Here is a 53177-nt window from a genome sequence, read left to right as displayed (position 1 = left end):
GCCCCGGGGGCGGACAAACCTACTCAGTCTCGCCCGGTCGAGCGCCGCGGGCCAGGGCGTCCTGGTACTCCTTGACAGCCTTGAGTCTCTGCATGGGCTTAAGACGCTCGAACATGGTGTTGCCGTGCAGGTGATCGATCTCGTGCTGTAGGCACACGCAGAACAAATCGCCCGAAGCCTCGTAGCGAATCAGGTTGGCGTCCAGATCGTACGCCTCGACGACGACATGGTCGGGACGCTCGATCTCGCAGTTAATGCCCGGAATGGACAGGCAACCCTCACTAAAGGGCACCAGATGGTCACTCTGCTCAACAATGACGGGATTGATAAGCACGTACGGGTCGTAGTCGTTCTTGTCGGTGTAGTCGCAGTCGATGGTGACGAGCTGAATAAGCTCGCCGATCTGCGGGGCAGCCAGGCCGCAGCCGGCGTTCTCGAACATCATTTTCTTCATCTTCTCGGCAAGCGCCTCGATCGCCGGGGTGATCTCCTCGATGACGGCGCACTCCTGGCGCAGACGAGGGTCGGGCGACAGTACGATTCCGTTGGCTTCCATGGCCATCCTTTCGGGTTGTTACATCAAATCATAGGCATCGACGTCAACGCTCACGCTCACGCCGCGCACAGAGCCCACCTTTTTGAGGCAGGCGTCGATATCGTCAGAGACATGGTACCCCACGGGCGATTTCACAAGCAGGTGGAAGCGATAACGGTCCTTGGCTCTTTCGATTACACACGAAGCCGGGCCCAGCACCTGCGGCACGGCACTCCCCGCCCGCAAAAAATCGGGCGCGGCGGCATGCCAGCGACGCTTGAGGAGCTTCGCGATGCGCCCAATATAATCCCGTGCATCATCTGCATTCGCCGACCACACCAAAATGTTGACTAGTCGAACAAACGGCGGATACAGCGCGTCGCGGCGCTGGTCCAGGTCGTGGTCGGTAAAGATCGAACGGTCATGCTCGGCAACGGCGCGAATGACCGGGTCCTCGGGCAGATAGGTCTGGATGATGACCTCGCCGGGGCGATCGCCGCGGCCGGCGCGCCCCGCCACCTGCTCCAGCAAATCGTAGGCACGCTCCCCCGCGCGAAAATCGGGCAGCTTGAGCGCAAAGTCGGCATTGACCACGCCCACGAGCGTGACCTCGGGAAAGTCGAGCCCCTTGGCAATCATCTGGGTGCCCAGCAGCACCGCGCAATCGGCGGCATCGAACTGCTCGAGCAGCTTTTTGTGCGCGTCCTTGCCACGCGTGGAGTCGGCGTCCATGCGAATGATGGCGACGTCCTCGGGAAGCATCTGGTGCAGTGCGTCCTCGATCTGCTGCGTGCCCAGGCCCATTTTTGCCAGGTAGCGGCTACCGCATTTGGGGCAACGGCTCGTGGGCGCCGGATACGGCTGCACGCGCCAGGACGATCCGCAGGTGTGGCATTGCAGCGTGTGCGTGCGCTCGTGATACGTGAGTGCGGTGGAGCAGTGATTGCAGGTGGGGACGCAGCCGCACTCACGGCACATCAAAAACGGCGCAAAACCGCGGCGGTTGTGCAGCAACACGGCCTTTTCGCGACGCTTGACCACACGCTCCAAGCCCTCCATGAGCGGCTTTGAGAACATGGAGCGGCTGCCGTGCGAAAACTCGCGGCGCAGGTCGGCAATACGGACCGTAGGCAGCACGGCTTGTCCCGGGCGCTCGGGCATCTCGACGCGCGTCCAGGTGGCAGCGTTATACGTGCCGCGGCGGCAGCGGTCGAGGGCCTCGGCAGAAGGCGTGGCCGAGCCCAGCACGAGTGGGCAACGATAGCGCCGCGCCATCTCGGCCGCCACCTCGCGCGCGTGGTAACGCGGGCTGGAGCCTTGCTTGTAACTGGTCTCGTGCTCCTCGTCGATGATGATGAGGCCCAGGTCGTTAAACGGGCAAAAGAGCGCCGAACGTGCACCGACGACCACGCGCGCGGCACCGCTGGCGACCATATCCCACTGGTCCAGGCGCTCACCGGCCGAAAGGCGCGAATGGAACACGGCGACCGTCTCGCCAAAGCGCGAGCGGAAGCGGCCGACGGTCTGGGCCGTCAGTGAGATCTCGGGCACCAGCACGCAGGCCGAACGGCCGGCCGCCAGCACGCGCTCAATCGCCGAAAGATAAACCTCGGTTTTGCCAGAGCCGGTGACGCCGTCGACCAGCACCACGTCGCCATGAGCGTCCAGACGGGCGCGCTCAATCTGCGCGAGTGCCTGTTGCTGTCCGTTGGTAAGGGAGACTGGCGCCTTGCCGCTTGCCGAGGACAGCGTGGTCTGCTCGCTGCAGCCACGCCACGCACGGCGCTCCTCCACCACCACGACGCCGCGCTTTTCGAGCGCCTTGATGGTCGCCGACATGCTGTTATAGAGAAGGTTGAGGTCTCGGGTCGTGACCGGCCCGCACTGGAGCGCCTCGATAAGCTGACGCTGGCGGACCGCGGTCTTGGTCGGCGTATAGTCGAATCCCTCGGGCGTGAGCATGACCCAGCGATTTTGGATGGGTTTGACGGCGGGGCGCTCGACAGTCCACACGCCGTCGTCGCCCTTGACCACACGCGGGCTGCCGCCCGGAGGCAAAAACAGACGCAGACACTCGGAAAGCGTTGCGACGTACTCGCGGCTCATCCAGCGTGCGATACGGGCAGCCTCGGCGGTAAAGAGCGGTTTGCTGAGGATGGCCTCGATGGCTTTAATGTGCGCGGGGTCGAAGGCGTTGTTGCCCTGCAGGTCGCCCAGCTCAGGCGCAATGTCGACGATATAGCCCGCGGCGGCACGGTTACCAAAGTGGACCAGGACCGTGGACCCGATCTGTGCCTCGTTAGCAAGGGTTTGCGGGATGCCGTAGGCGAATGGCTCGGACAGCGCACGCGTCGGGATGTCGAGGACCACGCTCGCGTAGGCGGCGATGAGGTCAGGTGTATGCTCGGGCTTGGCCGGTGCAGCGGCAGGCACGGGCGCCGCTGGAACCTCCTCCGGTTCCGGCGAACCAAACAGCGACAGTTGTTGAGCCATACACCACCTCTAACGAACGGACCTGAAAGGGCTGGGACAAAATAATCAGTAGTGTTTGTCCCATGGCCGATACGAGTGTCGAGCGTGTTGCGTCGCTCGAACATGGGACAAACACTACTGATTATTTTGTCCCAGCAACACGCTCATCGGTACAGAAACAAGAGCCCCGCTCGGGTGAACGGGGCTCGGATACATACGTGTGCGCAGCGATTACAGTGCCATCGTGCGGGCGCGGTCGATGCGCGCCAGGCAGTCGTCGCGGCCGACGAGCGCCATGGTCTCGCCCAGCGGAGGGCTCACCATGTTGCCGCAAACGGCGACGCGCACGGTCTGGAACACCACGCGCTTCTTGAGGTCCATCTGCTCGGGCAGCGGCTCAAGCGCGGCGTCGATAGCCTCGGCGGTCCAGTCGGTCAGGCCCTCGAGCGCGGCCTTGGCGGCATCCAGAATGGCACCCATGCCCTCCTTGGCCAGGCCCTTGTTGACGGACTTCTCGTCATACTCGAGCGTCTCGGCCGTAGCGAAGATGGGAGCGGCGACGGTCACGGTGTCGGCCGGCATCTTGGTACGCGGCTTGACGATGGCAGCGAGCGCGTCGATCCAATCCTCACCGTACTCGACATTACCCTTGATGAGACCCGCCTCGTGCAGCTCGGGGACCATAATCTCGTCGGCAAACTGAGCATCGGACATGCCGTTGATGTACTCGGCATTGACCCAGTCGAGCTTCTTGGGGTCGAAGGTCGCCGGGTTCTTGGAGATGCGATCGAGCGAGAACTTACTGGCCAGGACATCGCGCGGGATGATCGTGGTCTCGCCGTCGAGCGACCAGCCGAGCAGCGCCAGGTAGTTGACGAAGGCATCGGACAGGTAGCCGGCGTCGCGGTACTCCTCCACCGAGGTGGCGCCGTGGCGCTTGGAGAGCTTCTTGCCGTCGGCGCCCAGGATCATGGAGATGTGGGCGAACGTGGGCACGGGCGCGCCGAGGGCCTCGTAGACCATGACCTGGCGCGGGGTGTTGGACAAGTGATCGTCGCCGCGGATGACGTGGGTGATCTTCATCATGGCGTCGTCGACGACGGTCGCGAAGTTGTACGTGGGCGTGCCATCGGAGCGGAAGATGACGAAGTCGTCGAGCTCCTTGGCGTCGAAGGTCACCTCGCCGTGGACGGCGTCGTGGATACGGACGTCGCCGCGGTCCTCGGGCACCTTGATGCGCAGGACGTAGGACTCGCCGGCCTCGATGCGGCGGCGTGCCTCCTCGGGATCAAGATCGCGGCAGCGGCGCTGATAGCCCTGGAAGGGATCCTTGCGCTCCTGGGCGGCCTTGCGATCGGCGTCGAGCTGCTCCTTGGTGCAGAAGCAGGGATAGGCCTTGCCCTCGTCCCAGAGCTTCTGGGCGGCCTGCTTGTACAGGTCCAGGCGCTCGGTCTGGGCGTAGGGGCCAAAGTCGCCGCCCACCTCGGGACCCTCGTCCCAGTCCAGGCCCAGCCAACGCATGGCGCGCAGGATGACCTGCGTGTTCTCGTCGGTGGAGCGGGTGGGGTCGGTGTCGTCGATGCGCAGGATGAACGTGCCGCCGTTTGCACGGGCAAAAGCCCAGTTATAAATAGCGGTGCGGGCGCCGCCGATGTGCAGCTTGCCCGTCGGTGAGGGTGCAAAGCGGACGCGAACGTCTGATGCCATGGAAATCTCCTCGATTGCAGGATGGATGTCGAACCGCACCAGTATAAAGCAACAATGCCCACCTCCGCACAAAGGGCATCGACCCAGTCATTGGGTAGCTAATTTGGGACGGGGCTTTTTTAGCTACCCTATGTCGAGGTAGGCCTCTGGCTCCGAAGACTCCGGATTGGGTAGCTAAAAAAGCCCCGTCCCAAATTAGCTACCCCCAAAGCGATGTATGACTAGGTGCGGAAAGGGTGTGAATGTTTGATTTACGCGCTATGATGTGCCCTTGCATAGAGAGCTCGGCGGAATGGTAACGGTCGCCGGGACACGTTTTTGAAGGGACTATCATGTCAGAAGAACTTCGTTCCATCCCACCCCAACACGGGTCCTTTGTTTTTACGTCGGAGTCGGTGACCGAAGGTCATCCCGATAAGATCGCTGACCAGATCAGCGACGCCGTCCTCGACGCAATCCTCGCCAAAGAAATAGAGCTCCAGGAACAGGGCTACATCGCCCCCAACGGCGTGCCTGCCAACGTGGAGAACGTCCGCTGCGCCTGCGAGACCCTCGTGACCACCGGCACCGTCATCGTCGCCGGCGAGATTCGCACCCAGGCCTACGTCGACGTACAGGAAATCGCCCGCGGCGTTATCCGCCGCATTGGCTACAACCGTGCCAAGTTCGGTTTTGACTGCGACACCTGCGGCGTTATGAGCCTCATCCACGAGCAGTCGCCCGATATCGCCCAGGGCGTCGACGAGTCCTTCGAGACCCAGACCGGCGCTACCACCGACCCGATCGACCTGATCGGCGCCGGCGACCAGGGCATGATGTTCGGTTATGCCTCCAACGAGACCAAGACCCTCATGCCCATGCCACACTACCTGGCAAGCCGCCTGGCCGAGCGCCTGGCCGCCGTGCGTCACGACGGCACCCTGCCCTACCTGCGTCCCGACGGCAAGACCCAGGTCACCGTGCGCTATGAGGACGGCAAGCCCGTGGAGGTCACGACCATCGTCATCTCCACGCAGCACGCCGCCGAGATCGAGGACATGGGCAAGATCAAGGCCGACCTCATCGAGCACGTCATCACCCCGGTCATGGCTGCCGAGAACATGCCGTGGGACAACGCGGACATCTACGTAAACCCCACCGGTCGCTTTGTCGTGGGCGGCCCCATGGGCGACACGGGGCTCACCGGCCGCAAGATCATCGTCGACACCTACGGCGGCTACGGTCGTCACGGCGGCGGTGCCTTTAGCGGCAAGGACTGCACCAAGGTTGACCGCTCCGCCGCGTATGCCGCGCGCTGGGTCGCCAAGAACGTGGTCGCCGCCGGTCTAGCCGACCGCTGCGAAGTCGAGCTTGCCTACGCCATCGGCGTTTCCAAGCCCCTCTCAATCATGGTCGACACCTTCGGTACCGCGCATGTTGCCGAGGACAAGATCGTCGAGGCCGTAGGGAAGATCTTCGACCTGCGCCCGGGCGCAATCATCCGCGACCTAGACCTGCGTCGCCCCATCTACGAAAAGACGGCAGCCTACGGTCACTTCGGCCGAGAAGACGCCGACTTCACCTGGGAGAAGACCGACCGTGTCGAAGAACTCAAAGCAGCCTGCGGCCTGTAAGCTAACCCGAAAAGCTACAGCAAATAACAACGCACCAAAAGAAGTACCGACTCCAACCGGTACTTCTTTTTTATTTAAACGGTGGTGAAGATAAGCCGACCTGGGACATGGAATAGGTCACATGCCGATAAATATTGCGGCAGAGCGACTCCAACCATGTATCCTAAGTTCCGAGGGCTTTAGTATTTGGTCGATCGCGAGTTCCGCACGAGCCGGAGGCCAATTAATGTGGCCTCCGTGCGAGCAGGACTGTCCGAGCAGGCGACCAAATACTAAAGCCCTCGGAACGGCGGGACAGTGTATGCCCCGCCCTCGGGACGATGGGACAAAACAAAGGAGCACCCATGGCAGGCAAGCCGCAAACACTAGCTACGACCTCCGCATTCGAGATCTTGGGCCCCGTCATGGTCGGCCCCAGCTCATCGCACACCGCCGGCGCACTGCGCTGCGCACAAGTTGCCGCCAGCCTGCTGGAAGGCCGCATCACCAAAGTCACCTTTTGCCTGTGGAACTCCTTCGCCCATACCTACCGCGGCCACGGCACCGATCGTGCACTCGTCGCTGGCATCCTAGGCCTCGACACCGATGACGAGAACATCAAGCAGGCCTTCGACCTCGCACGCGAGCAGGGCCTCGAATATAACTTTGACATCAAGGGCGATGACGCCTCCATCCACCCCAACACCGTCGACATCGACATGGTCGACGACACGGGCGCTACGGCACAGGTCCGCGGCGAGAGCCTGGGCGGTGGCAAGATGCGCATCAGCCGCATTAACGGCGTCGGCGTTGACATCTCGGGTATGTACTCCACGCTCTTCGTGGCGCACCAGGATGTTCCCGGCGTGCTCGCCGCGCTCACGAACCTGCTCGCCTACGCCCACGTGAACATCGCCTTCTGCCGCACCTACCGCACCGAGGTGGGCGGCCAGGCCTACTCCGTCTTTGAGACCGACGGCGCGCCCGACGACACCGTTGTCCCTATGCTGCGCAAGCTCGACAATGTCGATTACGCGACCTTTATCGAGCTCCCAGGTTCTGCCTCGTCGCTCTCCCCCGGCGTCTCAGCAAAGGAAATCTTCGACGACGGCGAGCAGCTGCTCGATGCGTGCGAGGAACTGGGACTCAGCATCGGCGCCGTCATGGCCCTGCGCGAGGCGCGTCTGACCGGCGAGGCCCACGCCGTCGCCGCCATGCGCCGCGTGCTCGACGTCATGCGCGAGGAGACCACGGCCCCCATCGTCAATCCGCAGCGCTCGCTCGGCGGGCTTATCGGCGGCGAGGCCAAGCTTGTCGATGCCACCGGCCGCAACGACCTTGGCTCCAACTTAATGGGCCCCGTCCAGACCGATGCCGTGGCCCGCGCCATGGCCGTCCTTGAGCGCTCCGCCACCATGGGTGTGATCGTCGCTGCCCCCACGGCAGGCTCCGCAGGCGTCGTGCCCGGCTGCGTGCTGGCGCTCGCCGATCACCTTCAGCTCGACGACGAGCAGGTGATGGACGCGCTCTACTGCGCAGCTGCCATCGGCCTCAACCTCACCACGAGCGCCTGTGTCGCCGGCGCCGAGGGCGGATGCCAGGCCGAGGTGGGAAGCGCCGCCGCCATGGCTGCCGCCGCGCTGGTGCAGATACTCGGCGGCACGCCCGAGCAAGCGCTCGACGCCAGCTCCATCGCGCTGAGTAACCTGCTGGGCCTCGTTTGTGACCCCGTCGGAGGCCTGGTCGAGGTGCCCTGCCAAAACCGCAATGCCATCGGCGTGGCAGCGGCCTTTAGCTCGGCACAACTCGCCCTCGCCGGCATTAAGAGCCTGGTGCCGTTTGACCAGATGGCACATGTCATGCTCTCGGTGGGCCACGCGTTGCCGGCCACGCTGCGCGAGACGGCAAAGGGCGGCATCGCGCAGGCTCCGGCCGCGCTTTCGGCCTGTGCAAAATGCGGTGTGTGCGGGTAGTGACCAAGAACGACTCGATAGTGGGACAACTGTCCCACCTCTTTTGAATGCCACCGTTTCCGTACCACAAACAACTAGGTAATCGCTATAATGCAAGCCCAGTAAAAACACGATGAGCCGCAAGGCGAAATTCGAAGGATATGCATACGATGTCGCAAAACGATCGAACTCAACTGATTCCCGATCCGCAGCAGCCGAGCAGGCACACCGGTGGCGTTCAGTCGCCGCGTCCTATCGCGCCGAGTCACGGTCAGCAGCGTGGTGCGGCAAACGCTTCCCAACGCCCGAACCATCAACGTCAGCAGCGCCAGGCAAACGGCAATGCGCCCAAGCAGCCCCCCGCGCACGGTCGAGGCGATCGCGGCCCCGCGCGCAAACCCGCCGAGAACAATAAGTCGGGCAAAAAGACGACGCTCTTTGTCGTCCTGGGTCTTATCGTCATTGTCTATATCGTAGGCGTCGTAGCGTTTTCGCAGGTAGCCTACCCCAATACCACCATCGCCGGCGTCGACGTCTCGTTCTCAAACGCTTCGTCTGCCGCCACCAAGGTCAACTCGGCATGGAAGCACTATAAGCTCACCGTGACAGGCGATGACTTTAGCTGGACCTATCAGCCCGAGTCCGATGAGCCCATCGTCGACGGCGAAGCAGCCGCAAAAGAGATTATCAGCCACAACGAAGCCTTTGTATGGCCGGTCCGCCTTGTGGAATCCTTAAGCGGAAGGACCAAAACAACCGCTACCTCCAACGAAGTCGATCTTGATCAAGACGTCGACCTGTCCATGCTCTCCGACACTTTTGACCAAAAGAAGTTTAAGGAGGATCTGGGCGCCGCCATCGACGAGTTTAACGAGGGGCGTTCGGGCACGTTCGAGGCCAATAGCTCCTATGACGAGCAGGCCGGCAAGTTTACCGTCGAGAAGGCGCGCTCCAACGAAAAACTCGACCGCGAGCATGTCATTAAGTATGCCGAGCTCGAGCTTGCCTCGCTGTCCGAGACCGTAGACCTTTCCAAGCTCGGCAACGATGCCTATGAGCCGCTCAATGGAACGCTGACCGATGATCAGATTCAGGCCGCATGCGATGCCGCCAACAACTTCCTGGGCGTCAACGTGACCCTCAAGCTCAACGGCGAGGATGCCGGCAAGGTTGATGGCAGCTCCGTGTTGCAGTGGATCAGCTTTGCCGATCCGGCCAACCCCACACTCGATACTTCACAGATCAGCAGCTGGGCAACCGAGCTCGCCAACGGCTTTAACACCGTGGGCTCCACTCGCTGGTGGACGCGCGCCGATGGCAAGCAATGCGCAGTTGAAGGCGGCGACTTTGGTTGGTCCATCGACAGCGGCTCGCTCGCCAAGCAGGTCGAGGACGCCATTAACAACAAGCAGACCGGCGAAATCGAGATCAAGTACTCCCAGAAGGCCGACACCTTTACCGCAAAGGGAGAGCCCGACTGGAAGGCATACGTCGATGTCGATCTGTCCGAGCAGCACGCGCGCTACTACGACGAGAGCGGCAATATCATGTGGGAGGCCAACTTTATCTCAGGAAAGCCGGGTGAGGACGCCACTCCCGAAGGCGTCTGGCAGATCAACAGCAACGACGGCGCGAGCACGCTGATTGGCGCCAAGGACCCCGAGACGGGCAAGCCCAAATACGAGAGCCCGGTGAGCTACTGGATGCCGTTTGAGGGCAACATGATCGGCTTCCACGATGCCACCTGGCAAAACGACAAGAGCTTCGATAACGCCGAGTCGTACAAGTGGTGCGGCAGCCACGGTTGCATCAACCTGCGCCTGGCCGACGCCAAGGCACTTCACGACTGCATCAAAGTCGGCCTGTGCGTGGTTGTCCACTCGTAGTGCAACGCGCGCATTCATACAGCGTGGAACCGCTGCGACCATTCTAACAGTTCCGAAAGAAACCGTCCTATGCGCCCGCCCCAACCGGTGGGCGCATATACTTATCGAGGTTCTTTCTATAAAGGAGACGCTATGCCGAATGTCCCCACGATCACCCCGGGCCCGGATAATACCGAGCACACGCCCGAAGGTATCACCGAAACGCTTCCTCTGATCACAGACGTACATGCCGACAAGGAGAGCGGACGCACGAACGACACGGCCGAGATTTCCGATGAAGAGGCATATGCCAAGCTCAAGGCAAAACGTGCCGAACGTCGACGCAAAAAACTGATTCGACGCGGCATTGCCGCCGGCATCGTGGGTGTCATCGCGCTCATTGCCATTGTCGCAACCCTGGTTATCAATGCGCAGCCACAGGGCGATAGCGGGCCTGCGACCGACATGGTGACCGAGGGCACGTTTAGCACAACGGTCGAAGCGAAAGGCCAGCTCAAACCCATTTCGTCCTCAGTGGTCTCCCCTTCTGTCGACGGCACGGTCGATTCGATAAACGTGCAGGCAGGCCAGTCCGTCAACGAGGGCGACGTGCTCATGACCATTAAAAACGACGAGCTCGATCGCAACGTCGCCGAGGCGCAGCGCGCGGTGACAGCGGCACAGGAAGACCTCGCCAACGCGAAGAAAGCCGCAGCTGCCGCGCAGGCCGCCCCAACGACGGATGTCGACGAAGCTTCCGCAGCGGCTGGCATCTCCGCCGCATCAGCGGACACGAACGCCGTATCGGCCGCGCAGCGCAGCCTCGCATCGGCCCAGGCAAACCTCGATCAGGCGAACGCCAAGGCCGCCAGCCGTACGATCACGGCCCCGAGCTCGGGCAACATCGTGGAGCTCAACGCCAAGGTGGGCGCCACGGTGACGGGTGGCATGATCATGGGCGAAGGCGACACGAGCGGCGGCAAACAGTGCATGCAAATCGCCGACCTATCCAAGATGAAGGTCACCGTTCAGGTGGGCGAAAAGGATATCGCCAAGATCGCCGTGGGCCAGAGCGCCAACGTGACCTATCCCGCGTTTCCCGATATCGTGAGCCAGGGAACGGTCACAGCCATCGCCTCGGTGGCAAACTCCGACGCCAACGGCGGCGGCAGCGTGACCTTTAACGTCGACATTTTGATCGAAGCACCCGACGCGCGCCTCAAGCCGGGTATGACCGCCGAGGTCTCGGTGGTGACCGAACAGCTCGACGATGTGGTGATGGTGCCGACCATGGCCCTCATGACCGAGGATGGCGAGCACTATTACGTCAACGTGGCAACCGACGGCGAAGGTAAACAGACCCGACGCGTAAAGGTGACCGTCGTGACGCAAAACGATAACGACGCCGTGGTCGGCAAAACGCAGGTCAAGCGCGACGACCAGGGCAACGAGATCAACCCTAACGTGCCGGTTACCAAGTTGCGCGACGGCGACACCATTGTGATGGATACCGGCGCGGGCATGACGGCCGACGGCGGCGACAACATGCCTGCCGACGAGGGCAAGTAATGCGTCCCGTCATCGACATCCGCAACGTGCACCGCATCTTTGAGAGCGAGGCCGGTTGCGCCCACATCCTGCATAACGTAAGCCTGGCAGTAGATCCCGGTGAGTTCGTCGCCATCACCGGCCCCTCGGGCTCGGGCAAGTCGACGCTCATGAACATCCTGGGCTGCCTGGACAAACCGACGGCGGGCGATTACTTCCTGCAAGGGCTCAACGTCGCCGAGCTCGACGATGATGAGCTCACCGAGGTGCGCGCGCTGAGCATCGGCTTTGTCTTTCAAAGCTTTAATCTGCTGCCGCGCCTGACGGTGATCGAAAACGTCATGCTGCCGCTGTCCTACACCAATGTGCCGCGTAGCCAACGCGAGATGCGCGCCGTGCACGCGCTGCAAGCCGTCACGCTTCCGGTCGACCATTGGGATCATCGCATATCGGAGCTCTCGGGCGGACAGATGCAGCGCGTCGCCATCGCGCGCGCCCTTGTCAACGATCCACCCATCATTTTGGCCGACGAGCCGACGGGAAACCTGGACTCGACAACCGGGGCGCTTGTCATGGAAACCTTCCACAAGCTCCAGGAACGCGGCAAGACCATCGTGCTCATCACACATGATCCCGGTATCGCCGCCGAGGCCGACCGTGCCGTGACCATCCGCGACGGTCGCATTCACGACGGCGCGTATATTCCGCATGCACCGCGGACCCTGCGCAGCGCCGTAGATAGCCTGCCCATGATTTCCGCCTCCGCCAACCCGTCGAAAGGAGTGATGGCATGAGCGCCCGCGATCTCATCCAGGAAGCCCTTCACTCGCTCGAGGCCAACAAGGGGCGCAGCCTGCTCACCATCCTGGGCATTGTCATCGGCATCGCCTCGGTCATTGCCATGACTTCGCTCATCGGCGGCATCCAAAACAGCTTGGTAAACAGCCTGGGCCTCAACGCAGCTCGCATGGTTCAGATCTATTCGTCCCAAGAACTCTCTGATTCTGACGTCCAGAAGCTTCAAAAACTGGTGCCGCAGATAGAACAGATCGGCATTGTCAACAGCGCGTACACCGAGTACAAGGCCGGCGATAAAAGCTATACCGTCATGGCACAGGGTGTCGATAGCGACATGCTTGACGCCGTGGGTGCCAGTAAGCTCGTTGCGGGGCGCACCTACACCGATGTCGAGTCAAAGGCAGGCTCGCGCGTGGCGCTCATCAGCCGCGGCGGCGCCAATCAGCTTTACGGCAACGAACGAGATGCGCTGGGAAAAACCATCAAGGTGTCCAACGGCGAGGTGCAGATTGTAGGCGTGATTGATGGCGGCAGCGACTCCATGGGCTCGCTCACTTTGTATATGCCACGTGAAACCATCTCCGGCCTATTTGGCAACGAGAATCCTTCATTCCCCAGCGTGACGGCACTTGCCGCCGAGGGCACGGACATGGATGAGCTCTGCAAGACCATCGAGTCCAAGGTGCGCGCGATGAAGGGCATCGCGGAGGATGATGAGTACGACAGTGTATCGGCGACCTCCATGAAAGGCGCCATCGATGCACTCAACTCCTTTATGGGCGCATTTTCGCTCATCATGGGTGCTGTCGCCAGTATCTCGCTGCTTGTCGGCGGTATCGGCATTATGAACATGATGCTCACCAACGTGACTGAGCGCATCCGCGAGATCGGCATCCGTCGCGCTCTGGGCGCCAGTCGTCGCGATATCACCGCGCAGTTTTTGGCCGAGTCCTCGACGCTGTGCGTCACCGGTGGCCTGCTGGGTGTCCTGATAGGCTATCTGCTGGCCTGGGGCCTCGCGATGTTTGCCTCCGGATCCGGGATTCTTGGCGAGCTCGGTGCCAGCGGGCAAATCACACCGAGTTTTTCAATTGCCACGGTGCTGCTGGCCTTCGCCGTCTCCGTCGGCATCGGCGTAATCTTTGGCTTCTACCCCGCTCGCCGCGCGGCAAAGCTCGACCCGGTGGAGTGCCTACGCTACCAGTAAGCCACCACCAACAAGTTGCGGTGAATTAGGGACTGAATATGCTATCTAGCAGCAAAAACAGACACTATTTCACCGCAACTCAGGGGGTAAGGCGCAAGTGCTATTCGAAACGAGATTCCAGGCTCGAAAGGCCGCTCAACGTCAGATTATTGGCAACCTCCGAGACGCGCTCGATGGGAACCGAGCCGTCAGACAGCGCCCACGTGCGATAGATACCGATGATACCCGATAGCAAAAACGCCAGATAGTAGTCGAACATCTCGTCCTTGAGACCTTGGGGCAGCAGATCGCGATCAGCAATCTCGTGTTCGAGCGGCACACGAAGACGAGCCATAAAATCATCGAGCGGAATATTCTCGATCAGCTGACGATTGAGCACCAGGTTGTTGCATAGCGCCTCATTAACGGTTTTAAAGAAAGTCGCCGCCGCGCCCAGGGCGCGCTCGTTGGTGTCGCCGTTCATGGAAGCAAGCGTTTTCTCGACCGAGTCGACAATCATCTCCACCACATCGACGGCAATGGCATTGAGCAGGCCGTCAACCGTACCAAAGTGAACGTAAAAGGTCTTGCGGTCGACATTGGCCTCGCGCGCGATGGCACTCACCGTAATGTCTGCCAGCGGCTTTTCCATGAGCAGGCGCTCGAAAGCGGAAAGGATGGCAGTGCGGCTGCGAACGATGCGGCGATCAATACGCGGTTTGCTGGTGGCCATGGGCGTGTCCCTTCGATATACGGGCACTCATCAACAGATGAGAGATAATCTACGTAAGAGGATTATCCCCCATACAGCACAAATATGCCCCGCATCATGAAGAACGCACGACTGCCCTACTGCGACTTAGGGTGCTTCTTCTTATTGAGTGCCGACGGAGATACGCGAATACCATCGCCTGTCTGGCGCACATAGGCTTTATGAGCCGGCTTAGCGGTCCCAGAAGCCTTCTGAGCGTGCTTCTTGGGATCAACGGTAACAGAATTCGTGGGGTGCGGCTTAGTGGGCGCAGAGGGCGTCTGAGGCGTGCGGCCGAGCTTGCGCACCACGCGATCCCAGCGCGCATGGATGCTCTCGTTGTGGGCGCTCTTAAGGCCCAGCAGGGGCGCAGCCAAAATGGTCGGCGCAATAAACGTAATGAGGCGCCACAGCAGATAGCCGGCGGTCGAAGCCGATCCAAAGAAATGACCCAGGAAAAGCGCGAAGCCACCCTCGGCACCGCCGGTGCCACCGGGCAGGGGAACAGCAGAGCTGAGGAGCTGAACAAAGGCGCTCGCGGCCATGACCGAGAAAAAGTCGACCTCGTGGTGGCCAAAGGCAAGCATCAGAAAATACGGCACCAGATAGAAAAACGCGAGCTGCAGCATGGTGATAAACACGGTGAGCAGCATGGACGAAAAATGGCCAGCCGAAAGCTTGAACTTCTCGGAGAACGAATAGACCTCGCCATCGACAAACGTGCGCCATCCCTCGATCTTAGTGGACGAGACACCTATGCGCTCGAGCCAATTAATGATGCAATGGGCGACGCGCGTGACGGTCTTAGGCATGAGCGCGACGGCAAAGATACCTAGCAAGATGCAGCAGTGTCCGCCAAAGCTAAAGACGCACAGCAGTGTCATGTCGCCATAGCGCTCGGCGAAAAACGGCATGCGAGCAAGTAGCAGGATAGCACCCCAGGCAACAAGGCCAAACTGATACACGATAAAACGCGTGAACTGCGTGGCGCCGGCCTCGCCGACATTTTGGCCCGCTTTGGTCAGGCGGTAAATCTGGGCAGGAGTCGAGCCCATCATCATGGGCGTCAGGTTACCAAAAAAGATGCCGCTCGCCTCGACAGAGATCAGGTCGCGAATGCCGACGGGTGAATTGGGGTCGAGCCAGACGGCGATCGCATAGGCCACAATGCCAAAGAACAAATACATGAACATGCATAGACACGCGACAACGAGCCAGGGCGCCCGGACGCTCGACATAGCAGCCCAGAACTGCCCCATCTGCCCGGTTACCACCAGATAGACGATATAACCCACCAGCACAACGCCGATAAAGATGGCGCCGCGACGTGCGCTCTTATTGTCATCGCCGCCCGAGGCCTCAACCTCGACCTGGGGCTTGGACGTATACTGTGAGGACTCCGTCATGAGACTCCTTCTAACAGTCAAAATATCTTGGTTATTGTACCCGTAAGGGCCATAAGCAGAACGCAAAGCTCTTGTTTAAACGGGAATTGCAGACGGTTGTTTGATAAAAAAACCCGGCCTTCCGTGGGAAGTCCGGGTAACAGATGCGTGGTAGCCCGTACCAGATTCGAACTGGTGATCTCCGCCTTGAGAGGGCGGCGTCCTAAACCGCTAGACGAACGGGCCATAAGCCTCGGCAGAAAAGAAATGGTAGCCCGTACCAGATTCGAACTGGTGATCTCCGCCTTGAGAGGGCGGCGTCCTAAACCGCTAGACGAACGGGCCACATGACATCTGCACTGCCGTGCTGCGAGGAAACATATTACGGGACAAAAAACGTGAGCGCAAGAAAAAAATCCAAATTGCCAAAAATTTGTCGGCAGGTTATGGAACGCGCAGGTCAGCAAGGTAGTTAGTTTGGGACGGGGCTTTTTTAGCTGCCCTAGCCGTCAATCGACCGAGCCGCCGGTGCTGCCGACAGGGGTAGCTAAAAAAGCCCCGTCCCAAATTAACTACCCTAGGTTGAGATGGACCAAAAGAGCTTCGCGGTCGTTGGGGATGTTGTCCTCGATCACGGCGTCGAGCGCTGCGTTGAGAAGCTGACCTAGCTCGGGCCCCGGCTTCACGCCGGCGCGGATCAGATCGCCGCCGTTGATGGCGAGCATCTTGAGCGTATAGGGCTCCCCTGCCTCCAGTAGCTCGTGCGCCAGCGCGCGCATCTCCTCGATGGTCTCGACGTAATAGAAGCACGACGGGGCCTTGCCGAGCGTATCGGCACGCTTGAGATCCATGAGCTCGTCCATCAGGCGGGCGGTGTCGACGCCCTCGCCCGAAAGCAAGCCCATCATATTGAGCAGACAGGAACGCTCGGGGCGCAACGGTTTATCGTGATACTTGATGAGCAGACACACGTCACGGATCAGGTCATGCGAAAGCGCCAGGCGATCCATAATGACGCGCGCCTTCTTGGCCCCGAGCTCGGGATGACCGTAAAAGTGGCCGCTGCCCGCATGGTCGACCGTAAAACACTCGGGCTTGGAAACGTCGTGCAAAAACGCCGCCCACATCAGGCTCGACGAGGGCGCGACGCCGTCACACAGCGCCAGCTCCCCTGCCACCGTCAGCACGCGGGCAATATGCTCGTAAACGTTAAAGGCATGGTAGACGCTGCGCTGATCAAACCCGCGACCCGCTGCCAACTCGGGCACGGCGGCGCAAACAAGCTCGGGGTAGCGCAGCATGGCGTCTCCCCCGTGGCCGGTCGAAAGGATGCCCTCGAGCTCAATGCCCACACGCTCGCGCGCCACGGCATCGAGCAGCGGCGCGCACTCGGCAAGGGCACGCTTAGTCTCGGGCTCAATCACAAAGTCCAGGCGGCAGGCAAAACGCACCGCACGCAGCATGCGCAGGGCATCCTCGTTAAAGCGACGCTTGGGATCGCCGACGGCACGGATCAGCTTTCGTTCCAAATCACCCTGGCCGTCGTAGCGGTCGACAAGCCCGCGCTCGGGATGCCAGGCCATGGCGTTGACGGTAAAGTCGCGGCGCGCCAGATCGTCCTCAAGCGACGCCGCACGCTCCACGCTTTGCGGATGGCGGCCATCGGTGTAAAAGCCGTCCAGGCGGTACGTAGTGACCTCGATACGCTCGCCATCACTAATGGCGGTGATGCCGCCAAATTTAATGCCCGATTCAACCACCGCAATGCCGGCAGCCTCGAGTGCTACCTTGGACTCCTGGCACAGGCCGCTGCAGCACATATCAACATCGTGGCTGGGGCATCCCATAAGGGCATCACGTACCCAACCGCCTACGTACCAAGCCTCAAGACCAGCAGCCTCGAGCGCGCGTAGGACGCGCAGGGAGGCGGCTGACGGCTGCGTAGCGTTAAGCGAAACTGTGCACATTCCTGTGGCCTCCTGCAATTACGAGTGTATTGATTGTTGGTTCTCAAGAAGTCTAGCAAGAAACAGAAGAAGGCGCACACACGAACCCACTTCGCGCACGATTGAGCCCCAAGGGCTCGACAGCAGGCTTAAAAAAGCACCCGTCTCGAAAGTCCGAGACGGGTGCTCGACAAGCAAAAAATGTAACCGTGTGACGCGCTAGCAAACCTGACGGATGGCAATACCCTTCTTGTACTCCTCCACCTTGGCAAAGTCACCCAGACCCGGGCACTCGACCACGTTGGCGCCGGTTGCCATCGACAGGCGCAGGGCGTCCTCGACGCGCTCGGGGGCGTCGTGCCACACGGACAGGAAAGCGGCCAGGGAGGAGTCGCCCGCGCAGACCGTCGACAGCAGCTTAACCTCAAAAGTACGGTTGGCAAACCAGATGTGCTCGCCGTTGGAGAAGTACGCGCCGTCGCCGCCGAGCGTCAGCAGCACGTTCTTAGCGCCCTTGGCGTGCAGCTCGGCCATGGCACGCTTGACGGACTCATCGTCGCCGCCGCTTACCTTAATGCCAAAGATATCGAGCAGCTCGTCGTCATTAGGCTTAATCAGCAGAGGCTCCATGGCAATGAGGTCTGCCAGCTGATGGCTCGAGATGTCGAGCACGAACTCGGCACCCTTTGCCTTAACACGGCGAAGCACCTCGGCGAGGAAACCATCAGAGGTGTTGGGGGGCAGTGAGCCGCTAATGACCAGGCAGGTCATGTCATCGAGTGAATCGATAAGCTCAAACATCTCCTGCTCGTTGGCCTCGTTGATGGCGGCACCGGCGTTGACCATGTTGTACTCGGTGTCGGGGCCCGCGTTGAGGAACACGTTGACGCGCGTGATACCGTCGGTCCACACGGGCTTGACGGGCACGCCCAGGGCCTCGGCGCCCTTGACGATAAACTCGCCCGAAAAGCCGGCGAAGAAGCCAAGGATCGTGGTGTCGACGCCGTAGTGATCGAGGGTGAACGAGACGTTGAGACCCTTGCCGTTGGGCGTGTAAACGGCGTTGCGGGTACGCGTGACGGTGTTGGCGTCAAGACCGTCGCAGGCGATGTTATAGTCGATGGCGGGATTTGCAGTGAGCGTGTAAATCATGAATGTTCCTTTCACAAGGCAACGTGTTAATGAAAGTATATTCCACACATCGGAAAAAGGCTAGGACAACTCGGTAAACGGTGTGAAAGCGATGAAGTACGGCAGAACATGTCTACCCCATGGGCGAACAAAAAAGGCGCCCCGGCCGAAACCGGGGCGCCGCATGCGCACGAATATGTCGCGTTTCGATTACTGTCGATCGAGCTTGCGGACAGCAATGCGCTTGCTGTACTCGTCGACGTGACCAAAGTCGCCAATGCCGACGGACTCGGCAACGTTGGCACCGGTGGCCATAGCGAGCTTCATGGCCTCCTCGACGTTGTCGCGGTTCTTGTACCACTTGTGCAGGAACGCAGCGAGGGTGCAGTCGCCGGCGCAGACGGAAGAGACCAGCTTGATGTTGAACTCACGCTTCGCGTACCAGATGTCCTCGCCGTTGGAGAAGTAGGCGTCGCCGCGGCTACCACGGGTGAGCAGCACGTTCTGAACGCCGGCCTCGTGAGCCAGCTTCATGGCAATGCGGACCTCGTCGTCGGTATCGACCGGCACACCGAAGATAGCCTTCATCTCGTGATGGTTCGGCTTGATGAGCAGCGGCTTTTTATGAGCGAGCTCCTTGAGCTTGTCGGAGGACAGGTCCAGGACGACGTCGGCGCCACGAGCCTGAGCGTGCTCCATGACCTGAGCCAGGAAGTCGGGCGTGGCTTTGGGAGGCACGGAGCCGGAGACGATCAGGCACTCAAGATCGCCCGCGGTGTCCAGGATGTTGTAGAGCTCCTCCTGGTGCTGCGGCGTAATCGGAGCGCCGGGGTTCAGGATGCCGTACTCGTGCTGGCCATCGTTGACGTAGGTGTTGATGCGCGTGATACCGTCGGTCCAGACCGGGCGGCACAGGCAACCGAGGTTCATGACCTCCTCGACGATAAACTTGCCGGTGAAGCCAGCGAAGAAGCCGAGCGCGACGGTGTCGACCCCCATCTTCTTGAAGGCGAAGGACACGTCGAGGCCCTTGCCGTTGGCCGTGTAGCTGGCCGAACCGGTGCGGACGTTCTCATCGGGCTCAAGCGGAGAGCTCGAAACCGTCATGTCGACAGCCGGGTTAGCAGTTAGCGTGTAGAACATTTACAGTACCCCCTGTATACGTGAGGGCCGCGTGGCCGGCCCATTCCAGCCACGCGGTTACCTCTGATACCAAATTAGCGAGCTGCGGACTCGAGCAGCGCCTTGACCTCGGCGGCGGTGTTGCAGGCGAGCGCCTTCTCGGCGAGCTCGTCGCACTCGGCCCTGGTCCACTGGCTGATGGTCTTGCGGGCGCGCAGGATCGACGGAGCGCTCATCGAGAACTCCTCCAGGCCCCAGCTGATCAGCAGCGGCTCAAGCAGCGGATCGGCAGCGGCCTCGCCGCACATGCCGACCATGATGCCGGCCTTCACGCCGCTCTCGATGATGTTCTTGAGAGAGCGGAGCACGGCGGGATAGTACACCTGGTACAGGTTGGAGATGGTGTCGTTGCCACGGTCGGCGCACATGGTGTAGCCAATCAGGTCGTTGGTGCCGATGGAGAAGAAGTCGGCGACCTCGGCCAGGCGGTCAGCGAGCAGCGAGGCGGCAGGCGTCTCGACCATAATGCCGACCTCGATGTTCTCGTTGAACTTGCGGCCCTCTTCGGTCAGCTCGGCCTTGCACTGCTCGACGAGCTTCTTAACGGCCACGACTTCCTCGACGCAGGTGACGAGCGGGATCATGATCTTGACGTCGCCAAAGGCGCTGGCGCGCAGCAGGGCGCGGAGCTGCACCTTGTACTGGTCGGGGTTGGCCAGGCAGTAACGCACGGCTCGGAAGCCCATGAAGGGGTTCTCTTCCTTGACCATGTGCAGGTACGGAATCTCCTTGTCGCCACCCACATCGAGCGTGCGGATGATGACCGGAGCGCCCTTAAGCGCGCTGGCGACCTTGCGGTAGGCGTTGAACTGCTCCTCCTCGGAAGGAAGCTCGGCGGAGTCCATGAACAGGAACTCGGAGCGGAACAGGCCGATAGCCTCGGCGTCGTGATCGAGCGCGTTGGGCACGTCATCGGGGTTGCCGATGTTGCAGGCGATGATCTTCTTGATGCCATCGGCAGTCACAGAAGGCTTGCCGCGGAAGGACTCGAGGGCTGCCTTCTCGGCAGCGAAGGCCTCGGCCTTGGCGGTGTAGGCGGCAAGCGTCTCCTCGTCGGGATCGGCCTCGACAACACCCTTGCCACCGTCGACGACGACGGTCATGCCGTTGCGCAGTGCGGTGCAGCTGTTGGAAACCGAAAGGACGGCTGGAATCTCGAGGGCACGTGCGATGATCGCGGAGTGCGACGTACGGCCACCGGTCTCGGTGACGATACCGGCAACGTGAGCCTTGTCGATCGTGGCGGTCATGGACGGCGTGAGGTCGTGCACGACAACGACGGTGTTCTCGGGCAGGACGGAGAGGTCGACGACCTCCTTGCCCAGCAGCTCGGCCAGAATACCGGTGCGGATGTCGGCGATGTCGGCCGCGCGCAGACGAAACATCTCGTCGTCCATGGACAGGAACATGTTCTCGAACATGGTCGAGGTGTCCATAAGCGCCTGCTCGGCGCAGGTGCCGCCATCAATGGCGGCGTTGATGGCGTCGGTCATGCCCGGGTCCTGAGCCAGGACAATGTGTCCGCTCATGATCTCGGCCTCGGCCTCGCCCACCGTTTCCTTCATGTGGTCGGCCTGAGCCTGGGTCTTATCGCAGAAGACCGAAAGAGCGGTCTGATAGCGCTCCTTCTCTGCTGCCGAATCAGCAACCTCGTGCGGCTCAAACGTCAAGTCGGGATCGACGGCGACCATGACGGTGCCGATACCGATGCCCTCAGAAGCGTTGACTCCCTGATACATTCCCATTCCTCTCTCCGTGTCATGTGATAAAGCGTTTTGCCATATCCATGACAAAAGAGCGCAGCTACCTTAAAACAGGTCACTGCGCCCCCCAAATATGAACTTAGTTGTTCAACATGCGACCCGTTTGAGTTCTACTCGCCAAGACCGCTCTTGATGAGCTCGATGGCAGCAGCCAGAGCCTCGGCCTCGTCAGCGCCGTCGCACTTGACCTCAACCTCGGTGCCGCAGGGGATACCAGCAGCCATGAGGGCCATCGGGGACTTGCCGTTGACCTCCTTCTCGGGGGTGACGACCGTCACGTCACAGGCGTACTTGCCCATGGTAGAAGCGAACAGGCCAGCCGGACGCATGTGCAGACCCTGAGGATTAACGAGGGTAGCCTTCTCAGAAACCATAATTGACTCCTTTTTTTGTGTTTAACCCCTGTCATGCATGCGACAGGAGTCAGATTCACGACGTTCTTTATATTAACTCACATCAAACGGTTTTTCATTGTGTTTCAGACGAATTATTGGACAGATGTGTTTGTCGTCCGCTTGCTCGCCGGGCGGGGCGATTAAGTTTGCTGCTCTACAGTCCTGCGCAAGACGGAAAGCACATTAAGTGCTTTCCTTTGCGTGCGGAACTCGCGACAAACTTAATCGCCCCGCCCGGCGAGCAAGCTGCGGAAACTCGGTCGGTCCAGAGCAATGTCGGCTGAAAGGCATTCAGGCTGATGGGATAAACCGGTGTGTTCTCTATTTTCGAAAAAGGCGGAGGCCCTGGAGAGGGTCTCCGCCTTTATTACAGGGGGCGATGTAATTCGCGAACTGTGGGATTAGACCAGGCGGGCGTTGATCGTCTTTGCGATCTCGGCGGCGTCGGTGGAACCCTTGACGGTGGCACGGAAGTCCTCGTCCATGAGCGCCTCGGCGACCTTGGACAGGATCTTGAGGTGCGTAGTGCCAGCCTGGGCACCCGGGATGAGCAAAGCGATGGCCACGTTGACGGGAGCGCCGTCCATGGTGTCCCAACCGGTCACGCCAGACTCGTCCTTGACGACGATGACGGCAGCCTCGGTAATGGCGTCGGACTTGGCATGCGGGATGGCGAAGCCCTCCATCATGCCCGTGGTGCCCTCGGCCTCGCGGGCCAGGAAGGCGTTCATCACGGCGTCGGCGTCACTGGCGATACCGGCCTTGACAGCCTGGTTGGAAACGAAGCTCAGAGCCTCGTCACGAGAAGTGAAGTCCTCGGCGACAAAAACGTTCTCGACCTTCACGAAGTCGGCAGCGTCGGCCTTGGGGGCCTCGACAGCAGCGGGCTTGGGAGCCTCGACCGACTTAGAGGGAGCAGCAGGAGCGGCCTTCTGATTCTTCTCGAAGTCGTGCTTCTTGAAGGCCACGAACAGGATGCCACCGACCACGGCGCCGATGAGGATCGCGAGGACCCACAGCGGACCGTTCTCGACAACGGGCAGGACCAGGAAGCCACCGTGAGGCGCCGGATCGTGAACGTTGAACATAATGGTCAGGATCGAAGCGATAGAAGAACCGAGCATCATGATGGGCATGACGGGCCAGATGTTCTTGGTCATGAACGGAATGGCGCCCTCGGTGATGTGGGTGCAACCAAGGATGAGGTTGACGATACCGGCGTCATGATCCTCCTGGCTGAAGTACTTCTTGCCGACGACGACGGCGAAGGTGGTGATCAGCGGCGGAACGATGCAAGCGGCGGAGACGGCAGCCATGAAGTTGGTGCCGAAGTTGTAGGTATCGGTGCCAACACCGGCAGCCAGGGCCTCGGTGAGCATAGCGGTACCGGTGACATAAGCAGCCTTGTTGACCGGGCCGCCCATGTCAAAGGCGCACATGCAGCCGATAGCAAGACCCAGAACAACGGCGCCAGAGGCGGACAGACCCTTGAGGAAGTCCATCATGGCGGTGTTGATGGCAGCCATGGGGCCGGAAATGCCGAGCATGACCAGGCCGACGATAGCCGTCGAGAACAGCGGGTACAAAAAGATTGCCTTGAGGCCGTCCAGGTTCTTGGGCAGACCGGCAAAGACCTTCTCGAGCAGTAGGATGACATAACCGGCGAGGAAGCCACCGACGATGCCGCCGAGGAAGCCGAAGCCCACGCCGGCGCCACCGGCGTCGATCATGCCGGTCTCGGCGTTAACAGGCAGGCCCTGGATGGCGATCATACCGGCAACAAAACCGGGGACGAGCGCCGGGCGCTTGCCGATGGATTCGGCGATATAGGCGGAAAGCACGGGAACCATGAGGTTCATGGCAATGCCGCCGATGATCTTGAGCATAGCGGCGAAGCTGTTGTAGTCGGCAGCCGTCGAATCGAAGGACGTGATGCCCCACAGGAACGAAACGGCGGTCAGGACACCACCGGCGACGACGAAGACCAGCATATGGCTGACGCCGTTCATAAGGTGCTTGTAGATGACGTGGCCGATGGACTCCTTCTCCTCGACCTCGTCCTCGACATCGGCAGCGGCTGCAACCGTGCTGTCGGCCTTGGCGGCGAGCGCGCGGTCAATCAGCTTACCGGCGGCCTCAACGGACAGGGCCTTGGAAACACCAACGGAAACCATGGGCTTGCCGGCAAAACGCTCGGCCTGGACATCCTTGTCAGCTGCGACGACGACGGCCTTGGCGCCAGCGATCTCGCTCTTAGTGAGCTCGTTCTCGACACCGACCTGGCCATGAGTCTCGACCTTAATGGTCAGACCGCGCTCGGCAGCTGCCTTCTCCAGCGCCTCCTTCGCCATGAAGGTGTGCGCAATGCCGGTCGGGCAACCGGTCGCGGCAATGATGTCAAACTTAGCCATGTGTCCCTCCTTTTTAAGTTTTGCGCCCGCAGGCGCTCCCCTACACGCGCGTCCTTGCGCGCTTTTCCACAACTGAAAGATACCAACCTACCGTCCGCGTGAGAAGAGACAAGGCGCAATTCTCCGGTGAAAGGTTCTTTCATAACCGTAAACGGTAAGTGAAAGTTTACCATCAACACTTGAAACGGCAAGGTGTATCTTGTAATTGACAATCCCCCTATACTATGACATTACAAAACGAGTCCGTTTTTCATGCCAACCAGGAGCCATCCATGACCGATAGTAGCAAGAGCGCACTTTCCCTCATTAGTACCCATCAGGGATACAGCGAGTCCGAGCAGCGCATTGTCGACTATATATTGGAGCACCAGTCCGAGGCGCCACGCCTCACGGCGGCTCAGCTCTCGCGCGCCGCCGCCACGTCCGAGGCGACCGTTTCGCGCTTCTGCCGCAAGCTGGGCTTTGGTAGCTTCCGCAGCTTTCAGTTTTCGTTGGCAAGGGATTTGGAAAGCCAGCGCAACGAGGGCCTGACTGACGAGGTCTCGCTCGACAATATGGAACAGAGCCTCAAGAACATTCTGGCTGCCAAGGTGAGCGAGCTTAATGCGACCATCGACGGGATCGACCACGATACGCTGGCGGCTGTTGTGCATGCCCTTAAGCATGCAGGGGTTATTGAGTTTGCGGCTGTGGGCAATACGAACGCGGTCGCGCTCGATGCGACGTTTAAGTTTTCGCAGCTGGGCCTGCGCTGCATGGCAAGCACCATTAGCGAGACATCAATCGGCTTTGCGCTCACGTTGCGCCCGGGTGACGTCATCGTGCTTATCTCAAACTCCGGCAAATCGCGCCGACTGAATCGCATGGCAAAAGCGGCTCGCGACTGCGGCGCAACCATAGTCGTCATCAGCAGCGACAGCAAATCCCCGCTCGCGCGCCTGGCAGACTACACCTTTAATACCGTCAACCACGAAGCGCTGCTGACGACGGGCGACTTTGCGTTCTCTAAAATCAGCGCAACGATGATCATCGAGGTTATCTACAACTTCCTGCTGCCCGAAATCGAGGACGCGCGCGAGCATATCAGCTACTACGAGGAGCTCATCCAGCCGGACAAGGTCGTTGAGTAAAACGCGTTGTGGGACAAAAATTACAGTCTATTTTGTCCCACCAACACCGCTGATACGACCTAACCTCGAGCTTCTTCGAGCATCTGCTTTGCGTGAGCCAAGCTTGCCTCGGACTGATCGCCGCTGAGCATGCGGGCGATCTCGGCGGTACGCGCTTCGCCGGTTACCTCGTCCAAATGCGTCTGGGGAACATCGCCCGGTTCCTTGCTGACAACATAATGCTTGTCGGCCATGACGGCGACCTGTGCCAAGTGGGTTACGACAATCACCTGATGCGTAGCGGCGAGATCTGCCAGCACGCCTGCAAGCGCACGCGCCGTGGAGCCACCAACACCAGCATCAACCTCGTCAAACACCAGCGTATCGACACCGTCTGCGTTACCGAGGACAACCTTGCTTGCCAGCATGACGCGGCTTAGCTCGCCGCCCGACGCAATTCGGCGCAGGGGGCGCGGCGTCAAACCGGCACCGCTGCGGTATAGCAGCTCGTAGCTCGAAGGACCAACGGGCGTCCACTCAGCACGGGGAAGATCACGTGACTCCCAGACGAGCTCGGCACTACCCATCTCCAAGCGCGCCATCTGGCGGCCAACCTCATGGCAGAAGCGCGGGGCCGCCGTATTGCGAGCGCGCTTAAGTGCCTTGGCAGCGGCAAACAACTCGCGCTCAGCGATCCCGAGTGCCTCACGCGCCTTTTTGATCTGTTCATCGCCATCATCGACCAGGGACAGCAGTTCTTGCGAGCGATCGCGCATGGCAAAAACATCGTCCATGGTGGGACCCCACTGACGCAACAGGCCCTTGAGGTCGGAATACCGCTCACGCATGCGAGCGAGCTCGCGCGGGTCGAAGGCGATGCCATCGCGATAGGCACGAAGCTCGTTCGCGCAATCCTCAAGGGAGATACAGGCATCCGAAAGCGCATCGGCAATGTCGCCCAGTTTGCGATCGACGGCAGCCATACGGGAAAGCTCTGCCACGGCACTGTTCACGGCATCGAGCGCTCCCCCTTCGGCGGCAAGCGATGCATGGGCATCGTTAGCTGTGGCAACCAGTACCTCGGCATGTTCGGAGCGCGGTAGCAGTTCCTCGAGCTCCTCATACTCGCCCGGCTTGGGGTCGACCTCGCCGATGCGCTCGAGGGCAAAGCGCGCCTCCTCGACGCGGCTCCCCTGCGCACGCGAGGCCTCTTCGACACGTCGAACTTCCTTGGCGGCAGCGCGCGATGCCTTAAAGCAGGTGCGGTACGCATCCAGCGCCTCGAGCGCAGAGCGCCCCGCCCAGGCATCGACCATCGCAACGTGATGCGCCGGATCGAGCAAGCGCTGATGCTCATGCTGCCCGCACAAATCCATCATCACGCCAACGCGCTCCGAAAGCTCGCGCACGCTGGCGATGCGGCCGTCAATTTTTACGCGACTGCGGCCCTCGGCGGAAAGGCTGCGCTGCACGGTGAAGCCTTCCGTGTCGTGCGGCCCGTCGAACAAGCGCGCCTCGACGCTCGCCAGCGCCTCGCCCTCGCGCACCATCGACGAATCCGCGCGCTCGCCCAAAATGAGCTTGAGCGCCGAGAGCAGCGCGGTCTTGCCGGCGCCGGTCTCGCCGGTCAGGACAGTCAGGCCGGCACTCGGCACCAACGTCGCCTCGCGAATGAGTGCAATGTTAGAAACCTGCAGCTCATCGATCATGACGGACTCCGTAGAATACGCGGCTCACCGAGTTATAAAAGCTCTCGGGGCCGTAATCGAGCAGCAGCACATCTCCGGGCCCACGGCGCGCCGCCACGCTCTCGACGGTGCCATCGCAGGTAATAAACTGTCCATCGATAGCGATCGCCGGAACGCTCGGGCGGTCATCAGACATAAATATTTCGACGACATCACTCGGCGAAGTCAAAAAGGCACGGGCCTGAATGGTGTGCGGGGCAATGGGTACGCAGACCATGCCCGTATAGTCGGGGCTCACGATGGGACCACCGGCACTCAGCGCGTACCCCGTAGAACCAGTCGCCGTGGACACGACCACGCCATCACCACGCAAGCGATCGATATGGTGGCCCGACACTGTGATGTCAAACTCGACCATATCGGAAAGGGGTCCGCGGGTAAGCGCCATGTCGTTGAGGGCGAACGTGCGCACGACATCCTTCGTGCCATCGTCGCGCACGGACACGATATCCGCGGCGATCGTGGCGCGACGGCTCACGTGCAGCTCGCCGGACAGGGCATCGCTCACGACCTGCAGGATGTCGCGCTCCTCCGGACTCGCAGCAGTTAAAAAGCCCAGGTGACCATAGGAAAGACCGAGGATAGGAATCTCGCGATAGTTGAGGATACGAGCCGCGCGCAGCAGCGTGCCGTCGCCGCCGAGCGTAATGACCAGGTCGGCATCGTCAACATCGGGCGCGCTCTGGATCTTGGAGCGCTGATCGGCAGCCCATACCACCTCGTAGCCCTGGCGCGAAAGCCAAAGCTCGAGCATCAGGCCACTCTCGACCGCCTCTTGCTTGTAGTAATTGGGAACCAGAAAGACCTTCATAGCGTTGCAGCTTTCTCGCTCAAAACCGATACCTGGGATTGCAGCTCATCGTCGGTGCGTTCACCGGGGGCAAACCTCGTGCCGTACAGGAAAAACTCAACGTTGCCCTTGGCACCATGAATGGGTGACACGCACACATCGACCGGGAACAGGCCCTTGGCGGCAAAAAGCTCAATCGCCGCTACAAGCGTATCGCGGCGAACAGCGGGATCGGTCACAATGCCGCCCTCACCCACCAGCGCCGCCGGAGCCTCAAACTGCGGCTTTACGAGCGTGCAGAATGCGCCCATAGGTGCCAAGCACGCCAGCACCGCATCGATAATGTTCGCAATGCTGGTAAACGAGACATCACACACAGCCAGGTCGATGGCGCCCGCATAGCCAAGCTCGGGCAGCTGCGTCACGTTTGTGCGCTCATGCAGTGTCACGCGATCGTCCTGACGCAACGACCAATCGAACTGGGCGCGACCCACGTCCACCGAGACAACGGTCGCAGCTCCGCGCTTGAGCAGGCAATCGGTAAAGCCGCCGGTAGAGCAGCCAACATCCAGACAGGCAAGGCCCGTCGGATTGATGCCAAACGCATCAAGCGCGCCTTCGAGCTTAAGACCGCCGCGGCCGACATAGGGAATGCGCCTCTTCACGTGCAGCGGCAGACCCGGGGTCACCTTAAGGCCCGGCGAAGTCAAGCGCTCGCCGCCACTCGAGACCAAGCCGGCCATAAGAGTGCGAAGGGCATCCGCGCGATCGGCGCAGATGCCCTGTGAAATCAGTTCGTCATCAAGACGCACGCGTTTCATGAATGCCATCAACCATTCGTATCCGGAGATGCGGCTAGCTATCCTGGGATTCGTTTGCCGCATCCTCATCGTATTCCTGCTCGAGCTTATCGGCCTCACGCGGCGTCAGCTCAAACTTGTCGACCATATCGACCGCGCGGGAGCCCAGCTCAATAGCCTCGTCAAACAGATCGAGTGAACGCTCCAAGGACGTATCCTTGGAGCGAACGGTAGCGATGATCTGGTCTAGACGGTCCGAGATCTCGTCAAAGTTGCGGACAGAACCCTCTGGCATGACTACTCCTCGACGGCCTCAGCAGCGTCCGCATCCTCGGCAAATACGCCGGCGGCAGCCTGAGCGGCAGCGACCTTGGCGGCCGCCTCGGCAGCCTGTGCCTCCTCGCGAGCGCGATCCTCGGCCAGCAGCTCTTGGTACAGGTCCTCGCCCGGCAGCTCCTCGCTGCGAGCGATCTTGCCCAGCACGCCGTTGACAAACGATGCAGACTGGTCGGTACCATAAGCCTTAGCGATTTCGACGGCCTCGTTGATCACGATAGCGTCCGAGACCTCTTCGTCGGTGAGGAAGCGCATCTCATAGACAGCGATACGCAGCAGATTGCGGTCGGCGCCGGGCATGCGCATAAGATCCCAGTTCTTGGCAACGGAGCGCAGAGCGCAGTCTATGCGATCAATATGCTCGTAGGCACCGCGGCAAAGCTCCAGCGCATAGGGGTCGAGGGGACCCTTCGAGATCAGGAAATCGCCCTCGAGGACGCGCTCGAGCGGGCTGTCCGTGGCCTCGGCCTGGAACAGCAGCTGCAGCGCCTGACTGCGGGCAAGCGTGCGCCCGCGATAAACCTTAAGGCTCAAAGGTTACTCCTTGGGGAAAACGAGGCCGTCGATGCAAACGTCAACGCGCTCGACCTCAACGCCCACCTGGGCATCGATGGCGGCGACCACGGCGGCGCGAACGGCCTCGGCGAGTTTCTTGAACGGATAGCCAAAGAACACCACGACACGCACGGTGAGTGCGAGCTTGTCACCGACGACCTCGGCCTCGACCGCCGGTTCGGAAGCCGGGGCCTTGGACGAGAGCATCATGGAGACAAGGTTGGTGGCAAGGTCCTTGACGCCAACGGAGGCGATACCCTCGACATCGGACACGGCGCGCGAGACGATGGCGGTCAGAACATCGGGCGAAATGCCGATGCCGTCAATCTTGATTTCCTGGGGCATGAGTTCTCCTAGAAGAGTTGGTTGCTAGACGCGGGAGACGAACTTGCCGTCGCGGGTGTCAACCTTGATGACCTCGCCCTCGTTAAGGTACATGGGGACCTGGATGACAGCGCCGGTGTCGATCGTGGCCGGCTTGGTGGAACCCTGGACGGTGTCGCCCTTAAAGCCCGGGTCGGTCTGGACAATGGTGGTCTCGATGAACATCGGCGGGGTCACGCCCATGAGCTCATCGTCGGCGAAGAGCAGCTGGCAGACGTCGTTCTCGCGCAGCCACTTGGAGTTCTCGCCCACCATGTCCTCGGGAACGGGAACCTGCTCATAGGACTCGTTGTCCATGAAGATGTAGTCGGCACCATCGTTGTAGAGGTACTGGAACTCACGGGTGGTGAGCATGACGCTCTCGAACTTGGTGCCGGCGTTGCAGGTGTTCTCGACGACGCGGCCGCTCTTGATGTCGCGGGTCTTGTAGCGCACAAACGCGCCACCCTTGCCCGGCTTGACATGCTGGAACTCGACGATGGTGTAGACCTTGTCCTTAATGCGGAGACCGAGGCCGTTCTTGAAGTCGGCGGTAGAAATGGTAGGCATAGCGACCTTTCTTGTTGTAGGCAGAACGCACAAGCGTCCAAATTACATACGACCGAAATTATACACTTGCAGACGGCGCCTGCAGCGAGCGCATAAAAAGAGAACGCGGGGCGCCCGAATCTATCCGAACGCCCCGCCCCACAAAAGTAGATTTTAAGGCATGTCCCAAAAATCTACCGAGGTGTTTTAGCAATCGATGACGCGGAGGTCATGCGGGGTCTTGGTGAAGGGCTCGTAGCCGTTCTCGGTGACCACGCCGTAGTCCTCCAGGCGCACGCCGCCCACGCCGGGCAGGTAGACGCCGGGCTCCATGGTGACAACCGAGCCAACCTCGATGATATTCTTGCTGCGGTTGAAATTGGGCAGCTCGTGGATGTCGATACCGACGCCGTGGCCCAGGCCATGGTTATAGTAATCGCCATAGCCGGCATCGCCGATGATCTTCTTGGAGAGCCTGAAGATGTCGTTGCCCTCGACGCCCGGATGGATGGCGGCGACGCACTCCTCGTGCGTACGGCGCACGAGCGCGTACAGGTCGAGCTGCTCCTGGGTAGGCTCGCCCATCACGACGGTACGCGTCATATCGGAGCGGTAGTCGCAATAGCCCGCGCCGTAATCCATGAGGACGAAGTCGCCCTTCTCGATCACGCGGTCACTCGGGACGGCGTGCGGGTTCGCAGTGTTGGGACCGCTCGCGACGATGGAGCCAAAGGCCAAGCTGTCGGCGCCGTTGGCGAACATAAAGTTCTCGAGCTCGTTGCGAACCTGCTTCTCGGTCATACCAGGCTTAATAAAGCCGAGCATATGCTGGAAGGCGGCGTCGGTGATCGACTGTGCGTGGCGCATGAGCTCGATCTCCTCGGCATCCTTGACGGCGCGCATCTTACGGATATCGTCGTGCATCAGCGGCAGCATGCAAGCGACGGAGCGGTCCTCCAGGCCGCGCTGAATGCCCTGGTAGAAGTTAATCTGCATATCGTCCTCGACAGCGCAGACGCGGCACTTGTTGGCCGCGATCTTGCCGGCGACCCAACCGGGGATGGTGCCCTCGTCCATGTCGTAGACCCAGGGACTGCCGGCGGGCGTGTTCTCCTCAAAGCTGTTGAGATAGCGCGAATCGGTATGGAACAGGCACTGGTCAGCCGTAATAAACGCCGCGTGCGGAAACTCGAAGGTGTAATCGAAGACGCCCTTCACGCCCGTAAGCCAACGAAGATTTGCCTCGTCGCGTACCACGATGGCGTCGTAGCCACGCTCGACCATCAGGGCACGGACACGCTCGATACGACCAGCAGGACCGGCAGCAAACTCAGACATGCAGATTCCTTTCTTGTTGTCGTCACATACAGACGGGACGGGCTCAATCAGCGTACGAAAACGCAAGCGATTCGTAACCGATTGAAAACCCGTCCCTCAACATGATACGAAAGACGATGGATGTCAATAAATCTTAGAGAAGTTCCTTACGAGAAGCCAGATACGCCTGGGCATGGCGCTCGAGAACCTCGTCCTCCACGCTGGTCAAACGTATAGCGCCAAGCGCCGCGGGCAACGGCAGCATGCTACGGTTCGAGCGCGCAAACTGCTGCCTGCGGAACTCCTCGACAAACGCGGTAGGCTCCAGGTCGAAGGCAAGTTCCTCGATGTCAAAGTCCTCCAGGCAGTCATCGACATCAAACACATAGTCGATATCGAAGTCGCAGGCATCATGTGCTAGGCGTGCCTCAAAGCGCATGCCCTCGGACAACAGCTGGTAGGCAGGAATCAGCGAAGCGGCATCTCCCAAGCAGGCGCGCAGGGTGCGTTCCCCCGTCTTGCCAAAATCGAGCGCATGGCGAGCGCTCGGGTTCGTGGCCGTCAGCACGTCCTTGCGGGCAGTCTGAGACCATTGGACGGCATTGACGAGCGCGACCTCCTCACCAGCAAGAATCTCGGGGACAGTCTCAATAAACTGATTCCAGCGCGACTTGCTGCTCGAAAGCATGGTGCCAACAAGTACCGCATAGCCGAGCTTGAGGTCCTCGGGGTCCGCTTCGCGAACAAGGTCGAGGTCACACACGACCAAGCCCGGTTCGAGACGAAACGCGATAGCGGGAAGCGCATTGGCCGACGAAGCGACGAGCGGCTTCATGGTCGTCGCGACCGTGAGCATGGCGTCGAAGGTCGTCGGCAGCAGCGCGCACTCGGTTCGGCCACACCACTGGTTGGCGCACCAGCTAACGACCGAGCAGGTCGCCGTGTCGCCGACGGCGACAACGAGATCGTCACAGGTAATGCCGTTAGCCGACAGGGCGCCAAAGACGGTATCGGCATCGGCCAGCGTGGCACCGGCAGGCGAAACCTCGAGGACGAGCAGCGACACGGCAAAGCCGGCGTCGACCAGCGCATGCTCAACGACCTCGCCAAAACGCTCTGACGTGGCGGTGTTCCAAACGACCATCGCACGCTTAGGCTTGCCCACGGCCGAGGCAAACATACGCGACAGCTCATCGAACGCGCCCAATCCGACACGGACATCGACGCTGCGGTTTTGGAAATTGATCAGTTGACGGCGAATCATAGCAGTCCACGCTCCAAAAGCATCTCGGCACAAAGGTAGGAAACGTCCTCGAAGGACTTGTTGCGAATATCAAGGGTAAGATCGGCGGCCTGACGATACAGCGGACGGCGATGCTCAAACAGGCGCGCGGCATGCTCGGGCGAGCGGAAATCGGGGCGCGTGTCGCACCGACGAATCTGGCGCAACGAGTCCTCGAAGTCGCCCTCGAGGTACACGCACGTACCCATTTCGTGCATCAGTTTAATGTTCACTGGCGTCTCGACGATGCCACCCCCGCACGATACCAGCAGGCTGCGCTCGCTTTGAAGCGAACGGAGTGCCGAGGTCTCGAGCTCGCGAAAACGATCCTCGCCCTCGGTCTCAAAAATCTCGGTAACCGACTTGCCGCATCGACGCACGACCAGGCGGTCGGTATCGATAAAACGCCGCTTGAACATGGTGCCGACGTTGCGCGCGAGCGTCGATTTGCCCGCGCCCAAAAAGCCGATAAAGAAGATATGGTCGCAGCCGTGTTTGATGTGCTGGGACATAGCGAGACCTATTCCTCGCAGGGAAGGTCGCGCAGGGCCCGGCGCTCAAAGATACGGAAGATCTGCGTGTACCACAGGTCCTGGGTTGCTTGCGGCTTGACCAGGATGGTATCGACGCCGGCAAAGTTGCCGCTCCACACGTCCGTGTAGAGCTGATCACCGATCAGCACCGCCTCATCGGCCGTGGCGCCGAGGCGCTTAAGACCCGCCTTGAGGGCAAACGGAGCCGGCTTCATAGCGTGGCTGATGGCCTCGAGCCCCAACTCGCGTGCAGAGCTCATGACCTGGTCGCGATGCCAGTTGTTGGACACCATGCACAGCTTAAAGCCTTTGGCACGGGCGGCATCGAGCCAAGCGGAAACCGCGGCGGGAACCTGCTCGGTATCGCGCGGCACCAGGGTGTTATCGCGATCGAGCAGAATGGCGCGTTTGCCGTCGGCCCACAGGGTATCAAGGTCGATGCGATCGACCGAGGCAACGTATCGTTTGGGGCTAAAAATCCTCATGCTAATTCCAAGACTGTTGATGTTCTTCGTAGGTTTGCGAGAAATACTCCTCGTCCTGTGTAATGTAGAAATACAGGTCATCGGAGTCGGTCGGCTCAAGGGTGGCCTTGAGCGCCTCGAGCGACGGAGAACAGATGGGCGTGGGCGGCAGGCCCTCGTGCTTATAGGTGTTATACGGGCTATCGCTCTGCAGGTCGTCGGCGGTAACCTCGCCGCCGGTAACATACATCATGGTCGCATCGCTGTTGAGATAACGCAGACCGTCAAGCTTACCGGCAAGGCGGTTGTAGAAGACCGAGGCCACGTGCGACCGTTGATCGGCGTTGAGACCCTCGCGCTCAACGATAGAGGCAAGGTTAACGATGTCGTAATCGGACATCTCCACACCGTAGCGCTCCTTGATCTTGGCCTCGCAGCTGGCAAAGTCAAGCGACTTGTACTCGGTCTTAAACTGATCGAGCATGGCGCGAATCACTTCATCGGCCGTCGGCGAATCGCCCAGCGAATAGGTCTTGGGGAACAAGAAGCCCTCGAGCGAATCGTTTGCAGCACCCCTAAGGAAGCTATAATCGTCCACGTAGTTGGAGGCCTTGGCCTGGTTGAGGAAGTCTTCCTTAGAGATGCTGTCGTAGGCCTGGGCCACACGGTCGGCGACTTGATCGACCGTCAAGCCCTCGGGAATCGTCAGCGCATTGGAGCCCGCGTTGGGGCCTTCCATGAGTTGCTGCACCACCTTAGTCGTATCCATGAGCGTGGTGAACGAATAAGTACCGGGCTTAAGCGACATATCGGCGTTGAGTTTTTTTACCGCCGCATAGTAATCCTTGGGATTTTCGACGATATGGTTCTCGGAGAGAATCGAGGCGATCGTATCGCCCGAAGCACCGTCGGGAATGGTCACCGTAACCTGCTGACCAGCCGTGACCTTCGAATCCTCGCCGGCAAAGAAGCCCTTGACGACTGGCACGACAAAGAAAACGATCGCGACAAGCGCAAGCACGGCGACGACGCCACCGATAATCATAGGCACCGGGGAGCTTTTCTTTTGGGCACCACGGCGGGCGTGCGTGTTATAGCTCGATCGCGTGGCCGGAGCAACGCCGTGCGAGCCATGAGCGTGATACGAATGCGATTGGGGGGCCTGCGTTCGCTGGATAGGTGCCTGCTGCTTAAAGCGGGTACCGCCTGTAGGCTGGGCTGTACGAGCAGTGGGCTGCTGACCCGTCCGCTGAGCAGGTTGGGCCGAACGAGAGGAGGGCTGCACCGGGCGCGCGGCAGGCTGAGCTGCGCGCTGTGTCGGCTGTGCCGGACGCTGGCCAGGTTGGGTAGGGCGCGGCACAGGCTGTCCCTGGCGAATCGGCTGGCGCGGATCGGAAGCGCTAGGCATGCGAGACCTCCTCGTTTTTACGATCAAGCCACGTCTGCAAAAACAGGCTAGCGGCAATCATGTCAATCTTGCCCCTCATCTGCTTTTCGTTGAGTCCCTGCTCGCGCAAGATGCGCTTGGCCTCTTGCGAGGACAGGCGCTCGTCCTCAAACTCCAGCGGAAGTTCGAGCTCGTCGGCAATCTTTTGCGCTACGGCGGCGACGCGCTCGGCCTGGGGGCCGGGCTCACCGGCCATGGTCAAGGGACGTCCGCTTACCAGGATATCGGGCTCATAGTCCTCGACCATGTAGCGAAACGTCTTGGCCATACCGGTGACCTCAGCAGCCGGAAGCACCTTGACAGGCATTGCCATCTTGCCATCACGGCTTGAGACGGCAATACCGATCCTAGTCTCCCCTATGTCCAGCGCGAGCGCGACCACAGCGACTACTTAGGTTCTTAGGCGCCGAGCGCGGTCTTGGCGGCCGCGATGGCATCGGCGATACCGGCAGCGTTCTTGCCACCGGCCTGGGCCATGTTGGGACGACCGCCACCGCGACCATCGACCAGGCCCGCGATCTGCTTGATCACGTTGCCGGCGTGGAAACCGGCCTTCACAGCGTCATCGGAGCCGGCGGCGAGCAGGGCCGGGGTGCCCTTCCCGGTAACGCTGGCAACTACGCAGGCGACGGGGCCGGCAACCTTCTGGTGCACGGTATCCCAGACGTTGCGCAGGTCTGCGGCCTCGAGACCCTGGAGCTCAGCGACGACGAGCTTGTAGCCATTCAGCTCGACAGCGCCGTCGATGGCGCTGGAAATGGCGTCGGAGGAGCCACCGGTCAGAGCCTTCTTGAGCTTGTTAGAAGTCTCGCGCAGCTCGGCCTGCAGGTTCTCCACGCGGGCGGGAACCTCGTCGACGTGGCACTTGAGCGCAGCGGCGGCAGCGTCAACGAGCGCCAGGCGGTCGGCCATGTAATCGAGAGCGCCCTTGGAGGTCACGGCCTCGATACGGCGGACGTTCGAGCCCGTGGAGGACTCGGAAATGATCTTGAACAGACCGATCTCGGCGGTATTGGCGGCATGCGTACCTCCGCAGAGCTCGCGGGAGAACGGCTGATCCTCGGCGCCCACGGAGACGACGCGGACGACGTCTCCGTACTTCTCGCCAAACAGGGCGACAGCGCCGGCGGCCTTGGCCTCATCGATGCCCATGACGCGGGTCACGACCGGCTTGGAAGCGAAAATCTGCTGGTTGACCAGGTCCTCGACAGCCTTGAGCTGCTCGGAAGACAGAGCCTCGAAGTGCGTGAAGTCAAAGCGCAGGTGCTCGGGCGTCACCAGCGAGCCGGCCTGGGAGACATGCTCGCCCAGGACCTGCTTAAGCGCAGCGTCGAGCAGGTGGGTGGCGGTGTGGTTACGGCGCAGGAAACCACGGCGCTCGGCGTCGAGCGCGGCGGTCACGGTAGCACCGACGGTCAGCGTGCCCTCGGCAACGTGCGCGACGTGAGCATACAGGCCATTGTGGTTCTTGGTGTCGGCAACAGTCAGAACAACGCCCTCGGCGGAAAGCTTGCCGGCGTCGCCCTGCTGACCACCCATCTCGGCGTAGAACGGGGTGCGGTCGAGCACGACCTCAACATTCTCGCCGGCGGCAGCGGACTCGACGGACTCGCCGTTGCGCACGATGGCGACAACCTTGGCGCCCTCAATCACATCGTTGTCGTAACCGTCGAACTCGGTCGCGGCAACCTTGTCGGAAAGCTCGACCCACACGTCGTTGAAGCTGCCCCAGGCGTCGCCCTTGGCATTGGCGCGAGCGCGGGCCTTCTGGTCCTCCATGCAGGCGGCGAAACCGCCCATGTCGACGTCATGGCCAGCAGCGCCGGCGATCTCGACGGTCAGGTCGATGGGGAAACCAAAGGTGTCGTGCAGCTTAAAGGCAACGTCGCCCGGAAGGACGGCGCCGTCGGCGAGCGCTGCCAGGGCCTCGTCAAGATAAACGCGGCCGTTGTCGAGAGTCGTGGAGAAGCGCTCCTCCTCGGAGGCAACGATACCCTTGACGAGCGAGACGTTCTTGAGCAGCTCGGGATAAGCCTCGCCCATCTGAGCGTTGACCTCGTCGATAAACTTGGTCAGGAAGGCGCCCTCGATGCCCAGCAGGCGGCCGTGGAACACGGCACGGCGGAGCAGTCGGCGCAGGACGTACTCGCGGCCCTCGTTACCGGGCAGGATGCCGTCCGAGATCATAAAGTCGACGGCACGGGAGTGGTCGGCAATGATGCGCAGGGAGCGGCTGGCGCCGGAGTAATCGTCGGCGTCATAGGTCTTGCCGCTAATCTCCTCACCGAGCTTGATGAGGTGCTGCATCAGATCGCCGTCGTAGTTGGCGGTCTTATGCTGCATGATAGCGGCCATGCGCTCCAGGCCCATGCCCGTATCGAGGTTGCGGTGCGGCAGCTCCGGCATGGAGCCGTCCTCCTGGCGGTCGTACTGGGTAAACACGAGGTTCCAGAACTCAAGGAATCGGTCGCAGTCGCAGCCGGGCTTGCAGTCGGGACTGCCGCAACCGACCTCCTCGCCCATGTCAAAGTAGATCTCGGAGCACGGACCGCAGGGGCCGGTGGGGCCAGCGGCCCAGAAGTTGTCATCCTCGCCCAGACGCGAGATGTGATCCTCGGCAACACCCAGAGAGCGCCACACGTCGTGAGTCTCGTCGTCCTCGGTAAAGACGGTGAAGTACAGGCGGTCGAGCGGCAGCTTGAACTCCTTGGTGATGAGCTCAAAGGCCCAAGCGCAAGCCTGCTGCTTGGAGACGCCGCCAAAGGAGAAGTCGCCGAGCATCTCAAAGAAGGACAGGTGACGGCCGTCCTCGCCGATGCAGTCGATGTCGTTGGTGCGGACGCACTTCTGGCAGGAGATCGCGCCGATCTCCTTCATGGTCTTCTTGCCCTGGTAGTACTCCTTAAACTGGTTCATACCGGCGTTGGCAAGCAACAGCGAAGGATCGTCGGGGACGAGGGACGAAGAAGAATAGAGCTTAAGACCGCGCTCCTCAAAGAAGTTGAGGAACTTGGAGCGAATCTCGGCCGTAGTCATTGACGGGTAGTCAGCACTCATAGAGGGAATCTCCTCGGTTTCACATCGAAACAGTTCAAACGTAACGATATTACCATCCCACCGCGCAAGTGCAAAAAGAGGGCCGGCACAATGCCGGCCCTTCAGCGAAATTGCATGTTAGCGCGTATGAATGTTGAATCGAATTACCCCGCTAGTTGTCGTCATCGTCCATGGAGCCATCGATGCCGGTTTTGGTGTCGTCGTCCGTATTGGAATCGTCATCCTTGGCGAAGGGGTTCTTGAAGAAACCGGTCGCGTCGGGCTGCAGGCCTGAGAGCTTAATCCAGGGATTATCGAGCTCGGGCTTGGGCATTGCCTGGGCCTCGGGCGCGGTCTCGTTGCCGATGAGTTCGGACTCGTAGATGAACGTATCGTCGCCAAGCGCGTCGTAGGCGGCGACCGGGTTGCCATCGGCATCGCGGTACGGCGTGCCCTTAAACACGGCGCCGTCATAGGCCACGAGCTGGCGGCCGGTCTCATTCTCGAAGTAGTACACGAAAATACCCTTGAGGGCCGCGCACAGCGGAATAGCGATAACCATGCCGATGGGACCCATGAGTGCCGAACCGATAACGAGGGCCGTAAGGCTCATGACGGGATGCACCTGCACCGAGCTCTGCATGACCTTAGGCGAAATCACGTTATCGGTGACGTTTTGTGCGACCATCGTCACGATGAGCGTCCATAACGCCAACATGGGGCTGAACATAAAGCCGAGTACCGTAGCGATTGCTGCGCTCACCCAGGGACCGACGACCGGAACCAAATGCATGATGCCGGTAAAGATAGCCATGAGCGCCGCATACGGATGGCCGATGATCATAAAACCGATAAAGGCAAGGAAGCCACCGCAGATGGACGTCACGACCATGCCGCGCATGTAGCCGCCGACCGAGCGTGAAAGGATGGCAACCATAAAGCGGTACGAGGTCTCTTTTTCCTGTCCGATGATGGTGCAGACCTCGTGGTGCATGCGGGGATAATCGCAGGCAAGCCAGTAGGCAAGCACCAGACCCAGGAAGATGACGAACAGCTGCGAGGCCGTGTTGGTAATGAGCGGAAACACACCGCGGCCGAGCTCGGCAGCGATTTGCGAGACGTACTTGGACGCTACGGTAACCAGCGAAGAAAGATTGTCGTCCAGATACTCCTTGAGCGGAGTGTTGTTGAGCGTCTTGGCGTGCGAGAGCATCTCGTTGAGATCGCCACCCGCAACACGAAGCTGCTCGGGCAGGCGGCTCAGGACTTCCATGATTTGACCGAGCAAAATAGGCGAGAGGATGCAGACGACGCCGACGAGCACGGCAACAACCACAATGAGCGCGATGAGCGAACCGAGGCCACGTCCGACGCCGTGATGTTCGAGCCAGTTGGTGATCGGGGACATCACAAAAGCAATAATGGAGCCGACGGCGAGAAACTCGATAACCGGTGCCAGGATGCCCATAAGGTTAAAGATGACAGCAGCAATAACAATGCAGCCGACAACAGCCCAAATGCGCAGCGTCATAATGCGGGTGCCGCGCAGCGCGCGATCGGTTTGCTGGGGGCGCTCACTCATGAACGAATCATCACTCCGTCGGGGTCGATCTTGTCCTGAATCTTCTTAAGCGTGCGGCGCAGCAGACGCGAAACCTGCACCTGAGAAATACCCAGCTTCTTGGCGATCTCGATCTGGGTCATGCCCTTCACGAAGCGCAGCTCGATCACCTCGCGCTCGCGCGGCGAGAAATCGCGAATGGCCTCCTCAATCACCAAGCGGTCATCGGTAAAGTCGAGTTCATTGTCCTCGTCGGCATAACGGTCGAGAATCGAAGGCGAATCGTCGGAATCAGATGTACCGGGAGCCTCGATAGGCACCGAGGTATAGGCCGAAGACGATTCCATAGCCTCGAGGACCTCGTCGACAGTCACATCTAGATACTCAGCGATCTCCTCAACCTTGGGCGAACGCTGCAGCTCGTTGGTAAGTTTGTCAGTAGCCTGGTTGACCTTGGCCGAGAGCTCCTGCAGACGACGCGGCACGCGTACGCTCCAGCCCTTGTCGCGGAAATGGCGTTTGATCTCACCCAGGATAGTGGGTGTCGCAAACGTCGTGAACTCAAGTCCGCGTTCAGGGTCAAAGCGGTCGATAGCCTTGAGCAAGCCCAGATAGCCGACCTGCAAAAGGTCATCGAGTGGCTCGCCGCGATTCTTAAATTTGTTGGCAAGAAACCTTACCAGGTTCATATGGGACATGACGAGCTGCTCGCGGGCGTCCGGATCACCGGTCTCCTTGTAGCGGCGAAACAGCTCGCGGGTTTTCTCCTTATCCCAAGCGGTCTTGCCGCTCCGGGAACGTTCGGTCATATTAGATATCCGCCTTGAGGTCGAGGGAAAGCGTCAGGGGCGCCGCGGTCTTTTCGTAGGAGTCGCACACGCTTGCAAGGATGAGCTCGGCATACACCGCAGCCTGGTCGTCTTCATCGACAGTCGCCTGATCGCCAAAGGTAAAGGTCATGCCCACGTGCGATTCGTCGACATCGAATTTGATCGAGATATCGTCGGAATCAACAGCCGTGCAGCCAAAGATGAAGGCTTCCTCGGCAGCCATGCGGATGTCCTCGATGCGATCGACAGACATGGAGCACAGGGCACCAACGTTGGCCGCCGTCATGCGCACAAGGCGAGCGAGACGCGGGTCACCAGCAACGGTAAGCGTGATGGGGCAGGTTGCTTCGCTACTCATCTCAGGACTCCTCAGAGGTCTCGGCGGGCGTATAGGTGTAATACTGAGCCGGCCTGGCTACAGACTTGTGAGCCACATCTGCGCCATCGGCGGCCTCGTCCTCGCCAATTAGGACGCGCTCGGTGGGCTGCTCGGCCTCCGCAGCGGCAGCGGCGAGCTTGCGCTCGGCGTCAGCTGCAGGTGCCTTCACCTTATTGAACAGCTTCTGCACGGCACCGGCGGCAGAATCGGTCACGCTCGACACGGCGTTGCTGGCCTCGGCCATACTGCCCGTGACCTCGGAAATGTCGCGAACGACGGCCTCAACCTCAACGAGGTTGGACGTCAGGGCGTCAACGGCGGTCTTGCTCGACTTAAGCAGCGGCTCAATCTGGGCAAGTGCCGGTGTAAGCTCGTCGACAGCGCCGTCGAGTTTTGCCACCACCGGCTGCGCCTCGGCGATAGTGTTGTTGAGGTCGGTTACGGTCTTATCGAGCGAGTCGACAACAGTGCGGGTCTTGCGCAGCGTGAGCGCGAGCTCAGCGATAGCCCACACGCCGGCAATGGCAAGCACCAGCAGGGCAATTTGAATGGGACTCATACAAGCCTCCCGGAAAAATCGAAATACAGACGCTGTTCATGGTACCCCAAAGAAGGGGAAAGATACCCAAAGGGAATGTGCGAGGTGCCAATGACCTACTTGGGCGCGTTACCGCTACGGTCACGTTCGCTTTGCTCCACACGCCACTCTTCCCAACCGCGGCCGGCAGGTTGCCAAAAGGCACCATGTTCCAGGCCGTCGGGCAAGTAGCGCTGATCGACCCAGCCTTCGGGATAATCGTGCGGATACTTGTAAACGCCGTACTCATCGCTACCAGGGCGATGGCGATCGCGTAGGTAACTGGGCACCTCGCGAAGACCACTGCTGTGGATATCGGCTAGCGCCGCATCGATCGAGGCCTCGCACGCATTGGACTTAGGCGCCAAGCACACATAGAGCGCAGCTTGTGCCAGGTTAATGCGACATTCAGGATAGCCAATAACTTCAGCAGATTTAAAGGCAGCATGCGCCACCAAAAGTGCCTGCGGATCGGCATTACCAACGTCCTCAGAAGCCTGAATCATAATGCGGCGGGCGATGAACTTAGGATCCTCGCCCGCATCGATCATGCGCGCGAGCCAATAAATGGTGGCATCGGGGTCGCTGCCGCGCATGGACTTGATGAACGCACTGATAATGTCATAGTGCATGTCGCCGTTTTTGTCATACGAAAAACCGCGACGCGGATTGGCAATCTTCACGTCATCCACGGTAATGGAATAGCGCTCCCCCGCCGCAGGCGCTGGCGTTCCCTCGGTATCGGGACGCGTGACGGCAATCTCGCTCGCAAGCTCGAGCGTCGTGAGCGCCGAGCGAGCGTCGCCGGCGGCCAGCGTGCAGATGGTCTTAACCGTATCCTCATCGGCCGAGAACTTGCCGTTCAGACCCTGCGGCGCCTCGAGCGCACGCTCGATAAGCGTGGCGATATCCTCGTCTTTGAGGTGCTCAAGCTCCACCACGCGACCACGCGAGAGCAATGCCGAGTTGACCTCAAAGTACGGATTCTCCGTCGTGGCGCCGATCATAATGACGGTACGATTCTCGACTGCATGCAACAGGGCATCCTGCTGCGACTTGGAAAAGCGATGAATCTCGTCGATAAACAGGATGGTGCGACGGTCGTAGGTATTCAGGCGCGTCTTTGCCTCGTCAATCACGCGGCGCAGATCCTTCACAGTACCCGTGACGGCGCTGACCTCGACAAACTCGCTCTTGGTATGGTTGGCGATAATGTGGGCCAGCGTCGTCTTGCCCGTACCGGCCGGCCCGTACAGAATCACACTCGACAGCACGTCGTGCTCTATCGCGGCACGCAGCCATGAGCCCTTACCGACGGCCTTTTGCTGGCCCACGTAATCATCGAGCGAATTGGGGCGCATGCGCACCGCGAGCGGCGCATTTCTAAAGGAACGCTCGCGCGTCGAGGCAGAAAAAAGGTCGTCCATAGCCATCCCGTGCATCAATCAAAATCGTTGTTGACCAACAGTATACCGAAAGGATACGAACTACCGTTCGTTAATATAGGTGCGGTGCGGAAACTTTAAACCCGGGAACAGCTTGCTCGTGAGCTCGCAGAAATAACCGTCCGTCATGCTCGCGATATAATCCACCACGGCTTGATCCTTGTCGTCCTGCCAGGCATACACGCGATCGTAGTAAGAAAGCTGCTGCTCAATGCGAGAAATGTGATGCTTAAAGATGTACGAAGACTCGTCGCCTTCGTTTATGTCCCGCAGGCAACGGCCGTAGAGCTTTTCGAAGGCCTCTCGCAGCTCCGCTTCGGAGTCGCCTTCGATGCCGCCCTTGCTATAGATCTTCTCGTAGTTCTCGCGCTTGGCCCGACGGATTTCCTCAAACAGGTCCTCGCTCATCTCGATGCGCGGCTTGCCATAGCTGTGCTCGACGATATCGATGGAAGCGTGCGTGAGGATCCAACTGTTGTAGGCACCGCCCCGGCCATCATCAAAAGCGTCGGGCGAAAGCAGGCGCGCCGCGATCGCATCCTGACGGTCACGACCGACATAGGCGAGGATGTCCGAAATGCGAACGACGCAGCCCTCGAGCGTCATGGGACGCAGGTGCTCAATAGCGCCATAGCCCGTGGCGATACAGTCCTCAACCGTCTGATCGAACTGGTCAAAGGAGCCCATATCCGACAATTCAAACACGCGCTGCTCGTACTCGCCGTTATGGCATAGCACGCCGTCGAGCGTCTGGAGCGATACGTTACGGCCATACAGGGCATCGAGCACGCGCACCGACTGCACGTTATGGAAAAAGAAGCGACCGGTACGCTCATGATAGATATCGTTGAGGAATCGCTCACCGGCATGGCCAAAGGGCGTGTGCCCCAAGTCGTGGCCCAGGCCAATCGCCTCGATCAGATCGCAATTGAGCCCCAGGGCGCGACCGATATCGCGCGCAATGCGGGACACAAGCTGCACATGCAAACCGCGACGTGACAGATCGTCATTGCTGCGAAAACTGAAGACCTGCGTTTTGCCTGCATAACGGGTGTACGCCGGAAGATGAAGTATCTTTTCGGTATCGCGCATAAACGCTGGACGCATAAGCGTACCTTTGTCGGCGACACGATCAACACGACGAATGACCTGGTCGTCGTTGCAACGATACGGACTGACATAGCCCGAAGCACGATCGGCGGCAATGCGCTCGACAAGTTCGGACGACAACGCCGAGGGAATACGGTCCATGCGCGCCTTTATGACGGCCGTTTCTTGATTAGTTGCCATGGCATGCTCCTTAAGAAGAATGCGCAATTGGTTACAATGTGCAGCCCACGACCTCGATTATGGCAAAAATCGGCACCAAAAACGGGAGCAATGGCAGGGAGCGCGATTTTGTGATGAGGCAGGAGAGGGCAAGGGCCAGGAGCGCGGCGGCAAATGCCACGATGCCACCCATAGGGTCGAGCGTGCAAAGCGCGAAGAGCGCCTTGGCATCTCCCATGCCGATGCCCGGGGTTTGGCGAAGACGACGCCAGAGGGACTCAGTCAGCACGAGAGCAAGATACATGATGACGGCTAGACCCGCGTGGTCAAGCGCTGTGCTCAAACCGAGGTCGAGCCAAACGCCCGCAAACGCCGCCACCGCGCACGCGCCGGCAAGCTCATTCGGGTACCGACGCTCGCGGGCATCAACCACCGCACCGGCAAAGGCGCAGATCCAAAATGGGATATAGAACATCATGCACCTCCATGAACAGCTGCTCAAAAGCAAAAACCACCACAAAGGTGTCTGTCCCCTTTGTGGTGGTTTTGGTGGTGGTTATTTAGCGCCTTGCATGACCTCGTCGAGGGTAACGTTGACGGCGTGCTGCGTCGGGACCCAGTCGACCTTTAGGAACAGTGCGGCCACCGTGATGGGAATATAGCTGAACATAAAGATCGGGAAGGTAAACAGGTTGGTCACCAGGCGCCACCTTTGAGCGCAGTGAATGTGCTTGTACTCAAAGATGGTCGTGAGCAGCGCCAGGATAAAGAAGGTCTGGTACATCATCGCGAAGGTCATAATGAGCGAGGCGGCACAAGCCTGCATCTCGACTTCGGTAGCCAAGAAGCCGTGTGAGAGTCCACCCACGATAAGGAACGTCGCGTTGGCTAGCATGGAAATCAGGGACAGAAGCATGCCCGGAGCGATGGTCATAAACATGTCATATGCGGCAAAGCGATGATAGCGGAAGGTCGACTTGACCAGGTGCTTACCATACGTAAAGAACACCTGGTAAAAGCCCTTGGTCCAACGCATACGCTGCTTCCAGGATGCCTTGAACGTCACGGGCTGCTCGTCAAAGAACTCCGCCGGCGCATAGCCAATGCGGATGCCGTGAATGGCGCAGAACGTGGTGAACTGGATGTCCTCGGTCAGCGTATGGAACTGCCAACCGTGCATGCCCTCGATCACGCTCGCCGAGATAAGGTAGCCCGAACCCGAAACGGCACAGGAAGTCTTGCAGATATTACGTGCGTTATTGAGGAAACGCGCCTCGCGCAGGTACCAAGTGGCGTTGGCAGCCGAGATCCACGAGCTACCAAAGTTTTTGGAGTTGCGGTAGCTTGTGACCACATGGAAGCCCTGGTCAAAGGCGTCATTCATCTTGGAGACGTAATCGCGGGAGATAACGTTGTCGGCGTCGAAAATAAAGTAGCCCTCAAAGGTATCGGGATACTCGTTAAGAATGCGGTCAAAACCAAAGTCCATGACCCAGCTCTTACCCTTACGGGCCAGGTCGTTACGCTCATAGACGATGGCGCCAGCCTCGCGAGCGAGCTGCGCCGTGTTATCGGTGCAGGCATCGGCAACCACGAAGACCTCGATAAGCTCGGACGGACAGTCCTGGTCTTTGATGGAGCGCACGAGATTGGCAATTACCGCCTCCTCGTTATGCGCCGCAATGAAGAAGGCATAGCGATGGAGCTTTTTGGCCTTGGGAGGTGCAACCTCACCGCGCAGGGCGCCAATGACAAAGAAGACGACCTGGTACAGAAAGCAGACTGTGAGCAGCGTAACCACAATCTGGTTAAAGATCACGATGGGCGTGTCGGTTTGTAAATAGGCGAGCATGCAGGCTCCCAGGAACGCGTTACGTAAACAACAGTATATTTTACCGCAGGCTAGGGGCGTTCAAGAAACCACCTAATACTGACTAGGCTTCGAGAAGACCGAGCTGAGGAACGATCTCGTCGCCGGCAGCGGTGCGACCAAGCGAGCGCGGGGCCAGGTCGTCAAGAACCGCAGCGAGATCCCACGGCAGCTCGTCGCGGCACTCAATGCGCTCCCCCGTCACGGGATGGTCGAATGAGACGCGCCAGGAATGAAGGAATTGCCTGGTCAGACCCTGATCGGCGCGTGCATCGCACTTGCCGTAGAGTGGATCGCCCACGCAGCCGTGGTTGATATGGCGCATATGCACGCGAATCTGATGTGTGCGGCCCGTAAACAGGTGGCACTCGACGAGCGTATAGCCGTCGTCAAAACGCGTGGAATCGAAGCGCTCGAGGACCTTAAAGGTCGTAATGGCCTGGCGGGCAAAGGGATCATCTGAGACTGCCATCTTGACGCGGTCACGCGTAGAGCGGGCGATACCAGTGTTGATGGTCCCCTCATCCATAGCGATATGTCCGTGAACGAGCGTGATATAGCGGCGGTCGAGCGTGCGCGTACGGATAAGATTTTGGAGCGCGCGCTGGGTGTCGTCGTCCTTGGCCGCAAGCATAAGGCCCGAAGTGTCGCGATCCAGACGATGCACGATGCCGGGGCGATCCTCGCCCTGCACGGTGCCCAGATGGTCGATACCGCAGTGATAGACCAGGGCATTCGCGAGCGTACCGCTCTCATGACCATGCGCAGGATGGCACACCAGGCCGCGCTGCTTGGAGAGCACAATGAGATAGTCATCCTCATAGCGAATGTCGAGCGGGATGGCCTCGGGTATCACGTCGGTCGGGTCGTGCGGCTCGGGCAAATCGACCGAAATACGGTCGCCGGCTCGCACGGCGTACTTTTTGGAGAGACAGGTCTCGCCGTTGACGGCAACGGCGCCGCCCTCAATCAGATGCGCGCAGGCAGAGCGTGTGGGACAGCCGTCGTTGGCACCCAGATAGGCGTCGAGACGCTGACCAGCGGAATCGTCAGCAACAAGAATATGAATGTCGGCCATTAGCGCTCATTCCTTTCGCGAATCTTGCGGGCGCGCTCCCCACGCTGCTTGGCTTTGCGTTTGGCGCGGGCCTCGTCACGAGCGTTGAGCTCGGCAGTCGCATCGACCTCACGAGCAGCAGGGCTCAAGAACATGTAGCCGATGAGCGCCAGCACGACACCGACCGTAATGCCGATATCGGCAACGTTAAAGACGGGGAAATCGATGAAGGTGGTGGCAATAAAATCGGTCACGAAGCCAAAGGTCAAACGATCGATCGCATTGCCGACGGCACCGCCCGCGACCATAGCCATACCAACGACCTCCAGGCGAGCAAGCTGAGGCACACGAACAAGATACACCGCGATGGCAATGATGACGACAAGTGCCAGCACGACAAACGCAATGCCATGACCCTCGCCCATGCTAAAGGCAGCTCCGATATTACGGACAAACAGAAAGTCAATCACGCCGGGGATAACGGTCATATGCAGAGCATCGCCCACGGCACGAACCGCAAGCTTGGTCAGCTGGTCAAGAAGCAGCACAACCAGCGCCACGCTACCAGCAACACCCAACCGCCAACGCAAAGACGGCGTCATATCCCCAGTACGACCCAAATCAATCTCCTACCCTCAAGAACATCGAATTACGTTTAACGCAAATCAATATCTTATATTGACCAGCAACGAAATAGCCGATGATTCGTTACCGACAGCGAAAACCCGCCAGAGCGAGCAAGGTGCCTTGAAACAAGGCGGCATTGACCTTCTGGTCATGCCGCCGAAGTTGAAAGGCAGATTGCCGCTCTGGCGGGTTTGCAGCGTCAACTGGTTACGCGGTTTGGTAAAACCGCGTAACTAAAGAGCTTCGGCACAACGTTTGCAGATGTGCGCGTGGCCGTTGTACTCGCCGACGGTGGTGCGGTAGTTCCAGCAACGGTCGCAGCACTCGCCTTCGGCAGCCTCGATGGCAACGGAAAGCTCCTCGCCCTGGGTCAGCTCAACATCGGAGACGATGTAGAACTCGGCCAGGTCGACGGCCTTATCACCGGTCAGCAGCGCGTACATCTCGGCGGGAACGACCGCCTTGACGCGGACCTGCTGGCTCTTAGTGAAGGTGCCGGCAGAACGGGCATCCTCAAGGGCCTTGGTCACGGCGCTACGGAGCTCGAGCGAAGCCTCGAGCACGCCCTCAAACTCATTGGCCTCGTCGACCGTGATGGGCGACTTGTACCAATCGAGCAGCGCGGCGTACTTCTGGTGATCGACGCAGCCGGCGGGCGCATATGCCATGGCCTCGTCGACGGTATAGGACAGGATCGGCTGCAGGTCGCGCATGAGCATCGAGAAGAGCTCGGCCAGCACGGTCTGGGCACTGCGGCGCTCGAGCGAGCCGGGCTTGTCGCAGTACAGACGATCCTTCAGGGCGTCGAGATACACGTTGGAAAGCTCGGTAACCACGAAGTCATAGAGCGCACGGTAGGCGCGCGGGAACTCATAGCTGGCGTAGGCGTCGTCGACCTCGGCCTGGACCTGGGTCAGACGGGCAACCATGAGCTTGTCGAGCGGCAGCAGGTCGGCAAAGGCGACGCCGTCGGTCTCGGGCTCAAACTGACCCTCGAGCTCGGAGAGCAAGAAGCGCAGCGTGTTGCGGAAACGACGATAGGCATCGGACGTACGAGCGAGAATCTCATGGTCGATGGAGACGTCGGAGCTGGTGTCGACGGAGGCAACCCAGAGACGGATGATGTCAGCGCCCATCTCGTCGCAGACCTTGTTGGGGTCGATGACGTTGCCGAGCGACTTGGACATCTTGCGGCCCTGGCCATCGAGCGTGAAGCCCTGCGAGACGACCGCCTTGTACGGAGCATGGCCGTTGGCACCCACCGAGGTGAGCAGCGAGCTCTGGAACCAACCGCGATGCTGGTCGGAGCCCTCGAGATACACGTCAGCCGGGTACTCAAGCTCGGGTCGATACTCGCAGACGGCCTTCCAGGACACGCCGGAGTCCCACCACACGTCGAGAATGTCCTTATCAGCCTTGAGGTGATGGCCGCCACACTTGGGGCAAACGCAAGCCTCGCCCAGGTAACTCTCGGGAGCGTCGGTGAACCAGGCGTCGGAGCCCTTCTCGTGGAAGAGCTTGATGACGGCGTCGAGCGTGGCGTCGTTCATGACCTTCTCGCCGCAGTCGGCGCAAGTGTAGCTGGGGATAGGCACGCCCCAGTTGCGCTGACGGCTGATGCACCAGTCGGGACGCTGCTCGACCATGGCGCCGATGCGGTTGGCCGCGTGGGCCGGATACCACTTGACGTTCTCGCGGACCTCTTTGCCAGCCTGCTCGCGCAAACCGGTCTTGTCCATCGAGACAAACCACTGGTCGGTAGCACGGAAGAGCACCGGGTGCTTGCAACGCCAGCAGTGCGGATAGCTGTGCGTGATCTTCTTCTCGAGGACTAGGGTACCGCGCTCGCGCAGGAACTCGATGATGTGCGGGTTGGCCTCATCGGTGTCCATACCGCTGAAGGGGCCACCGGTGCCAAACTCCTCGCCGGTGTAGAACTTGCCGTCGTCATCGACCGGCATGCAGATGTCGGTGATGCCCTCCTTGAGGCAGGCAAAGTAGTCGTCGACGCCGTGGCCGGGCGAGTTGTGGACGATACCGGTACCGTCATCGACACCGACGTAATCGGCCAGCAGCGCCACACCCTCGACACCGTCAAAGATCGGCTGCTTGTAGTGGATGTGGTGGAAGGTCTCGGCGGGAACCACATAGGGCTTGCCGTCGACCATAACCGGGGTGTACTCCCAGCCAAACTCCTCGCAGCACTTGGGAGCCAGGTCCTCGAGCATGACCTCGGCGCGGCCGTCGTGCTCAACGGCGACGTAAGCGGCGCCGGGCTTGAGGGAAACTGCCTGGTCGGAGGGAATGGTCCACGGCGTGGTCGTCCAGATGATGAAGTCAACCGGGCCGTCGAAGTTCTCGAGGCCGGCGGGCTTGGAGGTCATCTCGAAGCGCACGAAGATGGACGGGCTCGTCTCGTCGGAGTACTCAATCTCGGCCTCGGCGAGTGCGGTGTGGCAGTGCTTGCACCAGTGGACGGGCTTGTGACCGCGATAGATCATGCCCTTGTCGAACATGGCCTTGAAGACCTCGATGTCGGCGGCGTCATGCTGGTGATAGAGCGTCAGGTAGGGGTTGTCCCAGTCGCCAAGCACGCCCAGACGACGGAAGCCGGCCTTCTGCAGCTCGATGTTCTCGACAGCGAACTTGTTGCAAAGCTCGCGGATCTTAGCCGTGGAGGTCTGGTTGAACTTCTCGGTGCCGAGCTTCTCCTCGACCTTGTGCTCAATCGGCTGACCGTGGCAGTCCCAACCGGGGACATAGGGAACTTCGCAGCCCTGCATCATCCAGTAACGGTTGATCATGTCCTTGGAGATCTTGTTCATCGCGTGGCCGATGTGGATCGGGCCGTTGGCGTACGGAGGGCCGTCGTGCAGCACGAACTTCTTGTGACCCTCGTTCTTCTTTAGAACTTGCTCGTAGACCTTGTTGTCCTGCCAGTCCTTGAGTCGCTTGGGCTCGGACTTGGAAAGACCGGCACGCATGGGAAATCCGGTTTTGGGCAGATTCATCGTCTGCTTGTACTCGTTTGCCACGGTACCCCTTTCATGTCGTGGGCGCGCACGCCCTCTGGGCACCAAAAAAGCGCCCGTCCCTACAAGCTGGGACGAAGCGCCACAAAACAGGCAGTCTGCCCGTAAAAGCTCTTCGCTTAACCACCCAGCTTAGATGCCCTCGCCCGCGTATTCGCGCGCTCGCATCCGTTACTCGGCTGGCCTATATCGACGACCATCTCGGCGATGTCTACTAAGACGAACCTGCGCGGCACGTCCGTTGGGACCGCAGCTCCGGGGTGATTTTCATCGGTCGCATGCACGGGTTCTCAGCGCTCCCCGCTCTCTGTAGCATGCGGACGGCCGACTAGTCGTCCCCATCAACGCTTATGCGGAGTATGCTAGCACGTTCCGCGCCAGCGAAAAACCCTCAACACTGGTTTTATACGTTCGAAATTTCTTGCGGCCGTGGACCTTCTCCTGGAGCAAAATACCTGTAAGCACTTTATCGAACGAAAGAAGGTTGCTATGCGCACGATCGGAATGAGCGACTACACCGTTGGCGAGGATTGTTTTACCGAGCTGCCCGCCGCACTGGCAGAGTACGGAGCGACCAAGGTCGCCATCATTGGCGGCAAGCGAGCCCTGGCTGCGGCGCTGCCGGGCATCGAGGCTGCGCTGGCAGGCACCGACGTCGAGATTCTGGAGACGCGCGTCTACGGCACCAACAGCACGCGCGCCAATATCGCCAAGGTCGTGAACTCCCCCGCTTGCCAGCAGGCAGACGTGCTTATCGCCTGTGGCGGCGGCAAGGCACTCGACACCGTGAAGACCGCAGCCATCGAGCTCAAGAAGATCGTCTTCACCGTCCCGACGATCTGTTCCAACTGCTCGGCCGCGACCGCCATTGCCGTCGTGTACAACGACGACGGCTCGCTCGAGGGATATTCGTACCCCAACCGACCTGCGCATATCTTCATCAACCCCAAGATTATCGCCGAAGCTCCGGCGGAGTACTTCTGGGCCGGCGTGGGCGATGCCCTGTCCAAGCAGCCCGAGGTCGAATACGCCACGAGCGCCGGTAATTTGGAGCATACCGCCGGTCTTGGCCTGGCACTCGCCCACACCTGCTCCGAGCCGCTGTTTACTTATGGCGTCCAGGGTCTTGAGGACGTGCGCCGGAATCTGTCGAGCGAGGCCGTCAAGCAGATCGCGCTCGACATCGTGGTCAACACGGGCTATGTCTCGAACCTGACCAACCAAAACGATTACTACTACAACTCGAGCGTGGCGCACGCGTTCTACAATGCGACGTGCAGCATTCCGCGCGAGGGAACCTATCTGCACGGTGAGGTCGTGAGCCTGGGCGTGCTCGTGCTGTTTGCCTATACGGGCGATACCGAGAGCCTTGAACGCTACGCCGCCTTTAACAAGCAGATGGGCCTGCCCGTAACGCTTGAGCAGGTCGGACTTTCCGAGGCCGACATCCCTGCCCTGTGCGAATACGCACACGCCACCAACGAGTGGAAGCAAGGCAACCCGGAGCCCTTCACCGACGAAAAGTTCGCCGCCGCCATCAAGGCCGCCAACGCCTACGGCCACACGCTCTAGGCCTAGCCCA

General features: G+C 60.3%; 44 protein-coding genes and 2 tRNA genes. 8 read left to right on the top strand and 38 right to left on the bottom strand.

Annotation, left to right across the window (positions count from 1 at the left end; all coding sequences use genetic code 11):
• Positions 1 to 19: 19 nt before the first annotated feature.
• The 3 genes from def to gltX form a co-directional block, all read right to left on the bottom strand.
• Positions 20 to 556, bottom strand: a complete 537-nt coding sequence (gene def / locus DW029_RS04935; protein WP_117742857.1) for a peptide deformylase — start codon at positions 554 to 556, stop codon at positions 20 to 22.
• Between the two features lie 18 nt (positions 557 to 574).
• Positions 575 to 3028: a primosomal protein N' gene (priA, locus tag DW029_RS04930; RefSeq protein ID WP_118345444.1), complete on the bottom strand. Its 2454-nt coding sequence runs from the start codon at positions 3026 to 3028 to the stop codon at positions 575 to 577.
• A 210-nt stretch (positions 3029 to 3238) separates the two neighbouring features.
• Positions 3239 to 4714 carry a glutamate--tRNA ligase gene (gltX, locus tag DW029_RS04925; protein ID WP_118345443.1) on the bottom strand — a complete coding sequence of 492 codons (1476 nt, stop codon included), beginning with the start codon at positions 4712 to 4714 and terminating at the stop codon, positions 3239 to 3241.
• Between the two features lie 332 nt (positions 4715 to 5046).
• Between gltX and metK the strand changes: the two genes are divergently transcribed.
• The 6 genes from metK (at position 5047) to DW029_RS04895 (ending at position 13676) form a co-directional block, all read left to right on the top strand.
• Positions 5047 to 6327, top strand: coding sequence for a methionine adenosyltransferase (gene metK / locus DW029_RS04920; RefSeq protein ID WP_118345442.1), 1281 nt, complete (start codon positions 5047 to 5049; stop codon positions 6325 to 6327).
• Positions 6328 to 6671: 344 nt separating this feature from the next.
• Entirely contained in the window at positions 6672 to 8279 is a 1608-nt protein-coding gene (sdaAA, locus tag DW029_RS04915; RefSeq protein WP_118345441.1) for an L-serine ammonia-lyase, iron-sulfur-dependent, subunit alpha, read from the top strand.
• A 149-nt stretch (positions 8280 to 8428) separates the two neighbouring features.
• Positions 8429 to 10144 carry a L,D-transpeptidase gene (locus DW029_RS04910; RefSeq protein WP_158572615.1) on the top strand — a complete coding sequence of 572 codons (1716 nt, stop codon included), beginning with the start codon at positions 8429 to 8431 and terminating at the stop codon, positions 10142 to 10144.
• A gap of 132 nt (positions 10145 to 10276) precedes the next feature.
• Positions 10277 to 11692, top strand: a complete 1416-nt coding sequence (locus tag DW029_RS04905; protein WP_158572614.1) for an efflux RND transporter periplasmic adaptor subunit — start codon at positions 10277 to 10279, stop codon at positions 11690 to 11692.
• Positions 11692 to 12465: an ABC transporter ATP-binding protein gene (locus DW029_RS04900; protein WP_118345438.1), complete on the top strand. Its 774-nt coding sequence runs from the start codon at positions 11692 to 11694 to the stop codon at positions 12463 to 12465. The genes DW029_RS04905 and DW029_RS04900 overlap by 1 nt, the downstream gene beginning before the upstream one ends.
• Positions 12462 to 13676, top strand: a complete 1215-nt coding sequence (locus DW029_RS04895; RefSeq protein WP_118345437.1) for an ABC transporter permease — start codon at positions 12462 to 12464, stop codon at positions 13674 to 13676. The genes DW029_RS04900 and DW029_RS04895 overlap by 4 nt, the downstream gene beginning before the upstream one ends.
• A gap of 100 nt (positions 13677 to 13776) precedes the next feature.
• Here the strand turns inward: DW029_RS04895 and DW029_RS04890 are convergent, their stop codons facing one another.
• The 10 genes from DW029_RS04890 to DW029_RS04845 all read right to left on the bottom strand — a co-directional run bounded on the left by DW029_RS04890 (position 13777) and on the right by DW029_RS04845 (position 24619).
• Positions 13777 to 14388, bottom strand: a complete 612-nt coding sequence (locus tag DW029_RS04890) for a TetR/AcrR family transcriptional regulator (RefSeq protein ID WP_118345436.1) — start codon at positions 14386 to 14388, stop codon at positions 13777 to 13779.
• Between the two features lie 116 nt (positions 14389 to 14504).
• The gene (locus DW029_RS04885) at positions 14505 to 15812 is read right to left on the bottom strand and encodes a lysylphosphatidylglycerol synthase transmembrane domain-containing protein (RefSeq protein WP_118345435.1); all 1308 of its coding nucleotides are present in this window, start codon (positions 15810 to 15812) and stop codon (positions 14505 to 14507) included.
• 148 nt (positions 15813 to 15960) lie between these two features.
• Positions 15961 to 16037 (bottom strand) — tRNA-Glu (locus tag DW029_RS04880).
• 22 nt (positions 16038 to 16059) lie between these two features.
• A tRNA-Glu gene (locus DW029_RS04875) sits at positions 16060 to 16136 on the bottom strand.
• A 227-nt stretch (positions 16137 to 16363) separates the two neighbouring features.
• Entirely contained in the window at positions 16364 to 17758 is a 1395-nt protein-coding gene (locus DW029_RS04870; protein ID WP_118345434.1) for a CCA tRNA nucleotidyltransferase, read from the bottom strand.
• Positions 17759 to 17956: 198 nt separating this feature from the next.
• Positions 17957 to 18889, bottom strand: coding sequence for a 1-phosphofructokinase family hexose kinase (locus tag DW029_RS04865; protein ID WP_118345433.1), 933 nt, complete (start codon positions 18887 to 18889; stop codon positions 17957 to 17959).
• Between the two features lie 189 nt (positions 18890 to 19078).
• Positions 19079 to 20011, bottom strand: coding sequence for a 1-phosphofructokinase family hexose kinase (locus DW029_RS04860; protein ID WP_117735074.1), 933 nt, complete (start codon positions 20009 to 20011; stop codon positions 19079 to 19081).
• Positions 20012 to 20085: 74 nt separating this feature from the next.
• The gene (gene ptsP, locus DW029_RS04855) at positions 20086 to 21789 is read right to left on the bottom strand and encodes a phosphoenolpyruvate--protein phosphotransferase (RefSeq protein WP_118345432.1); all 1704 of its coding nucleotides are present in this window, start codon (positions 21787 to 21789) and stop codon (positions 20086 to 20088) included.
• Between the two features lie 134 nt (positions 21790 to 21923).
• A complete protein-coding gene (locus DW029_RS04850; RefSeq protein ID WP_022094575.1) occupies positions 21924 to 22187 on the bottom strand; it encodes an HPr family phosphocarrier protein in 264 nt (87 codons plus the stop codon).
• Positions 22188 to 22609: 422 nt separating this feature from the next.
• Positions 22610 to 24619 carry a fructose-specific PTS transporter subunit EIIC gene (locus tag DW029_RS04845; RefSeq protein WP_118345431.1) on the bottom strand — a complete coding sequence of 670 codons (2010 nt, stop codon included), beginning with the start codon at positions 24617 to 24619 and terminating at the stop codon, positions 22610 to 22612.
• A 272-nt stretch (positions 24620 to 24891) separates the two neighbouring features.
• On the opposite strand from DW029_RS04845, the gene DW029_RS04840 reads away from it, so the two are divergent.
• The gene (locus tag DW029_RS04840; RefSeq protein ID WP_118273438.1) at positions 24892 to 25749 is read left to right on the top strand and encodes a MurR/RpiR family transcriptional regulator; all 858 of its coding nucleotides are present in this window, start codon (positions 24892 to 24894) and stop codon (positions 25747 to 25749) included.
• Between the two features lie 59 nt (positions 25750 to 25808).
• Here the strand turns inward: DW029_RS04840 and DW029_RS04835 are convergent, their stop codons facing one another.
• The 25 genes from DW029_RS04835 to ileS all read right to left on the bottom strand — a co-directional run bounded on the left by DW029_RS04835 (position 25809) and on the right by ileS (position 51574).
• On the bottom strand, positions 25809 to 27437 hold the full coding sequence (locus DW029_RS04835; protein ID WP_118345429.1) for a DNA repair protein RecN: 1629 nt from the start codon (positions 27435 to 27437) through the stop codon (positions 25809 to 25811).
• Positions 27427 to 28287, bottom strand: coding sequence for an NAD(+)/NADH kinase (locus tag DW029_RS04830; protein WP_118345428.1), 861 nt, complete (start codon positions 28285 to 28287; stop codon positions 27427 to 27429). Before DW029_RS04830 ends, DW029_RS04835 begins: the two co-directional genes overlap by 11 nt.
• Complete coding sequence (locus DW029_RS04825; RefSeq protein ID WP_233543808.1) at positions 28284 to 29087, bottom strand: TlyA family RNA methyltransferase; 804 nt, start codon at positions 29085 to 29087, stop codon at positions 28284 to 28286. The genes DW029_RS04830 and DW029_RS04825 overlap by 4 nt, the downstream gene beginning before the upstream one ends.
• Positions 29088 to 29121: 34 nt before the next feature.
• Positions 29122 to 29361: an exodeoxyribonuclease VII small subunit gene (locus DW029_RS04820; RefSeq protein ID WP_006233978.1), complete on the bottom strand. Its 240-nt coding sequence runs from the start codon at positions 29359 to 29361 to the stop codon at positions 29122 to 29124.
• Positions 29362 to 29363: 2 nt separating this feature from the next.
• Positions 29364 to 29936 (bottom strand): transcription antitermination factor NusB, encoded by a 573-nt coding sequence (gene nusB / locus DW029_RS04815; RefSeq protein ID WP_147351874.1) that lies wholly within the window; start codon positions 29934 to 29936, stop codon positions 29364 to 29366.
• 3 nt (positions 29937 to 29939) lie between these two features.
• On the bottom strand, positions 29940 to 30302 hold the full coding sequence (locus tag DW029_RS04810; RefSeq protein WP_006233982.1) for an Asp23/Gls24 family envelope stress response protein: 363 nt from the start codon (positions 30300 to 30302) through the stop codon (positions 29940 to 29942).
• A gap of 24 nt (positions 30303 to 30326) precedes the next feature.
• Positions 30327 to 30890: an elongation factor P gene (efp, locus tag DW029_RS04805; protein WP_055286447.1), complete on the bottom strand. Its 564-nt coding sequence runs from the start codon at positions 30888 to 30890 to the stop codon at positions 30327 to 30329.
• A gap of 186 nt (positions 30891 to 31076) precedes the next feature.
• The gene (locus tag DW029_RS04800) at positions 31077 to 32207 is read right to left on the bottom strand and encodes a Xaa-Pro peptidase family protein (protein ID WP_117742841.1); all 1131 of its coding nucleotides are present in this window, start codon (positions 32205 to 32207) and stop codon (positions 31077 to 31079) included.
• Between the two features lie 133 nt (positions 32208 to 32340).
• A complete protein-coding gene (locus DW029_RS04795; protein WP_118345426.1) occupies positions 32341 to 33450 on the bottom strand; it encodes a hypothetical protein in 1110 nt (369 codons plus the stop codon).
• Positions 33447 to 33980, bottom strand: a complete 534-nt coding sequence (locus tag DW029_RS04790) for a shikimate kinase (RefSeq protein WP_117735064.1) — start codon at positions 33978 to 33980, stop codon at positions 33447 to 33449. Before DW029_RS04790 ends, DW029_RS04795 begins: the two co-directional genes overlap by 4 nt.
• 8 nt (positions 33981 to 33988) lie before the next feature.
• A complete protein-coding gene (locus DW029_RS04785; RefSeq protein WP_117646451.1) occupies positions 33989 to 34486 on the bottom strand; it encodes a YqeG family HAD IIIA-type phosphatase in 498 nt (165 codons plus the stop codon).
• A gap of 1 nt (position 34487) precedes the next feature.
• On the bottom strand, positions 34488 to 35873 hold the full coding sequence (gene mltG, locus DW029_RS04780) for an endolytic transglycosylase MltG (RefSeq protein ID WP_233543801.1): 1386 nt from the start codon (positions 35871 to 35873) through the stop codon (positions 34488 to 34490).
• Positions 35866 to 36294 carry a Holliday junction resolvase RuvX gene (gene ruvX / locus DW029_RS04775; protein ID WP_118098524.1) on the bottom strand — a complete coding sequence of 143 codons (429 nt, stop codon included), beginning with the start codon at positions 36292 to 36294 and terminating at the stop codon, positions 35866 to 35868. Before ruvX ends, mltG begins: the two co-directional genes overlap by 8 nt.
• A gap of 17 nt (positions 36295 to 36311) precedes the next feature.
• Positions 36312 to 38969 carry an alanine--tRNA ligase gene (gene alaS, locus DW029_RS04770; RefSeq protein WP_118345425.1) on the bottom strand — a complete coding sequence of 886 codons (2658 nt, stop codon included), beginning with the start codon at positions 38967 to 38969 and terminating at the stop codon, positions 36312 to 36314.
• Between the two features lie 151 nt (positions 38970 to 39120).
• Entirely contained in the window at positions 39121 to 40530 is a 1410-nt protein-coding gene (locus DW029_RS04765) for an AI-2E family transporter (RefSeq protein WP_118345424.1), read from the bottom strand.
• The gene (locus tag DW029_RS04760) at positions 40527 to 41318 is read right to left on the bottom strand and encodes an RNA polymerase sigma factor SigF (protein WP_117735059.1); all 792 of its coding nucleotides are present in this window, start codon (positions 41316 to 41318) and stop codon (positions 40527 to 40529) included. Before DW029_RS04760 ends, DW029_RS04765 begins: the two co-directional genes overlap by 4 nt.
• 1 nt (position 41319) lies before the next feature.
• Positions 41320 to 41697, bottom strand: a complete 378-nt coding sequence (locus DW029_RS04755) for a hypothetical protein (RefSeq protein WP_022094590.1) — start codon at positions 41695 to 41697, stop codon at positions 41320 to 41322.
• Position 41698: 1 nt separating this feature from the next.
• A complete protein-coding gene (locus tag DW029_RS04750; RefSeq protein ID WP_117735058.1) occupies positions 41699 to 42277 on the bottom strand; it encodes a hypothetical protein in 579 nt (192 codons plus the stop codon).
• Between the two features lie 95 nt (positions 42278 to 42372).
• Positions 42373 to 43722: a replication-associated recombination protein A gene (locus tag DW029_RS04745; protein WP_199582545.1), complete on the bottom strand. Its 1350-nt coding sequence runs from the start codon at positions 43720 to 43722 to the stop codon at positions 42373 to 42375.
• Between the two features lie 60 nt (positions 43723 to 43782).
• Positions 43783 to 45030, bottom strand: coding sequence for a deoxyguanosinetriphosphate triphosphohydrolase family protein (locus tag DW029_RS04740; RefSeq protein ID WP_118345422.1), 1248 nt, complete (start codon positions 45028 to 45030; stop codon positions 43783 to 43785).
• Between the two features lie 31 nt (positions 45031 to 45061).
• On the bottom strand, positions 45062 to 45487 hold the full coding sequence (locus DW029_RS04735) for a prepilin peptidase (protein ID WP_118273430.1): 426 nt from the start codon (positions 45485 to 45487) through the stop codon (positions 45062 to 45064).
• 78 nt (positions 45488 to 45565) lie between these two features.
• Entirely contained in the window at positions 45566 to 46861 is a 1296-nt protein-coding gene (locus DW029_RS04730; RefSeq protein WP_118345421.1) for a glycosyltransferase family 2 protein, read from the bottom strand.
• Between the two features lie 82 nt (positions 46862 to 46943).
• Entirely contained in the window at positions 46944 to 47957 is a 1014-nt protein-coding gene (locus DW029_RS04725) for an RluA family pseudouridine synthase (protein WP_118345420.1), read from the bottom strand.
• A complete protein-coding gene (gene lspA, locus DW029_RS04720) occupies positions 47957 to 48556 on the bottom strand; it encodes a signal peptidase II (protein WP_233543800.1) in 600 nt (199 codons plus the stop codon). The genes DW029_RS04725 and lspA overlap by 1 nt, the downstream gene beginning before the upstream one ends.
• Before the next feature lie 240 nt (positions 48557 to 48796).
• Positions 48797 to 51574 (bottom strand): isoleucine--tRNA ligase, encoded by a 2778-nt coding sequence (gene ileS / locus DW029_RS04715; protein ID WP_370220156.1) that lies wholly within the window; start codon positions 51572 to 51574, stop codon positions 48797 to 48799.
• Positions 51575 to 52084: 510 nt separating this feature from the next.
• On the opposite strand from ileS, the gene DW029_RS04710 reads away from it, so the two are divergent.
• Entirely contained in the window at positions 52085 to 53167 is a 1083-nt protein-coding gene (locus tag DW029_RS04710; protein ID WP_118345417.1) for an iron-containing alcohol dehydrogenase family protein, read from the top strand.
• Positions 53168 to 53177: the final 10 nt, after the last annotated feature.

The organism is Collinsella sp. AF38-3AC (genome assembly GCF_003474365.1).
Lineage (GTDB): Bacteria > Actinomycetota > Coriobacteriia > Coriobacteriales > Coriobacteriaceae > Collinsella.
The sequence above is the reverse complement of the archived record's forward strand: the minus strand, read 5'-3'. Positions and strand labels throughout refer to the sequence as shown.

Coding starts and splice junctions, on each gene's coding strand:
- def (WP_117742857.1), bottom strand. CDS start 556: ATGGAAGCCAACGGAATCGTACTGTCGCCCGACCCTCGTCTGCGCCAG.
- priA (WP_118345444.1), bottom strand. CDS start 3,028: ATGGCTCAACAACTGTCGCTGTTTGGTTCGCCGGAACCGGAGGAGGTT.
- gltX (WP_118345443.1), bottom strand. CDS start 4,714: ATGGCATCAGACGTTCGCGTCCGCTTTGCACCCTCACCGACGGGCAAG.
- metK (WP_118345442.1), top strand. CDS start 5,047: ATGTCAGAAGAACTTCGTTCCATCCCACCCCAACACGGGTCCTTTGTT.
- sdaAA (WP_118345441.1), top strand. CDS start 6,672: ATGGCAGGCAAGCCGCAAACACTAGCTACGACCTCCGCATTCGAGATC.
- DW029_RS04910 (WP_158572615.1), top strand. CDS start 8,429: ATGTCGCAAAACGATCGAACTCAACTGATTCCCGATCCGCAGCAGCCG.
- DW029_RS04905 (WP_158572614.1), top strand. CDS start 10,277: ATGCCGAATGTCCCCACGATCACCCCGGGCCCGGATAATACCGAGCAC.
- DW029_RS04900 (WP_118345438.1), top strand. CDS start 11,692: ATGCGTCCCGTCATCGACATCCGCAACGTGCACCGCATCTTTGAGAGC.
- DW029_RS04895 (WP_118345437.1), top strand. CDS start 12,462: ATGAGCGCCCGCGATCTCATCCAGGAAGCCCTTCACTCGCTCGAGGCC.
- DW029_RS04890 (WP_118345436.1), bottom strand. CDS start 14,388: ATGGCCACCAGCAAACCGCGTATTGATCGCCGCATCGTTCGCAGCCGC.
- DW029_RS04885 (WP_118345435.1), bottom strand. CDS start 15,812: ATGACGGAGTCCTCACAGTATACGTCCAAGCCCCAGGTCGAGGTTGAG.
- DW029_RS04870 (WP_118345434.1), bottom strand. CDS start 17,758: ATGTGCACAGTTTCGCTTAACGCTACGCAGCCGTCAGCCGCCTCCCTG.
- DW029_RS04865 (WP_118345433.1), bottom strand. CDS start 18,889: ATGATTTACACGCTCACTGCAAATCCCGCCATCGACTATAACATCGCC.
- DW029_RS04860 (WP_117735074.1), bottom strand. CDS start 20,011: ATGTTCTACACGCTAACTGCTAACCCGGCTGTCGACATGACGGTTTCG.
- ptsP (WP_118345432.1), bottom strand. CDS start 21,789: ATGTATCAGGGAGTCAACGCTTCTGAGGGCATCGGTATCGGCACCGTC.
- DW029_RS04850 (WP_022094575.1), bottom strand. CDS start 22,187: ATGGTTTCTGAGAAGGCTACCCTCGTTAATCCTCAGGGTCTGCACATG.
- DW029_RS04845 (WP_118345431.1), bottom strand. CDS start 24,619: ATGGCTAAGTTTGACATCATTGCCGCGACCGGTTGCCCGACCGGCATT.
- DW029_RS04840 (WP_118273438.1), top strand. CDS start 24,892: ATGACCGATAGTAGCAAGAGCGCACTTTCCCTCATTAGTACCCATCAG.
- DW029_RS04835 (WP_118345429.1), bottom strand. CDS start 27,437: ATGATCGATGAGCTGCAGGTTTCTAACATTGCACTCATTCGCGAGGCG.
- DW029_RS04830 (WP_118345428.1), bottom strand. CDS start 28,287: ATGAAGGTCTTTCTGGTTCCCAATTACTACAAGCAAGAGGCGGTCGAG.
- DW029_RS04825 (WP_233543808.1), bottom strand. CDS start 29,087: ATGAAACGCGTGCGTCTTGATGACGAACTGATTTCACAGGGCATCTGC.
- DW029_RS04820 (WP_006233978.1), bottom strand. CDS start 29,361: ATGCCAGAGGGTTCTGTCCGCAACTTTGACGAGATCTCGGACCGTCTA.
- DW029_RS04810 (WP_006233982.1), bottom strand. CDS start 30,302: ATGCCCCAGGAAATCAAGATTGACGGCATCGGCATTTCGCCCGATGTT.
- efp (WP_055286447.1), bottom strand. CDS start 30,890: ATGCCTACCATTTCTACCGCCGACTTCAAGAACGGCCTCGGTCTCCGC.
- DW029_RS04800 (WP_117742841.1), bottom strand. CDS start 32,207: ATGTCTGAGTTTGCTGCCGGTCCTGCTGGTCGTATCGAGCGTGTCCGT.
- DW029_RS04795 (WP_118345426.1), bottom strand. CDS start 33,450: ATGATTCGCCGTCAACTGATCAATTTCCAAAACCGCAGCGTCGATGTC.
- DW029_RS04790 (WP_117735064.1), bottom strand. CDS start 33,980: ATGTCCCAGCACATCAAACACGGCTGCGACCATATCTTCTTTATCGGC.
- DW029_RS04785 (WP_117646451.1), bottom strand. CDS start 34,486: ATGAGGATTTTTAGCCCCAAACGATACGTTGCCTCGGTCGATCGCATC.
- mltG (WP_233543801.1), bottom strand. CDS start 35,873: ATGCCTAGCGCTTCCGATCCGCGCCAGCCGATTCGCCAGGGACAGCCT.
- alaS (WP_118345425.1), bottom strand. CDS start 38,969: ATGAGTGCTGACTACCCGTCAATGACTACGGCCGAGATTCGCTCCAAG.
- DW029_RS04765 (WP_118345424.1), bottom strand. CDS start 40,530: ATGAGTGAGCGCCCCCAGCAAACCGATCGCGCGCTGCGCGGCACCCGC.
- DW029_RS04760 (WP_117735059.1), bottom strand. CDS start 41,318: ATGACCGAACGTTCCCGGAGCGGCAAGACCGCTTGGGATAAGGAGAAA.
- DW029_RS04755 (WP_022094590.1), bottom strand. CDS start 41,697: ATGAGTAGCGAAGCAACCTGCCCCATCACGCTTACCGTTGCTGGTGAC.
- DW029_RS04750 (WP_117735058.1), bottom strand. CDS start 42,277: ATGAGTCCCATTCAAATTGCCCTGCTGGTGCTTGCCATTGCCGGCGTG.
- DW029_RS04745 (WP_199582545.1), bottom strand. CDS start 43,722: ATGGACGACCTTTTTTCTGCCTCGACGCGCGAGCGTTCCTTTAGAAAT.
- DW029_RS04740 (WP_118345422.1), bottom strand. CDS start 45,030: ATGGCAACTAATCAAGAAACGGCCGTCATAAAGGCGCGCATGGACCGT.
- DW029_RS04735 (WP_118273430.1), bottom strand. CDS start 45,487: ATGATGTTCTATATCCCATTTTGGATCTGCGCCTTTGCCGGTGCGGTG.
- DW029_RS04730 (WP_118345421.1), bottom strand. CDS start 46,861: ATGCTCGCCTATTTACAAACCGACACGCCCATCGTGATCTTTAACCAG.
- DW029_RS04725 (WP_118345420.1), bottom strand. CDS start 47,957: ATGGCCGACATTCATATTCTTGTTGCTGACGATTCCGCTGGTCAGCGT.
- ileS (WP_370220156.1), bottom strand. CDS start 51,574: ATGAATCTGCCCAAAACCGGATTTCCCATGCGTGCCGGTCTTTCCAAG.
- DW029_RS04710 (WP_118345417.1), top strand. CDS start 52,085: ATGCGCACGATCGGAATGAGCGACTACACCGTTGGCGAGGATTGTTTT.